We start from the raw sequence: 56,441 nt of genomic DNA, 5'->3' as shown, positions 1-56,441 counted from the left end.
CTCCGGCGGCTGATATACCAGTTTTGCAGCCAAAACGACGCAGGGAGGAAGCCGCGTGGATGCCAGACACCCCAACTACATGAAGGTGATCGCCACGCGATTGACGGCGCGAGGCGCAACATTGCAGCCCGCGAACGCGATGCCGGTCGCAAGCACCGGACAAGCGGGTACCGGAAACGGATGGGCCTTCTGATGCGGCTTTCGAGAAAGACGATCGACCGCCTGCCGCCCACCGTCAAAAGGCCCGATTACGACCTCGGTCCAGTTACCGTCGGCATCGTACACCTCGGCATCGGTGCCTTTCATCGCGCGCACCAGGCGGCGTACACCGATGCGCTGCTCTCCGAGAATCCGTCCTGGGGCATCTGCGGCGTCTCGCTGCGCAGCCCGGAAACGCGCGACGCGCTTCAACCGCAGGACGGGCTCTACACCCTCGCCGTCCAGGACGGCGAAGGCTCCGATCTCGGCGTGATCGGCAGTGTCGTCGAGCTCCTTTGCGCGCCGGAGGACCCGGAAGCCGTTCTTCGCCGCATGGCAGACCCCGCCACGCGCATCGTGTCGCTGACGATCACCGAGAAGGGCTATTGCCACAATCCGGCAACCGGCACGCTCGACGAAGGCCACCCGGACATCGTTCACGATCTCGCAAACCCCGCGCGGCCGCGATCGGCAATCGGCTTCATCGTCGAGGCGATTTCGCGTCGCGTCAGCGCCGGTATCGCCCCCTTCACGCTGCTCTCCTGTGACAATCTTCCGGGGAACGGCCATGTCTTGAAGCGTATCGTCACGCAGTTCGCGGAACTGCGCGATCCGGCCCTCGCCGCCGTCATCCGCAACGTCGCGTCGCCTTCGACCATGGTGGACCGCATCGTTCCGGCCACCACCGACGGCGACCGGAGTGCGGTCGCCGCGGCAATGGGGTTCGAAGATGCCTGGCCGATCATGACCGAACCCTTCCGGCAATGGGTGATCGAGGAGGATTTCCCGCTCGGCCGCCCGGCATGGGAAAAGGCGGGAGCGCTCTTCGTCCAAGACGTCTCCGCCTTCGAGTTCATGAAGCTCCGGCTTCTGAACGGAAGCCATTCCACACTTGCCTATCTCGGCTATCTCGCCGGTGCCGAGACGGTGTCGGATGCCATGTCCCTTCCGGGCATGGAAGCTTTGGTCGAAGGGTTGATGCGCCACGAGGTGAGCCCCACCCTTCCGGAACTGCCCGGCTTCGACCTTCCGGCCTATCGGGCCGAACTCCTTCAGCGCTTTCGCAATCCGGCGCTTCGCCACCGCACCTGGCAGATCGCCATGGATGGCTCGCAGAAGCTGCCCCAGCGCCTCCTCGGCTCGATCAGGGACCGGCTGCACGCCGAGGCCGGCTATGACCGGCTCGCGCTCGGGGTCGCCGCCTGGATGCGGTATGCGCGCGGCCTGGACGAGGCGGGGCGTCCCATCGACGTGCGCGATCCGCATGCTGCCCGGATTGCCGGGCTTGCGCAGGGCATTGACGAGCCGGATCGCATCGTCGATGCCTTTCTGACGATGACGGACGTCTTCGGCACGGACCTTCCGGCGAGCGCTCCGTTTCGCGCCGCGCTGATCAAGGCGCTGGATGGACTCCTCCGGAACGGGTCGGCGGCAACGCTTCGAAGCTACGGGGCTTAGAGCGGGACGAGGCAAAAAAGTGTATCCGGTTTCCACCCGCGTCCCGCGTCTCAACTTCTTGGAACCGATCACGGTCCTGTTTGGTCGACCCGACTTAAAACATCGTGATCTAAGGACGGGCGAAGGAAGGCCATGTTCGATCTCAGCGGCAGGACGGCTCTGGTTACCGGCGGCGGACGCGGCCTCGGGCTGGAGATGGCGAAGGCGCTTGCCAGGGCCGGCGCCTGGACGGTGATCAACGGCCGCAACGGCCAAGGCCTTGAAGAGGCGCGTAAGCGGCTCCAAGGCGACGGTATCGAGATCGGGATTGCGGCCGGCGACATAACCCGCGATGCGCCGGCGATCATCGCCGCCACGGTCGAAAAGACTGGCGGACTCGACATTCTCATCCACGCGGTGGGCGAACGCGACCGCCGCGGGACGGAAGCGATGGAACCGCACGAATTTGCGGCTCTGTTGAACACCGACCTGACCGCGGCCTACGCCATGGCAAAGACCGCCCTTCCCTATCTCAGGCGCTCCGCGGCCGGTCGGCTGATCTTCGTGACCTCGATCGCCGCCTTCGCGGCGCGGGCCGGCGATCCCGCCTATACGGCGGCGAAGGGCGGGCTCGCCGCACTGACGCGCTCGCTCGCGGTCGAACTCGGCGCCGACAATCTCACCGTCAACGCGATCGCGCCCGGCTGGTTTGCGACCGAGACCAATGCGCATCTCGCAGCCGATCCGGCGCTCAAAGCCTTCGTCGACGTCCGCATTCCGCTGAAGCGCTGGGGGCGGCCGGAAGAGATCGCCCCCGCCGCCGTCTTCCTCGCCTCGCCGGCCGCGAGCTTCGTCAACGGAATCACGCTCACCGTCGACGGCGGAATGACCGTGCAGATGTGAGGATTGGTGGATGCCGGCAGGCCAGAGGGGGCAAGCTACCCCTCCTTCGCCTCCTCGTTCCCCCTGAGCAGATGGATCAGCGCGGAGAAATCCTCTGCCCCGTGACCGAGCTTCTCGAAAAGGCTGTAAAGCTGTGTCGCCTGTGCCCCCATCGGCGTCGCCGCACCGCTGGCGCTGGCCGCCTGCTGCGAGAGTTTCAGATCCTTGAGCATGAGGCTCGCGGCGAAACCGGGCTTGTAGCCACCATTGGCAGGCGAGGTCGGAACCGGGCCGGGCACCGGGCAATAGGTCGTCAGCGACCAGCACTGGCCCGACGAGGTAGAGGCCACGTCGAAGAGCGCCTGATGCGAGAGGCCGAGCCGTTCGGCGAGCACGAAGGCCTCGCAGACCGCCGCCATGGAAACGCCGAGGATCATATTGTTGCAGATCTTCGCCGCCTGGCCGGCGCCGGCGTCGCCGCAATGGACGATCTTCTTGCCCATGGCTTCGAGCAGGTGCTTGCCGCGCGAGAAGGCGCCCTCGCTCCCTCCGACCATGAAGGTCAGCGTAGCGGCCGCCGCCCCCGCCGTGCCGCCGGAAACAGGCGCGTCGAGCGAAGGGCAGCCAGCCCTTTCGGCAAGGCCGTGAACCTTGCGCGCGCTTTCGACGTCGATTGTCGAGCTGTCGATCAGAAGCGTGCCGGGATCGACGAAGCCGAGCAGTTCGTCCCACACATAAAGGACATGCGCGCTCGCCGGCAACATGGTGATGACGCATTCCATCTCACGCACGGCCTGGGCGATCGAGCCGGCGACCGAGACGCCCGTCTTGGCGGCGGCATTGCGCGAGGCTTCCGACAGATCGAAGCCGGCGACCGCGTGGCCCGCCTTCACCAGATTGGCGGCCATAGGTCCGCCCATGTTGCCAAGCCCGATAAAGGCGATCTTCGTCATCTTGCCTCTCCTCCTCAACTGAAACTGTCACGAACTGCCCCGCCTTATGCCTTCCCGGCGAAGAGCGGCGCGCCGTCATTCCTCCCGAAGCGGGCGAGCATCTCGGGGGTAGCCTCCGAAAGCCCGACCGACCATTTCGGATTCCTGTCCTTGTCGATCACCGCGGCCCTGACGCCCTCGTAGAAATCCGGGTTGGAAAGCATGGCGAGGGTGGCGGCATATTCCCGCTCGAGGCATTCGTTGAGCGTTGCGCTGGAGCGCCCTGCCCTTAGGAGCGACAGCGTCAGTTTGAGGCTGATCGCCGATCGGGTCTTCAGGAGTTCGAGCGTCTCGCGCGCGAAATCCGAACCGTCCTTCTCCAGTGCCGCGAGGATCTCCTCCACGGCATCGAAGGCGAAGCAGCGGTCGATGACGGACAGATGGTCGAGCAGGGCCGATGCCGGGGGCTCGCTCGAAACGGCGCGGATCGCCGCCGAAACGTCATCGGCCGTGGCCGAGGCAGAGAGCGAGGCGATGAGCTCGCCTATCCTCTCGGAGGGAACGAAACTGTCGGCGAGCCGCGCATGGATGACCGCCGCCGCACCGACATCGCGGCCCGTCAGCCCGAGATAGGTACCGAACTCGCCGGGCGCGCGCGGCAGGAGCCAGGTCGCGCCGACATCGGTGAAATAGCCGATCCCCGTTTCCGGCATGGCGAAGCGCGTCCTCTCGGTCACGATCCGATGGCTGCCATGGGAGGAAACGCCGACGCCGCCGCCCATCACGATCCCGTCCATGATCGCGATATAGGGCTTGGAATAGGCTGAAATTCGGCTGTTGACGATGAACTCCTCGCGCCAGAACTGCGCGCCCTCCTCAGGCCGTTCGCGGCCGCTTTCGTAGATCATCCGGATGTCGCCGCCGGCGCAGAGGCCCCGTTCGCCCTCGCCCGTGACAAGCACTGCGGCAATCTCCGGGTCGCGCTCGAACTCGGTCAGCGCCGCAGCGATCGCGCGGATCATCGTGCGATTGAGGCTGTTCAGTGCGCGGGGACGGTTGAGCCGCAGCCTGCCGATCGCGCCCTGGCGCTCGACAATGACCTCCGGAAGCGTGGTCTGCATCTCCATCGAAAATCCTTCCTAGTTCCGTCCCATGATCGCACGCGACACGATCAGCCGCATGATCTCGTTCGTACCTTCGAGTATCTGGTGCACCCTCAGGTCGCGGACAATCTTCTCGACGCCGTAGTCGGCGAGATAGCCGTAGCCGCCATGCAATTGCAGTGCGTCATTGGCGACAGCAAAGCAGCGATCTGTGACAAAACGTTTGGCCATCGCGCAGAGCTTCGGCGCCTCCGGGTCCGCCGCATCGAGGGCGCAGGCCGCCCGCCAGAGGAAGGTCCGAGCGATTTCCAGATCCGTCGCCATATCGGCGAGGCGGAACTGCAGCGCCTGGAATTCGCCGATCGCCTTCCCGAAGGCACGGCGCTCCTGGACATAGGCGAGCGCCTTGTCAAAAGCGGATTGCGCGCCGCCGAGCGATGCGGCGGCGATGTTGAGCCTGCCCCCGTCGAGACCGGCCATGGCGATCCTGAAGCCCTCGCCCTCGGCACCCAGCCGGTTCTCGACGGGAACGCGAACATTGTCGAGCATCACCGCCCGCGTGGGCTGGGCATGCCAGCCCATCTTCTTCTCATTGGCGCCGAAGGTGAGCCCAGGAGCGTCCTTCTCGACGACAAAGGCGGAGATCCCCTTCGGCCCTTCCTCGCCCGTGCGTGCCATGACGATATAAAGGCCGGACTCGCCGGCACCGGAAATGAACTGTTTCTGGCCGGTAAGCAGATAGGCGTCACCCTCGGGCACCGCCTTTGTCTTGAGCGCGGCCGCGTCCGAGCCGGAGCCGGGCTCCGTCAGGCAATAGCTCGCCAGGACGTCCATCGTGAGAAGCGGCGGAAGCAGGCGCCGGCGCTGCGCGTCCGTGCCGTAGCGATCGATCATGCCGGCGCACATATTGTGGATCGAAACGAAGGAGGCGATCGCGGGGCAGCCGGTCGCGAGCGCCTCGATGATCATTGCCGCGTCGAGACGGGTAAGTCCCGTTCCGCCGACGTCGTCGCTGACATAGATGCCGGCCATTCCGAGCGCGGCCGCCGCGCGCAAAGTCTCCACCGGAAAATGCTTCTGCTGGTCCCAGTCGATTGCGTGGGGCGCGATCTCGTCCCGGGCAAAATCGAGCGCCATCGTGCGGATGGCCTGCTGTTCCTCGGAAAGGCGAAAATCCATATGCATGTCCTCCCTGACCCGCATATCGCTGCTGCAATGCTTAGTTACAGCAAAACCCGCACAGGCACAGACGCAAATGCACACAGTATCTGTTCAGAAACGAACAGGACGCTAGGCGCGGCTCTACGTCTCGCTAAGACGATACGGCAGAGCGCCGCGCATGTCATGATCGACGATGAGCTTGCGCTTCAGCGGCGGCACCGCACGGCTCGCACATCTGGTGCGCTCGCAGATGCGGCAGGAAATGCCGATCGGATCGTAGGCGGCGCGGTTCCCGAGATCCATGTCGTCGGCATAAACGAAGGCATCGGCGTAAGAGATTTCGCAGCCCAGCGCCAAGGCATAGCGGGGATGCGCGGCCCGGTAGCCGCCGCCGCCCTTGGTGATCTGGGTCGCGAGACAGAGGTAGCGCACGCCGTCCGGCGTCTCCGCAAGCTGGCGGATGATCCGGCCCGGCGTCTCGAAGGCCTGATGCACGTTCCAGAGCGGGCAGGCCGCGCCGAAGCGGGCGAATTGCAGCTTGGCGGCACTGTGGCGCTTGGTGATGTTGCCGGCCCGGTCGATCCGCGCGAAGAAGATCGGAATACCCTTCTGCCCCGGCCGCTGCAGCGTCGAAAGCCGGTGGCAGACCTGCTCCAGCGAGGCACCGAAACGGGCAGCAAGAAGCTCGACATCGTGGCGCAGGTCGCGTGCGGCTTTCGAGAACGGCTGGTAGGGGAGGATCAAGGCGCCCGCAAAATAGTTCTGCAGACCGATGCGGCAGATCTCATAGGCTTCCTCCGTTCGGAAGCCGGCGCTTCCCGCCACCCGGTCGATCTCCTCGCGGGCGTACATCTGTGCGATCTGCAACGCGAGCTGGAAGTCGCGTGTCGCCGCCGGCGCGTAAGGATTGAGCGTGAGTAGGCGGGCGCGGGGATCGAAACGGCGGATCGCCTCGTCACCCGCTGCCCCGCGCAAGACACGTATCCCGTGGCGCGCCTCCAGATAGGTGGCGAGGGCCGCATGGTTGTCGCCATCGCCGAGGCCGAGCTCGCCCGCAAGCGTCTCGGCGAGCGTATCGATTTCATGAATATAGTTGTCGACGAAATGGAAGAAGTCGCGCACCTCTTCATAGGGCGTCGTCTCCACCAGGGACGCACCACGGCCGATCGTGTCGTCGATGCTGGCGAGCTGCTCGCTGTTGCGCCGATAGGCCTGATGACAGGAGATCAGCGCATGGGCGAGCCCCGGCGCATTCTGGGCGACGAGCTTCAGCTCCTGCAGGCTCGGCGAATAGGTTTCGAAGAGCGGGTCGCTCAAAGCTTCCGACAGTGCCGAGAGCAATCGGTCGCTTTCGCCCGAGGATAGTTCGGCGATGTCGATCTGGAACTTCTCCGCCAGTGCGAGCAGCACCGCCGCGGACACGGGACGCTGATTGTTCTCGATCTGATTGAGATAGCTCGTCGAAATTCCGATGCGCTCGGCGAACTGCCCCTGCGTCAGTCGCTTGCCATCCCTGAGATCCCTGACCTTGCGGCCGATATAGAGCTTCCCGATCGCCATCTTTGCACTCGTATTCGCAACTTTGCAGTTTGCGCTTCGCAATTTTATATATTCCACATTTGCACATCATCGGCGGTTTTTCCATCAGGCCTTCGGCGCTATTGCGAAGGCAGGCAAGCCTCTGCACAATCAGCAAAAATGGAGGAGAGCGATGCGCGCCGTACTTGAACAGGTGGAAGCCCGCCGGGCCGAAGCGAGGGCGGGCGGCGGTGAACGCCGCGTCGCGGCGCAGCACGGCAAGGGCAAGCTGACGGCACGCGAGCGCATCGACGTGCTTCTCGACGAGGCCTCCTTCGAAGAATACGACATGTATGTGACGCATCGCAGCGTCGATTTCGGCATGGCTGGCCAGAAGATCCCCGGCGACGGCGTTGTCACCGGCTGGGGCACCATCAACGGCCGCCAGGTCTATGTCTTCAGCCAGGACTTCACGGTCCTCGGCGGCTCCCTCTCCGAGACGCATGCCCAAAAGATCTGCAAGATCATGGATATGGCCGCGCGCAACGGTGCGCCGGTGATCGGCCTCAACGATTCCGGCGGCGCGCGCATCCAGGAGGGCGTGGCGTCGCTTGCCGGCTATGCCGAGGTCTTCCGCCGCAATGCAGAGGTGTCGGGCGTCATTCCGCAGATCTCGGTGATCATGGGTCCCTGCGCCGGCGGCGCGGTCTACTCGCCGGCGATGACCGACTTCATCTTCATGGTCCGCGACAGTTCCTACATGTTCGTGACCGGTCCCGACGTCGTGAAGACGGTCACCAATGAGATTGTCACCGCGGAAGAGCTCGGCGGCGCCCGCACGCACACGACGAAATCCTCGGTCGCCGACGGCGCCTATGAAAACGATGTCGAGGCGCTCGAGCATGTCCGCCTGCTCTTCGATTTCCTGCCGCTGAACAACCGCGAGAAGCCGCCGGTGCGGCCGTTCCATGACGATCCCTCACGTATCGAAATGCGGCTCGACAGCCTGATCCCGGACAGTGCCGCCAAGCCATACGACATGAAGGAATTGATCCTCGCCATTGCCGACGAGGGCGATTTCTTTGAGCTCCAGGCAAGCTTCGCCCGCAACATCATAACCGCCTTCATCCGCATCGAAGGCCAGACCGTCGGCGTCGTCGCCAACCAGCCGATGGTTCTCGCCGGCTGCCTCGACATCGACTCTTCGCGCAAGGCCGCGCGTTTCGTCCGCTTCTGCGACGCCTTCTCGATCCCGATTCTGACACTCGTCGACGTGCCCGGCTTCCTGCCCGGCACGGCCCAGGAATATGGCGGCGTCATCAAGCACGGCGCCAAGCTGCTCTTCGCCTATAGCCAGGCGACGGTCCCCATGGTGACGCTGATCACGCGCAAGGCCTATGGCGGCGCCTATGACGTCATGGCCTCCAAGCACATCGGCGCCGACGTGAACTACGCCTGGCCGACGGCCGAGATCGCCGTGATGGGTGCCAAGGGCGCGACCGAAATCCTCTACCGTTCCGAGCTCGGCGATCCCGAGAAGATCGCAGCCCGGACGAAGGAATACGAAGAGCGCTTCGCCAATCCCTTCGTCGCCGCCGAGAGAGGCTTCATCGACGAGGTGATCATGCCGCACTCCTCCCGCCGCCGCATCGCCCGCGCCTTCGCCTCCCTGCGCAACAAGCAGGTCGAGACCCGCTGGCGCAAGCACGACACCATCCCGCTTTGACGGGAGAACCCGATGGGAAACATGTTCAAGAAGATCCTCATCGCCAATCGTGGTGAAATCGCCTGCCGCGTCATCCGCACCGCGAAGAAGCTCGGCATAGCGACAGCTGCCGTCTATTCGGATGCCGACCGCGACGCAATGCATGTACGCATGGCGGATGAGGCCGTCCATATCGGCCCCTCCCCCTCCAGCCAGTCCTACATCGTCATCGAGAATATCCTCTCGGCGATCCGCAGGAGCGGGGCCGATGCCGTTCACCCCGGCTACGGCTTCCTCTCCGAAAACCCCGCCTTCGCCGAGGCTCTGGAGAAGGAAGGCGTGACCTTCATCGGTCCGCCGGTCGGGGCGATCGAGGCGATGGGCGACAAGATCACCTCGAAGAAGCTCGCCGCGGAAGCGGGCGTTTCCACCGTTCCCGGCCATATGGGGCTGATCGAGGATGCGGACGAGGCCGCGCGCATCGCCGCTGAGATCGGCTTTCCGGTGATGATCAAGGCTTCCGCCGGCGGCGGCGGCAAGGGCATGCGGATCGCCTGGAACGAGCGCGAGGCACGAGAGGGTTTCCAGTCGTCGAAGAACGAGGCGAAAAGCTCCTTCGGCGACGACCGCATCTTCATCGAGAAATTCGTGACCGAGCCCCGCCACATCGAGATCCAGGTGCTCGGCGACAAACATGGCAATATCGTCTATCTCGGTGAGCGCGAATGCTCGATCCAGCGGCGGAACCAGAAGGTCATCGAGGAGGCGCCCTCGCCCTTCCTCGACGAGAAGACACGCCGCGCCATGGGCGAGCAGGCGGTCGCGCTGGCAAAGGCCGTCGGCTATCACTCGGCCGGCACGGTCGAGTTCATCGTGGACGCCGGCCGCAACTTCTACTTTCTCGAGATGAACACCCGGCTGCAGGTCGAGCATCCCGTGACGGAACTCGTTACCGGCCTCGATCTGGTCGAGCAGATGATCCGCGTCGCGGCCGGCGAGAAGTTGGCTTTCACCCAGAAAGACGTGAAGCTCGACGGCTGGGCAATTGAAAGCCGGCTCTATGCGGAAGACCCCTATCGCAACTTCCTCCCCTCGATCGGCCGGCTGACGCGCTATCGTCCGCCGGAGGAAGGCGTGCAGGCCGACGGTACCGTCATCCGCAACGACACCGGCGTCTGCGAGGGCGGCGAGATCTCGATGTACTACGATCCGATGATCGCCAAGCTCTGCACCTGGGGACCGGATCGACCGACGGCCGTGCGCGCGATGGCGGGTGCACTCGACGCGTTCGAAGTCGAAGGGATCGGCCATAACCTGCCCTTCCTCTCGGCCGTGATGCAGCAGGACCGTTTCCGCGAGGGACGGCTGACCACCGCCTATATCGCCGAGGAATTCAAGGAGGGGTTTCAAGGGGTGGCGCCGGACGAGACTTCGGCACGCAAGCTTGCCGCCGTCGCGGCTACGGTCAACCAGACGCTCCAGGAGCGCGCCAGCCGGATTTCCGGCACAATCGGCAACCACCGCCGGATCGTCGGCCATGAATGGGTGGCGAGCCTCGACGGGCACGACATTCGGATCACATGCGAGGCTTCCGCCGACGGGACCTATGTCCGCTTTGCCGACGGGACATCCGTTTCCGTCGCAACCGACTGGGCGCCCGGCCGCACCCGCGCCGCTTTCAATATCGACAATCAGCCCATGAGCGTGAAGGTCGAGCTCGCCGGCCCGGGCATAAGGTTGCGTTGGCGAGGGATCGACGTCGTCGCAAGGGTCAGAAGCCCTCGCGTCGCCGAGCTCGCCCGCCTGATGCCGAAGAAGCTTCCGCCCGACACGTCCAAGATGCTGCTCTGCCCAATGCCCGGGGTGGTGACCTCGATCAGCGTCAAGCCCGGCGACACGGTCGAGGCCGGACAGGCGATTGCCGTCGTCGAGGCGATGAAGATGGAGAATATACTGCGGGCGGAAAAGCGTGCGATCGTGAAGCGCGTGGCGATCGAAGCCGGCGCGAGCCTCGCGGTGGACGAGTTGATCATGGAGTTCGAGTGATGGTGCAGCGTTGAGGAGGCGCTGAGATGCCTCCGTAAGGAGCGGCAGCTTTGCCCCTCACCCTAGCCCTCTCCCCGCACGCGGGGAGAGGGACTTAAGACTGCGCCGCGAGTCTCCTTCGCTCCGCTTGCGGGGAGAAGGTGCCGGCAGGCGGATGAGGGGCTTGCAGTTTCATCGGTACCGATGAGGGCCAAGCCCCGGCCAAAGCTATTCGGAGTGAAACAATGACCGAAAAGACCATCAAGGACTGGGAAGCCCTTGCCGAGAAAGAACTCAAGGCCTCCCCCGAAAGCCTCGTCTGGCACACGCCGGAGGGCATCGACGTCAAGCCGCTCTATACGAGCGACGACATCTCCGGCATCGGTCACCTGAACGCGCTCCCCGGCTTCGAACCCTTCGTGCGCGGCCCGCGGGCCACCATGTATGCCGGCCGGCCCTGGACGATCCGGCAATATGCCGGCTTCTCGACGGCCGAGGCGTCCAACGCCTTCTATCGCAGGAACCTCGCCGCCGGCCAGCAGGGCGTCTCGGTCGCCTTCGATCTCGCCACGCACCGCGGCTATGACAGCGACCACCCGCGCGTCGAAGGGGATGTCGGCAAGGCCGGGGTCGCGATCGACTCGGTGGAGGACATGAAGATCCTGTTCGACGGCATCCCGCTCGACAGGATTTCGGTGTCCATGACCATGAACGGTGCGGTGATCCCGATCCTCGCCTCCTTCATCGTTGCCGGCGAGGAACAGGGCGTCAGCCGCGACAAGCTCTCCGGGACCATCCAGAACGACATCCTCAAGGAGTTCATGGTCCGCAACACCTACATCTATCCGCCGGAACCCTCGATGCGGATCGTCGCCGACATCATCGAATATACCGCGAAGGAGATGCCGAAGTTCAATTCGACCTCGATCTCCGGTTATCACATGCAGGAGGCCGGCGCGACGCTCGTGCAGGAACTCGCCTTCACCCTTGCCGACGGGCGCGAATATGTGCGCGCGGCACTCGCCAAGGGGCTGAACGTCGACGACTTCGCCGGCCGGCTCTCCTTCTTCTTCGCAATCGGCATGAACTTCTTCATGGAGGCGGCGAAGCTGCGCGCCGCGCGGCTCCTCTGGACGCGGATCATGAAGGAGTTCAAGCCCGAGAAGGCGTCCTCCCTGATGCTGCGGACCCATTGCCAGACGTCGGGCGTGTCGCTTCAGGAACAGGACCCCTATAACAATATCGTCCGCACCGCCTTCGAGGCGATGTCCGCCGTGCTCGGCGGCACGCAATCGCTTCACACCAATTCCTTCGACGAGGCGATGGCGCTTCCGACGGATTTTTCAGCCCGCATCGCCCGCAACACGCAATTGATCCTGCAGCACGAGACCGGCGTGACGAAGGTCGTCGACCCGCTTGCCGGCTCCTATTACGTCGAGAGCCTGACGAACGAGCTTGCCGAAAAGGCCTGGGCCCTGATCGAGGAAGTGGAGGCGCTGGGCGGCATGACGAAGGCCGTCAATGCCGGCCTGCCGAAGCGGCTGATCGAAGAGGCCGCGACCCGACGGCAAGCCGCCGTAGACCGCGGCGAGGAGGTCATCGTCGGCGTCAACCGGTACCGGCTCGAGAACGAGCAGCCGATCGACATTCTCCAGATCGACAATGCCGCGGTTCGGGCGGCTCAGATCAAGCGGATCGAGGAGACGAGGCGCCGGCGGGACTCACGGAAGATGAAGGAAGCGCTGGACGCGCTGGCCGACGTGGCGCGCAGCGGCAAGGGCAATCTGCTCGCCGCCGCCGTCGAGGCCGCCCGGGCGCGCGCCACCGTCGGCGAAATCACCGATGCCATGCGGGAGGCTTTCGGCGATTACACCGCCATTCCGGAAGTCGTCACCGACATCTACGGCAAGGCTTATGAAGGAGATCCGGAACTCGGCGTACTCGCCGGGCGGCTCGGGGAAGCGACGAAGCGGCTCGGCCACAAGCCGAAGATCATGGTAGCCAAGCTCGGCCAGGACGGACACGACCGCGGCGCCAAGGTGATCGCATCCGCCTTCGGCGATATCGGCTTCGATGTCGTCGCAGGCCCCTTGTTCCAGACGCCGGAAGAAGCCGCCGATCTGGCGCTCGCCGAAGAGGTCACCGTAATCGGCGTTTCATCGCTTGCCGCCGGCCACAGGACGCTGATGCCGCAACTCGCAGAGGCACTGAAGAAGCGCGGCGGCGAGGACATTATCGTCGTCTGCGGCGGTGTCATTCCCCGGCAGGACTATGATTATCTGATGGAGAACGGCGTCGCCGCCGTCTTCGGACCCGGCACCCAGGTGCTCGACGCCGCGCGCGCCGTGCTGGATCTGATCGAAGGCAGGCGGCGAAACGTGTAGTCCGCGCCGTCCGGCCGAGTTCAAGTCTCGATCCGGAGCTTCATCCGGTCGGCGGCAAAGCGCGTTCGCGAATATTCGACCGGGCGGCCTCCGAGATCCGCATTGATCGATTGCGTCTCCATGACGATCGCCCCCGGCGAGAGTTTCAGAAGCGAGAGTTCCTCTGCGTCCGCGTGCCGCGCGACGATCTCCGTCGAGACCCGGACGTAGTCGTCGAGCCCATGCACGGCAAAGGCCTTGGTGACCGATCCGAGCCGCCCATATTCCTCCGCCATCCTCGCAAAGCGCTCGGCGGGGTAGTAGCTGACCGCCGTCGAAAGCGGCCGCCCGTCGCCGCTGCTGACGGTGCTGAGCTCGATGAGAGGGGTGCCCGGGGGAACGCCAAGCGCAGCGGCGATTTCGCCGCTTGCCGACACTTGGCGATGCCCCCGGAGCTCGGTTCCGATTTCCTTCACCTGGCGGCCGAGGCCTTGCGAGAAGCGAGTGCGCCGCGAGATCGGATAGCTCACACGATCCTTGCGCTCGATCATCGTGCCGCGCCCCTGCACCGCGCGCACCAGACCTTCTTCCGCGAGTGCTGCCAGCGCGCTGCGCACGGTGTGGCGATTGACGCCGAATTCCGCTGCAAGGGCCGTCTCCGGCGGCACCATGCCGGTCGCGTCATAGTCGCCGTTGCTGATCGCCAGCCGTATCCTGTCGGCAATCTGCCGCCATAGCGCCACGCCCATCTGCCGTTCGACGACCTTCGCCACCATCTTCTTCGCCCCACTTCTTCGCCGCCGGTTTCTTGGCAAATGTCACAAGCCTGTCATTTGCGAAGGCTATGGAAAGGTATAAGATGTATAGTTGTCTAGATCAATAGACATTTTGGAGTGAGATGATGGACGCAGCGAAGACAAGTGATGAAGGCATCGCTCAGCGCCGGGAAGGCATGCGGCTTCTGGCGCGCGCCACGCTCGGCGAACTTTCCATGGCCTGGGACGCGATCGAGGACAAGCCGGAGGTCGCGCCGGTGCGCGGTCCGGAAACCGGGCTCGTCATGGTGCGCGGCAAGATCGGCGGCGGCGGCGATCCTTTCAACCTCGGCGAGGCCACCGTTTCACGCGCCACCGTGCGGCTTTCGACCGGAGAGATCGGCCATGGGCAGCTGCTCGGCACCGACAAGGCACGCGCCCGCTTTGCCGCGATCTTCGACGCGCTTTTTCAGAGCGCTGCGCATCGCGCAAGCGTCGAGGCGCTGCACGAGCAGCTGGCCGCTCGCCTTGATGCGGAAGACCGTCGCAAGGCCGAGGAAACGGCTGCGACCCGCGTCGACTTCTTCACCATGGTCCGCGGAGAGGATTGATGAAGGCCAAATCGCAAATCTATAGCGGCGCCTTCGCCGATCCTGTCTTCGAGGCGCAGTCCGTGTTCCGCAGCCTGATGGACTGCTTCGCCCGCCCGGGTACCGTCGGCCGGCTTTCCACTGCTGCAGCCCCTCCGGCGCCACTCGGAGAGGCAAGCGGAGCTGTCGCGCTCACGCTCTGCGACCACGACACGCCGGTCTGGCTATCGCCGGCGCTCTCCAAATCCTCCGCGCCGAAGTGGATCGCGTTTCACACCGGCGCGGGCGTCACCGAGGCGAAGGACGAAGCCCGCTTTGCCTTCTTCGAGAAGGACGCGGCTGTGCCGGGCTTCGACCAGTTCTCCCTCGGCACGCAGGAATATCCCGACCGTTCCACCACGCTCGTCGTCGAGGTGGAAGCGCTCGAGGGCGGGCAGCCGCTGATCGGCCGGGGACCGGGAATCAAGAACGGGATCGTCATCGCACCGAAGGGCCTGCCCGACGTGTTCCTCGACCTCTGGGCCGCCAACCGGGCGATCTTTCCACGCGGCATCGATCTCGTCCTGACGGCGCGCGAGGCAGTGCTTTGCCTGCCGCGCACCACCAAACTCGAGCGGGAGTAAGCGCATGTATGTAGCCGTCAAGGGCGGAGAAGCCGCCATTGCCAATGCTCACCGGCTGCTGGCCGATCGCCGGCGCGGCGACCGGGCGCTGCCCGCGATCACCATAGAACAGGTCGTCGAGCAGCTCGGGCTCGCGGTCGACCGCGTGATGGCCGAGGCCTCGCTTTACGACCGTGCGCTTGCGGCGCTTGCCGTGCGCCAGGCGCGCGGCGACATGATCGAGGCGATCTTCATCCTGCGCGCCTACCGCACGACCCTTCCGCGATTCGGCTATTCCGAACCGGTCGACACCGCAAAAATGAAGGTCGAACGGCGCGTCTCGGCCACCTACAAGGATCTCCCCGGCGGCCAACTGCTCGGCCCCACCTTCGACTATACACACCGACTTCTCGACCCGTCGCTCATCGGCGAACAGCCGGTCGATGAGCCGGCGCTCAAGGAGCCGGGCGAACATGTCATGCGCGTCTCCGACATTCTCGACGGCGAAGGCCTGATCGAGGGCGACGGCCAGATGCCGGAAGCTCACGTGGCGGGGGACCTGACGCGCGAGCCGATGGAATTTCCGATGGCGCGCGATCTCCGCCTGCAGGCGCTTGCCCGTGGCGACGAGGGATTCCTGCTGGCGCTCGCCTACTCCACGCAGCGCGGCTATGGCCGCACGCATCCCTTCGTCGGCGAGGTCAGGATCGGCGAGGTCGAGGTCGAACTGGAGCTGCCGGAGCTGGGCTTTGCCGTTTCACTTGGGGTCATCCGCGTTACCGAATGCCAGATGGTCAACCAGTTCAAGGGCTCGGCCAAGCAGCCGCCGCAATTCACCCGCGGCTACGGACTCGTCTTCGGCCAGAGCGAGCGCAAGGCGATGTCGATGTCGCTGGTCGATCGGGCTCTCCGGACCGACGAATTCGACGAGGACATCGTCGCCCCCGCCCAGGATCAGGAATTCGTCATCTCGCATGCCGACAACGTCCAGGCGACCGGCTTCGTCGAACATCTGAAGCTGCCGCATTACGTTGATTTTCAGGCCGAGCTCGACCTGGTCAGGCGCATGCGCCGGAAACACGACGCCGCCCAGGCCGGCGGCAGGGACGGCATTAAGGAGGCCGCCGAATGAACGACCTCGCAACTTACAACTTCGCCTATCTGGACGAGCAGACGAAGCGGATGATCCGCCGCGCGATCCTGAAGGCGATCGCCATCCCGGGCTATCAGGTGCCCTTCGCCTCCCGCGAAATGCCCATGCCCTATGGCTGGGGCACCGGCGGCGTGCAGGTGACCGCCTCCATCCTCGGGCCCGACGACGTGCTCAAGGTGATCGATCAGGGCGCCGACGACACGACGAACGCCGTTTCGATCCGCGCCTTCTTCCAGAAGGTCGCCGATGTCGCCGTCACCACGAGGACGACGGAGGCGACGATCATCCAGACGCGGCACCGCATTCCCGAGGAGCAACTGAGAGAGGGGCAGACGCTCGTCTACCAGGTGCCCATTCCGGAACCGCTGCGCTTCCTCGAACCGCGCGAAACCGAGACGCGCAAGATGCATGCGCTCGAGGAATACGGGCTCATGCATGTGAAGCTCTACGAGGACATCGCCCGCAACGGCCATATCGCCACGACCTACGCCTATCCTGTGAAGGTCGAGGACCGTTACGTGATGGACCCCTCGCCGACGCCGAAATTCGACAATCCGAAGATGCATATGTCGGAGGCCCTCCAGCTCTTCGGCGCCGGCCGGGAGAAGCGCATCTATGCGGTGCCACCCCATACCGAGGTCGTCAGCCTCGATTTCGAGGATCACCCCTTCGAGGTTCAGAAATTCGACAAGCCCTGCGCCCTTTGCGGCGCCGAGAACGTCTATCTCGACGAGGTCGTGCTCGACGACAAGGGCGGGCGCATGTTCGTCTGCTCCGACACCGACCATTGCGAGGATCGCCGGGCGCACGGCCATGCCGGTGCCATGCTCGCCCCCGCCGCGAAAGAAAGCCAGGAGGCTGCAGTATGAGCGCCGTGCCGCTTCTGAAAGTCAGTGACGTTTCGAAATTTTATGGAAGTCGCATCGGCTGCCGCAATGTCTCCTTCGAGCTCTATCCGGGCGAGGTGCTCGCCATCGTCGGCGAATCCGGCTCGGGGAAGACCACGCTGCTCTCCTGCCTCTCGACCCGGCTTATGCCGACATCCGGCATCGTCGAATATCACATGCGCGACGGCCAGTACCGGGATCTTGCGCGCATGAGCGAGGCCGAGCGTCGCTTTCTGATGCGCACCGACTGGGGCTTCGTGCACCAGAACCCGGCGGACGGGCTGAGGATGACGGTGTCGGCCGGTGCAAATGTCGGCGAGCGCTTGATGGCGGTCGGCGACCGGCATTACGGAAATATCCGCGCGGCGGCAGGCGACTGGCTGAGGCGCGTGGAAATCGAAGAGGACCGGATCGACGATCAGCCGCGCGCCTTCTCCGGCGGCATGCGCCAGCGCCTGCAGATCGCCCGCAATCTGGTCACCTCGCCCCGCCTCGTCTTTATGGACGAGCCGACCGGCGGCCTCGACGTCTCGGTGCAGGCACGCCTGCTCGATCTGGTTCGCGGCCTCGTCCACGACCTCGGCCTTGCGGCGGTCATCGTCACCCACGACCTCGCCGTGGCGCGCCTCCTTTCGCACCGGATGATGGTGATGAAGGACGGCGCCGTCATCGAACAGGGTCTGACCGACCGGGTGCTCGACGATCCGCGCGAGCCCTACACGCAACTCCTCGTTTCCTCGATTCTTCAGGTGTGACGCATTGACAATGCGCAACGGAAAGTAAAGACCATGCCAACTCCCCTCGTTGTCTCGGAAGTCGCGAAAAGCTTCACCATGCATCTTCGCGACGGCGTGCGCCTGCCGGTGGTCGCGAACGTCTCCTTCTCGGTGAAGGCCGGCGAATGCGTGGTGCTCGGCGGCCCCTCCGGCGTCGGCAAGAGCTCGATCCTCAAGATGCTCTACGGAAATTACGGCGTCGACGAAGGCCAGATCCTGGTGGAACATGACGGCCGCCTGGTGAACCTCGCAACGGCCGAGCCGCGCACCGTGCTCGAGGTGCGCCGCACGACGCTCGGCTATGTTAGCCAGTTTCTGCGTGTCGTGCCGCGCGTCTCCGCCCTCGACATCGTCGCCGAGCCCTTGCAGGCGCGCGGTGTGACGGCGGCCGAAGCGCGGGAGCGTGCGGCCGAACTGCTTTCGAGGCTCAACCTGCCGAGGGAACTCTGGGCCCTGCCGCCGGCCACCTTCTCCGGCGGCGAACAGCAGCGGGTCAATATCGCCCGCGGCTTCATCACGGACCATCAGATCCTGCTCCTGGACGAACCGACGGCCTCGCTCGATGCGAAGAACCGCGCAGTGGTGGTGGAAATGATCGCCGGGAAGAAGGCGGCCGGCACGGCCCTGATCGGTATTTTCCATGACGAGGAGGTACGCGAGGCGGTCGCCGACCGCATCATCGACGTATCGGAATTCTCGCCAAGGAAATACGCCGCATGAGCCAGAAACTCGACCTCGAACCCACCATCCATCCGACAGCGAGCGTCGTGAACTCGACGCTCGGCCGCTACACCGAAATCCGGGAACGCTCGCGCCTCGACGAGGTGGAGTTCGGTGATTATTCCTACATCATGCAGGATGGTTCGATCTGGTGCGCGACGGTTGGCAAATTCGTCAACATCGCCGCAGCCGTGCGCATCAACGCCACCAACCATCCCACCTGGCGGGCGACGCTGCATCACTTCACCTATCGCGCACCGATGTATTGGGACGATGCGGAGCCCGACCACGATCTCTTCGCCTGGCGCCGGCAGAACCGGGTGACGATCGGCCATGACGTCTGGATCGGCCATGGCGCGACGATCCTGCCCGGCGTGAGTGTCGGCAATGGAGCCGTGATCGGCGCCGGCGCCGTCGTCTCCAAGGACGTCGCACCGTACACGATTGTCGGCGGGGTACCTGCGAGACTCATCCGAGATCGCTTCACGGCCCGGGTCGGCGAAGCCATGGATCAGCTCGCCTGGTGGGACTGGGACCACACCAAGCTACGCCATGCGCTGGACGATTTCCGGGAACTGACGGCGGAGGAGTTTCTTGTGCGGTATAGCTAGGCGCCGCGCGTATGATGCCCTCATCCCGCTGCCGCGATCTTCTCCCCGTTTCGACGGGGAGAAGGGACAAGCCGGGGAGAGGGGCAAATCCGCCGCCGCAAGCGTATCAGGCGGCCGCAGCTTCCATCAAAAACGCACCCGCAACCCGAGCCACCAGCGCCAGCGAAACCGCACCCGCATCCGGGTGGCCGATGCTCTTTTCGGCCAGCGGCCGGGCGCGGCCGAGTTTCGGGGTCAGCGCGGAGGTCGCATCGGCGGCCTCTTGAGCGGCCTTGGCCGCCGCGTTCCAGGCTTCCACAAGCGGCCTGCCGGCGGCGGATTCCCTTTCCAGCGTCTCCACGAAAGGCACCAGCGCGTCGACCAGCGTCTTGTCGCCCACGCGCGCGCGGCCGAGACGCGTGACGCCGTCGAGTGCGAGGCGGGAGCCCTTCGCGATCGCCGCGTCGCTCACCTTATTCTCATCACTGAAGGCATTGCTCCAGGAGCGCAGGGCCAAGCCCCAGATCGCGCCCGAGGTGCCGCCGGCGCGGTCCGCCCAGGCGTCGCCCGCGGCAGCAAGCACGCTTGCGGCCCCTGCCCCAGCCGCGGCCGCCGCCTTTGCTGCGTCGAATGCGGCGGCCGAACCGCGGCGCATCCCCTGGCCGTGATCGCCGTCGCCGGCAAAGGCGTCGATGCGGCCAAGTTCCTCCTCCGCGTCCTTCAGCGCCTCGGCAATGTTGCCGATCAGCCGGGCTATGCATTTGCCGCTTTCCTTCGAGGCTTCCGCTGCGGGGCCGAAAGACTGCGGGCCGTCGGCGTCTACGATCTCGTCGGTCGCGGGTTCGGCGGCAATGATCACACCCTTTCGCAGCACCGGCGCATCCGTGGGCGCGCGCCAGAGCGCCTCCAACTCTTCGTCCAGCCAGAGAAGGGTGAGCGAGCAGCCCTGCATGTCGAGGCTGGTGACGAATTCGCCGCATTCGGGGTCGACGATTTCGAGGCCCGCATCGCTGAGCTGTCTTGCGATCGCCGTCCAAAGCACGAAAAGTTCTTCATATTTGGTCGAGCCGAGACCGTTCAGCACGGCCGCCACCTTCCTGGAGCCTGCGGGGCGCTCGGCAAGAAGCTTGCCGGTTAGAAGCTTCGCGAGATCGCTCGCCGTCGCGATCGTCTCCTCGCTGACGCCCGGTTCCCCGTGAATGCCGAGTCCGAGCGCCATCTGGCCCTTCGGCACGGTGAAAAGCGGACCGGTGGCGCCCGGAAGCGTGCAACCGCCGAAGGCGACGCCGAAGGATACCGTCCGCTCATTGGCGTGACGCGCGAGCCGCTCGACCTCGTCGAGCGATTTGCCAGCTTCCGCTGCCGCGCCGGCGATCTTGAAAACGACGAGGTCGCCGGCAATCCCGCGGCGCTTGGCCGACGTCTCCGCGGGCGCACTCGCCACGTCATCGGTCACGGGCAGGATGCGCACGTCGATGCCTTCGGAGCGAAGCCGTTCGGCCGCAACCCCGAAGTTCAGAACGTCGCCCGCATAGTTGCCGAAGCCGAGCAATACACCGCCGCCCTGGTCGGCATGGCGGCAGACGCGGGCTACCGCGGCCGTCGAGGGCGAGGCAAAGACATCGCCGGCGACCGCCGCGTCGGCGAGCCCCGGTCCGACATAGCCAGCGAAGGCCGGGTAGTGTCCCGAGCCGCCGCCGACCACGACGGCGACCTTGCCCTTCGGCACCTTGGTCGAGCGCACGACGCCGCCCTTCACCAGGCGGACGTTGCGCTGATAGATCGCTGCAAAACCTGCGAGTGCGGTCGTGGCGAAATCTTCCGGAGCGTCAAAGATCGTGGTCATCGCTTCAATGTCCCCTTCAATGTCCTTCTTGTCGAGGCAGGATGCGCCTCAGATAGTCCCGATTGGCGGCGCTGACGGAAAGGCCGTCACCGCCGTAATGCTCGCAGAGGAAGGGACTGTCGAAGCCATGCGCCAGCGCCATGCGAATTGCCGCCCGATAGTTGATGAGGCCGAATTCGAGCGGGGCCGGATGGGTGACGATGACGCCGGATGCCGGATCTTCCGTGCGGTTGTAGTTCTTGACGTGCCAGTATTTGGCAAAAGGCGCAACCTTCGCCATCATTTCCTGCCAATGTTCCACGGGCCGGTGCAGGCGGATGAGATTGCCGAGATCGGCATTGATGCCGACATTGGCGAGGCCTACCTCCTGAACGAAGCGCACGGAACTGTCGGCCGTGCCCAGATAGGTATCCTCGTACATCTCCAGCGAGACTTCGATGCCGAGTTCTTCGGCATGGCGGCCGAGTTCGCGAACACGCGAAACCGCCAACTGCCAGGTTCCCGCATCGTCGGGGTTCTTCACGCCGTCAACCGTCCAGAACCAGAGGACTTTCTTCTGCGCCTCCGTCAGCGGGCCGAAGAAGCCGAAGGACACGGAGCCGGCGCCTACGGCGGCAGCCGCCTCGACGACCCGGTGTCCGTAAGCGAGGTATTCCTCGCCATGTTCCGGGTCTATGAGGCTGCGCCGCGAGGTGGAGATCGCCGGTATCGTGAGGCCGAGAGACCGTGTCAGGCCCACGAACTGATCAAGACGCTCCGCCGAAAGGTCCGCCAGCCGTATCCAGCTGTCGGTCGGATCCAGTTCGGTGAAGCCGGCATCCACCACGTCGGAGAGCGTCGCCGCCCACTCCTCGACCGGCTGGTCCTGCACCGAACGGCCGTCCGGCAAAAGGTTGGGATACTGGATCATCGCGGCCGCAATCGGCCAGTTGTCACGGTTCCATTTGCGCGGCGCCATGGCGGACTCCTCGGGATTTGAAGAAATTGGATCTAGGGGTACGGGACGAGGCGGCCGGTCAGGCCGCCGCATTGCCGTCGCCGCTCGAAGCGGCAACCTCGTTCTTGCGCCTGCGCAACGTGCCGATCAGCCAGAAGAAGAGCGGGGAGAGAAGCAGCGCAAGGGCAACGGCCATCAGGGCAGAGACAAGGCCGTTCGACCAGAAGATGTTGAGGCTGCCGCCCGACATCAGCATCGACTGACGGAAGGCGTCTTCCGCCTTGTCGCCGAGCACCATGGCGAGAACCAGCGGCGCGAGCGGATAGTCCAGCTTCTTGAAGATATAACCCAGGAGACCGAAGCCGATCACCATGAAGATGTCCGAGACGGAGTTCGCGACCTGGTAGGCCCCCGAGAAGATGACCGCGACGATGATCGGTCCGATGATCGAGAACGGCACGCGCAGGATCGAGGCGTAAAGCGGCACCGTCGCGATCACGAGGAAGACGGCGACGACATTGCCGAGATACATGGAGGCGATCAGACCCCAGACGAAGTCCGGGCGATCGGTGAAGAGCATCGGGCCGGGCGTCAGGCCCCAGATCATCAACCCGCCCATCATCACCGCGGCGGTGGCGGAACCCGGGACGCCGAGCGCCAGCATCGGCAGCAGGGCCGATGTGCCGGCGGAATGGTCGGCAGTCTCGGGCGCGACGATGCCGCGCGGATCGCCCTTGCCGAACATCGATTTGTCGCGTGCCGAGCGCCGGGCAACGCCATAGCTCATGAAGGAGGCGGCGGTCGGGCCGGCCGGCGTGATCCCCATCCAGATGCCGATGATCGTCGAGCGGGCGATCGTCAGCCAGTAACGCGGGATCTCGATCAGCGTCCTGCCGATCTCGGAGAGGCGCACCCGCGCCTTGATGCCTTCGAAGCGCAGCCCCTCTTCCGTCGTCAGCAGAAGTTCGCCGATGCCGAAGAGTCCCATGACGGCAATCAGGAAGCTCACGCCCTTGATCAGTTCGGGGATGTCGAAGGTGAGCCTCAGATTGCCCGAGATCGTATCCATGCCGATCGAGGCGAGCGCGAAGCCGAGCATCATCGAGACGAGCGTCTTGAAGGGTGACTGCGCGCCCATGGAGATGAAGCTCGCAAAGGCGAGGAAATAGACGGCGAAATATTCGGGCGAGGAGAATTTGAGCGCAAAGTTCGCCACCCAGCCCGAAAGCAGCGTGATCATGACGACGCCCGCAAGCGCGCCGAGGCCGGCCGAAACGAAGGCAAGCGTGAGCGCCCGGCTCGCATGACCGGCTTTCGCCATGGGATAGCCGTCGAACGTCGTGGCGACCGAGGAGGGCTCGCCCGGAATGTTGAAGAGGATCGACGTCGTCGAGCCGCCGAAAAGCGCGCCCCAATACATGCAGGACAAGAGGATGATCGCCGAGATCGGGTCCATGGAGAAGGTAAGCGGCAGAAGCAGCGACACGCCGTTCGGCGCACCGAGGCCCGGCAGCACGCCGACGAGGATGCCGAGCGTCACGCCGACGATCATCAGCAGGATGTGGTTCCAGCTGAGGATGTGGCCGAAGCCATCGATCAGAAGACCGATATTTTCCATGTCATTCCTCCCGCAAGCACTGCACCCTTGCGGGTCAGTAAATTCCGAACCAGGCTTCGACCGGTCCCTTCAGCAACGGAACCTGGAAGCCGATTTCGAAAACGATGAAAAAGAAGATCGAGACGCCGAGTCCTGCGGGGATCGCGATCCACCATTTGTAACGCCCCTGGAAGAGCATGGTCGCGGCGATGTAGAGTGCCGTCCCGACATAGAGGCCCAGCCAGGCGGAAACGGCGGCGAAGGCCGCAACCGGCAGCAGGAAAGAGGCGACCACCCTGGCGCGGGCGCCGTCGAGGAAGATCTCGCCTGTACCGCGATGCTTGAAGAATGCATGCGCGATATTGGCGAGGCTGCCGAGAACGATGAGCAGACCGATATAGAAGGGGAAATAGCCCGCATCCGGACCCATGTCGGTCCAGCCCGCACCGATGTCGAGGGAGCCGTAGCAGACAGCGATGCCGAAGGCACCCGTCAGCGCGGCGACGCCGAGTTCCACCGCAAAGCGGCTGATCCCATTCGCACTGTTCTCACTCATGATCGTGACCTTTCCAAGCGGAGAATGGGCGTCCTGAGAGGCCGAGGATGGATGCGGTTCTGCCCGCATCCTCATCCCCCGGGCCCAGGCGCCCATCGACCGGTCCTTAGTTGGCGAGCCAGCCTTCGCGCTTCAGCACTTCGCCGATCGTCGCGCCATCCTTTTCGATGACGGCTTTGAGTTCGTCGCCGGTCATATAGCCAGGAGACTGCGAGCTGTCGGCGAGATATTTCGCCCATTCCGGGGTCTCGGAGACCTTGCGCAGCACATCCGCATAGAACTGGACGACCTCAGGCTCGACTCCGGCCGGTAGCCAGACGGTGCGCGGCATCGAGTAGTTCTCGATCGGAATGCCGGCTTCCTTGCAGGTCGGGATATCGCTCCAGGCCTTGTCGCCGGCGACCTTGGCGTCGCTCGTGAACTTCGCGCTCTTGAAGACGCAGAGTGGCTTGATCATGCCGGCCTGCCATTGACCGAGGTTCTCGCTCGGATTGTTGACATTGGCGTCGAGGTGCTCGCCGGCAAGCTGAACGGCCGCCTCGCCGCCGCTCTTGAAGGGGATGTAGTTGATCTTGGCGCCGGTCGCGTCGTTGATCATCGAAGTCAGGATCTGGTCGGCGTCCTTGGACTGGCTGCCGCCGATCTTCAGGCCGCCTTCCTTCGCCTTGGCCACGAAATCGGCAGCCGTCGCGTAGTCCGCCTTGCCATTGACCCAAAGCACGAACTCGTCGGACGCGAGCGAGGCCACCGGCGTCAGGTCCTCGGACGTATAGGGCACCTTGGCGCGAACCGGCAGCAGATAGGCATTGTTGGTACCGAAGGCGAGCTTGTAGGGATCACCCTTGTAGCCAGCCGTGTAGACGAAGCCTTCCGCGCCGCCGGCGCTGCCCTTGTTGGTGACGACGACCGGTGCCTTCATCAGTTCGTACTTGCCGATGATCGCCTGGATGGTGCGCGCGAAGATATCGGTGCCGCCGCCGGGGCCGGCGGTGACGACGAATTCGACCGGGCGGTTCGGCTCGAACGCCGATGCCGGCGCGGCAAGGCCGAAAGCGGCGGCCGCGATTACTGCGATGGAGACGGATTTTTTCATGCGTGGTCCTCCCTTTGAGCTGGATTGCGGCGCGAGACCTCCCCTCACGCCGGTATTCATCGAAAGCGTACGAATTCAGGCAGCAGCCGAAAGCGCCCTCTTTTTCTTCGCCATGCGGGCAGCAAGCAGGATCGCCTCGCGTGTTGCGCCTATATCGGCGATCCCCTTGCCGGCGATGTCGTAGGCGGTGCCATGGGCGGGCGTGCAGAGCGGGAACGGCAGTCCGCCCATCATCGTCACACCCTTGTCGAAGCCGATGATCTTCATGGCGATCTGACCCTGGTCGTGATACATGGTCATCACCGCGTTGAAGCCTTCCTTCAGCGCCCGGAGGAAGACCGTATCGGCCGGGAACGGCCCCTCGACGTTGAAGCCGAGCGCCTTGGCCTTTGCGACCGCCGGCTCGATAATGTCGATCTCTTCCATGCCGAAGCTGCCGCCGTCGCCGGCATGCGGATTGAGTCCCGCAACCGCGATCTTCGCCTCCTCGTAGCCGGCATCCTTGAGGCAGGCCTGAGTCAGTTTGAGTTCGGCCAGGATCGCCTCCACCGACAGGTGGGACGCCACGTCCTTGAGCGGGATATGCGACGTCACCCGCGCGTTCCACACCTTTTCGAGAACATTGAATTCACGAACCTTTCCGGTGAAGGAAAGCACATCGGCGACGAAGCGGATCTCGTCGTCATAGCCGGGATAGGCAAAGCGCATCGCCTTCTTGTTGAAGGGGGTGAAGCAGACGGCATCGGCCTTGCCCGCATGGGCGAGTTCGAGGGCGGTGCGGAAATTACGCGTGGCGAAGGTGCCGCCGGCAAGCGTCGCCTCGCCGCGAACCACATCGGCCGGATCGAGATGGGCGAGATCCACGAAGACGTGGCGGACGGTGCCGGCGTCGTCGAGCGCATCGAGCGAAGCGGCTTCCAGATCCAGCGTGACGCCGGCCACCCGGGCGCCCTCGTCGAGGATGCGGCGATCGCCGATGGCGATGATGTGCGCCGCGTCGCGGATGTCGGAAAGAGCCAGAAGCTGCGCCGTCAGTTCCGGGCTGATTCCCGCGGGGTCGCCCATGGCCAGCGCAATCACAGGGCGCCGCTCCTTCGTTCCGTCCGCTCCAGATGTCGTCATTCGAGATGTCCTCCGCTTCATGCTTGAATGTCTCATACGTCATTCAAAATTCTGCATCAAGTCTTTTGTATTCTGTATGCAGCATTTTCTGTTGACGACTTCCGGGGCAGTCTCCATGCTTGAATGAACGGCGCTGATTCAATCGCGCACACTCAAGGGGAAGGGCCGCGCGGCGGGCCCAAGGTTCAGACGAGAAAATGAACGAACTCAAATCACTGGAGCAGCGACCCATAGGCGGCCCGGGCCCCATCCGGCGCACCGCACTGCACGACACGCTGGTCAGTCATCTGCGCGACATGATCATCGAGGGCGACCTTCCGCCCGGAACCCGTCTGCACGAGGGGCAACTGGGCGAACAGCTCGGCGTATCGCGCACGCCGCTGCGCGAGGCGATCAAGTATCTTGCGAGCGAAGGCCTGGTGGAGCTCGTCCCGAGCCGCGGCGCCGTCGTCAAGCGCTTCAGCGCCAAGGACGTTCAGGACATGCTCACCGTGCTGCAGACCCTGGAGGAGCTCGCTGGCAGGCTTGCCTGCGAGGCCGCGACGGATGCGGAGATCGCCGAAGTGCGGGCGCTCCACGACGAAATGGTGCGCCGCTACGAGGCGGGCGACCGGATGCAATATTACAAGCTCAACCAGGACATTCACACCGCCATCGCCCGGCTTTCGGGCAATGCGGCCCTCGCCGACATGCATGCCATGCTGCAGACGCGGCTGAAGCGCATCCGCTTCATCGGCCATGAAGGCCCGGAGAAATGGGCCGCCGCGGTCGCCGAACATCAGGAAATGATCGCCGCGCTCGAAGCCCGCGACAAGGCCAGGCTATCGAAAGTGCTGGGGCTTCATCTGACGAAGGCCTGGGAACGGGTACGCGACGCGGTCTAGAGCGTCGACGCAAAAGCGAAATACGCCCTCTGGCCTGCCGGCCAGGGGGCATCACCGCTCGGCGCCGATCACTTCACCGCCAGCAGGCAGATATAGGCAAGCACCGTTACCAGCAGGCCACGGAAAGCGAAGCTGACACAGCGGTATTTGCCGCAGGCGATCGCCGCAAGCGCGTCCGCATTCTCGGCATATTGGCGGAAGAGATAGGCCTGATCGCCGGTCTCCGCCGCTCGGATGAAGCTGTCGCGATGACGGGACCAGGCGCCCCAGAACAGCGTCGTGGAGGTGGTGCTCTTCCTCGGCAGCACCACGAGTATAGCCGACACGATGGAGAAGACCGAAGCAAGCGCAAGCATTGCCGACAGGGCCAGCGCCATGCCGCCGCCTTCGGCGTAACGCTGCCAGGAAAAGACGCTCCGCCCTTCTTGCGAAGTGACGAGAAAGGCGAACATGAAGGTGAAGATATAGGCCGCCTTCTGGTCCGACGTCTTTATCTGATCGGCGAAGACATCGTTGATCTTCCTGATGTGATCGTAATAGGCGCCGAGTGCCACTTCCGGCCCGGCTCCTTCACTTGGCAGATCGAGTTTGTACAGATTACCCCCGGCTTCCATTCGCCACTCCCCTTTATTCGTCTCCTCTTTATTACACTCGACGAGTAAAAACATCCGCCCAAAACTGGGCTCTTGACATTTCTCCCCTCTAAATTCACTGGATTCAGTATAACGAGGGGTGACACGAGAATGCGGGGAAGAAGAACGGGAGCATTGCTTGCCGCGGCGACGTTTTTTGCGCCCTTGTCTGCGCAAGCCGAGCCCGTTCCGCGCCCCTCGCCGGCCGCCGGCTCCGTTATCGCCCGCAAGTCCGGCGAGGAGGTGCGTTTCGTCGACGTTTCCAACTGGCGGGTCGTCGACCTCGCTCAGGATCTCATTCCCGGCGATGTGCTGCGCACCAATGCCACCGGCGCGCTCGCGGTCCTCTTCAGAGATCACACGCAGATAAGACTGGGGCGCAATACCGCGCTGCGCGTTAAGGAAATCGGCGCGGGCGACACGAAATTCGGGCTGGAATCAGGGACGATCTGGGCCCGGGCCGAGCGCGGCGGCGAGGGCCTGGTCATCGACACGCCGGCCGCGGCCGCCGCCATTCGCGGCACCGATTGGACGCTGACGGTCGGCCCCGACGGCAAGACCTCGCTCGTCGTCCTCGAAGGTGTCGTCGAACTCAGCAATGCCTATGGCAGCGTGACTGTGAAGCAGGGCGAAGGCGCCGTTGCGGCGATCGGCAGCGCACCGACGAAGATCGTGATCGTCACCCCGAAGGACCGCGAGCAGATGCTCTTTCATCTGTCGCTCCGCAACGCCTTCGTCTGGATGCCGGCCACGCCCTTCAGCGTTCCCGAAATGCGTCGGGAGCGCGCGCGCGTCGAAGCGAAACCCGCAGGCTCGCGCACGACCGAGGAGTGGCTGACGCTTGCGGAAATTTATCTTTCGCTCGATGGCCGCCACAAGGCTCAGGCCGCGCTCGCGGAAGCGGCGGGACGGGGCCTGAGCCGATCCCAGGCAGCGCGTGCCGATCTCGTGCGCGCATTGATCGCCGGCTCGTCCAACCGGTATGAAGAGGCGGCGCGCTTGTTCGCCAGGGCCGAACGCGGCCTCGACCCGAGCCGCCGCACGATCGCGGCCTATGGCGGCTATTTCTCGCGCGGGCTCGCGAACCCCGAACGCGTCGAGGAGCCGCCGCGCAATGCCAGCGGCCGCTATGCGGGCATGGTCAGGGCCTGGACCGCCGGCTTCCGCGAAGACATTCCGGCGGCGATCGCAGTGATCAAGAGGGCCGAGCAGCAATATCCCGACGACCCGACCCTGCCTGCGGCACGCGCGCAGCTCGCCCTGCTGCTGGACGATCGCGACGAGCTTCGCGACGGCGTCGAGCGGGCGCTTGCGATCGACCCTGAAGACCCGACGGCTCTCGAGGCGCGCGCACATTACCGCTCTTACATCGAGAACGATCTCGATGCCGCCCTTGCCGACCTGAACAGGGCGCTCGAGACTGCCCCAGGGTCCTCGTCGATCTGGAACGCCCTCGGGCTGGTCCAGGGCGCGCGCGGCGACAACCGTGCAGCGGAGGCCGCCTTCAACCAGGCGATCGCGCTCGATCCGCTCGATCCCGTCTCGCACGCAAACCTTGCAATACAATACATGGACGAGATGCGGATGGCCGAGGCGAAGCGCGAGATCGACGCCGCGCTTTCCGTCGATCCCTCCTTCGACGTGGCGCTCGTGGCGCGCGGCCGCTACCACATGCAGAACGGCGAGGCCGACAAGGCGGTGGAAGACCTGCTCGCCGGCTCGACGGCCAACCCGGCCTATTCGAACGCACAGCTGCTGCTCGCAGCCGCGCATTACGAGAAGGGCGACCGCGTTCCGGCAGCTCAGGCGCTCGACAATGCCGACCGGCTCGACCCGAACGATCCCGTCGTGGCGACGGTCAGAACCGCGATCGCGATCGATGCCTATGATGCGGACGCGGCCATTCGCAATGCTCAGGAAGCCCTGCGCCGCACCCGCGCCAAGGGCGGCGACACGGCGGCACTCGGCGCCAACCAGGAGCAAGGTTCGACGCTCAACGACGCCTTCCGGCTGCAGGGGTTGGATGCCTGGGGTCAATATTACGGCGACGCCGTCTTCGATCCCTTCACCGGCGCCAGCTATGTCGACCAGGCGGTGCGCGGCAGCGTCAATCCCTTCTTCAACGCTTACGATTTCACCGCCAACGCCGTCGCGAACACGGTCAATACCACAAGCTTTTCCGCTCTCATCCAAGGGCTTCTGATCGAGCCGCATATGCTCGCCAGCCGCGAGCGAACGGTCAATCTGCTGCGTTCGCCCTTTTTCGAGACGGAGCTCGGCGGCGGGTTCATCGCCAATGAGGACCATACCGGATGGGTCGGGGAAGCTGCGGTTCGGGGATTTACGGTCTCACCGTTCCCCATCAGCGTCTACGGTACGTTCCAGTGGGAGGAGCCGCGGGATACGGTCGAATCCGGAGGCGCGCGCCTGGAACGTGACCTGCGGATAATCGGAGGCAACGGCTACGTTACGGCCAGTCCGACGCCCGATGACCGCATTGTAGCCTTCGCGAACTATTCCGATATCGAGGAGACCCAGCAATTTCTGCCCGTTCCGCCTGACCTTGAGATAGGGGACGAGTCTTCCGGCCTCATTTCCGGGCTCGCATGGAGCCATACATTCGGATACCGCAACGTCGGAAACGCCGCACTCTTCTTCAAAGAACTTCGCTCTGGGGACAGCCTGCGCATTCTGGATGGGGCGGGCACTGAAACGAATCTCGATCTGGACGCAAGAGAGCGGACTTACATCGCGGCCCTTAACCATCTGTATGGAGATGGCGACCTGACGTGGCGCTATGGCGTCGAGGGCGGGAAGATTCGAGCAGACACCCGTACCCATTTCAGTTTGGTCCTACCGCCCCCCTCAGAAGTTGTGGACGACTATGAATATGATTCTGACACGCACGCCGTGGCTAAGGCGTATATCGACGGCCTGTACGAAATTACCCCCGACCTCAAGATAGAAGGCGCGCTGTTTGCCCGTTACATAGAGGACGTTAACGACGACGACATCCGGCTCGAACCGAAGCTCGGGGTCGCCTGGGCACCATCGGAGGGCCATTGGTTGCGCGCCGCCATTCAGCGCGAAGGGTATAATTTCGGCTCTGCTACGCTTGCGCCGGTCGGCATCGTCGGGCTGCAGCCCAACCAGTTCCTTATCGGCACGGAAGGCTATGCCGACACGCTGGCCTTGCGCTGGGATGCCGAATGGAGCGACTGGCTCTTCACCGCTGTCGACTACCAGCACCAGGAAATCCGCGACGGTTCGATTGCCACCCCAGTTACCAGCCCCTTCCTCCCACTGACTGATTTCCACTTCGACAAGGGCCGTCTCGACCGCGTGGCAGTAACCGCCAACATGGCGCTCGGACATGGATTCGGCCTGTCGGCGACGGTGGCCCGGATCGAAAGCGAGGACCTCTCGACCGGCGCCGGCGGCGATCTACCCTTTCTGCCTGAATATTCAGGCCAGGTGGCACTCACCTTCGTCAGCACAGCCAATGTCAAAACGACCGTCGCCGCCAACTATATAGGCGAGCGTACCGACGGCACCACGACACTCGACGACTTCTGGACGCTCGACGCCGCTCTCCAATGGGAGCCCTTCGACAAGCGGTTCGAAGTCGAGCTCGCCGGCTTCAACCTTCTGGACGAGGAGTTCGAGGTGCGCGACGGGCTGCCCGGCTGGGGTCCCACGGTCAAGGGCACCGTCAAAGTGCGGTTCTGATGAACGACTTTCGCGAGCTTCGCCTTTCCTCCCGGCGGGTAAAGCTTGCCGCCCTGACGACCGTCGTGGCCGCCCTCGTCTCGGCTGTCTCGCTGACCGGTACGTGGTCGCTGGTGGACCTGCGCGCCTATGACTATCTTTCGATCGTCGGCCGGCCATCGCTACCGGAAGACGGCCCGGTCATCGTCGCCATCGACGAACCCTCGATGGCGGAGATCGGCAGTCAATGGCCCTGGCCGCGCGCGCTGCACGCCCGCCTGATCGAAGCCCTGAGGGCCGCCGGCGCCCGGGCGATCGGCCTCGACGTGATCTTCGCCGAACCGGCCGCCGCGCCGGAGAACGATCAGGCGCTCGCCGAAGTTCTCGGGCCCGATGTGGTGCTTGCCGGCGACGAGACGCTGATCCGGACACCCCAGGCAGAGCAGTTCGTCAGGACCGAGCCCCTTCCCGCCTTTCTGGCACGGGGCGCGAAGGTCGGCATCGCCTCGGTCGGCCTCAGCGGCGACGGAGCGCTCCGGCAGATCCCCGCCTATCCGGACGGTTTCGCCGCAACGCTCGCGACCGTCGCCGGCGCCGAGCCGGCGGTGCCGCCGAGAAGGGCGCTGATGCAGACCTTCGGCCCGGCCCGGACCTATCCGACCGTTTCCTATTATCAGGCGCTCGACCCCGAGAATTTCCTGCCGGAGGGCACCTTCCGCGACAGGGTCGTCATCGTGGGCCTGAGCCTGCAGAACGCGCCCACCATCGCGGGTGGTGGCGTCGATGCCTTCCCCACCTCCGACACGGTCTTCTCACGCGGCCGCGTCGCCGGTGCCGAAATCCAGGCGACCATTTACGACAATCTCGTGCACCGGCTGTTCGTCAGGCAGGCGGGCGCGGGCATTGCCATCGCGGCGATCATCCTCGCCAGCCTGGCCGCAGCCCTTGCCGTCCTCAGGTCAACGAGCTGGAAGACGCTTGGTTACGGCGCCCTCGCCCTTACTCTGATCTTTCTTGCGAGCTACGGCCTGATGCGCCTCGGCCATGCGTTCGTCTCGCCCCTCGCCCCGGCACTCGCCTTTCTCGCCGTGGCGGTGGGGCAGGCGGGCCTCGACTACGCGGATGAACGGCGGCGGCGGCGGGAAATCACCCGTGCCTTCGCGCAGTATCTCTCGCCGGCCCTCGTCGAGCGGCTGGCAAGTGACCCATCGCAGCTGAAGCTCGGCGGCGAAAGACGGACGCTCACGGTACTCTTCTGCGACGTTCGCGGCTTCACCACCATATCGGAGGACATGAAGGACGATCCGGAAGGACTGACGACGCTCGTCAACCGGCTCCTGACCCCTCTTTCGGAGGCGGTGCTCAACCGACGCGGCACGATCGACAAATATATCGGCGACTGCCTGATGGCCTTCTGGAACGCTCCCCTCGACGATCCGGACCATGCCGTCCATGCCGTTCAGGCGGCGCGCGACATGCTTGCCGCCCTCGGTGGTCTCAACGCAGAGCTGGAAGCCGAGGCGAAAGCGGCGGGGCGTCCGCCGAAGGCGCTGAGGATCGGCATCGGCATCAACACGGGCGAATGCGTCGTCGGCAATATGGGCTCGGCCCGCCGCTTCGATTATTCGGCGCTGGGCGATGCGGTCAATCTCGCCTCCCGCCTCGAAGGTGCCTCCAAGGACTACGGTGTGCCGCTGCTCCTCGGCGAACGTACTGCAACACTCGCCGCCCGGAAATTTGCGGTTGCCGAGCTCGACCGCATCACCGTCAAGGGACGCAGCACGGTCTCCCCCGTCTTCACCCTGGTCGACGGGGCTTCGGAACCGGCGCTCGCACGCCACCGCGCCTACCTCGCCGGGAAATACAGCGGCGAGATCGCTTCCGATGACGGTTTGTTCGATGAACTCAAGGCGGCGCTGCCGCCGCTCGCGCGCTATTACGAGCGCGAGCGGGAACGGCTGCTGAAATAGTGGATGAGGGCAAATCACGGGCTTGGCGCTCAATGCAAGCCGCCGAAGCCGGCCGCGAAAACCCTCCAGGTCAGAAAGGATCAACCGAAAAAGAAGGGGCTTTACTGATGCGGCTCAGCGCCCGCAGAAAGGCGTCTCACCTCAACGGCTTTTCGGTGGTGAAGAGCGCGGCGATGCTCATGCCATGCACCTCCGCGGGGACGCTTTCATCGAGCGGGAAGCGAGCCTTGTGGTGAGTAGAATGTTCTCTACTTGGGGACGCTATGACCTGCTGTCTACCCCAGAAAAAACTTGCCCCGGCGGTGTGCGGAGCAGTGACCAGCCGGGGGATACGTGCTCTATATGGCACGGAGACCGTCTCGTTACAAGACCCACACCTAGTTTAGCAGCTATCCTTCAGCAACCAGACCGCAATCCCTCCACATGCCCCTTGCCGACATTCTCTCTGCGGATCGCTTCTCCACCTACTTGGGGTGGGCTCAGGGTGACGTGGGCTTGGGCGAGCGCCTGTATAGCTATAACGTTCGACTATCCGCCGACTTCTACGCCTCTCTTCATATGATGGAGGTTGCCTTGCGGAACAAGGTGGACGGTGCCTTGACCGCTATGCATGGTGCAGCGTGGCTCCATGACCCCGCCGTATTGACTGATAAGTACCAGCAGGATTGCGTGGCGAAGGCCGAGCAGACGCTTCTCCGCGACGGCAAGGCCGCCACCCACAGCCAGATGATCGCAGAACTGAATTTCGGGTTCTGGAGTTCGGTGTTCGGTCGCTCCTCGAACCACCTCTGGGGAACGCTTCGCCCGATCTTTCAGACCGCCGGCCTCAAGCGCGCGATCATTGCGCAAAAGCTGCGCGACCTTCGCCGGCTGCGTAATCGGATCGCCCACTATGAGCCCATTCTCGCTCAACCGATTCCGATATTGCACCAAGACATCCTGAACCTCACCGCATGGATGTCTCCGGTCGCGTCCGCGTGGATCACGACCCATGCGCTTGCCGCCTACCCTGCCACCCCGGTAATCATCAAAGACGGTGCCGGCGTTTCCATATTCGATCAGGCCCTTGCGGGCCATCTCCCCGTGTAGGTGCTCACGGGCAACTCGAGACGAGCGCCGGAGCGGTCGAGATCAAGAGACCCCCAGCAGCCGCTCGACCGTGGCCTGCTCCTTCGCCAGCGCCTCCGGCGTTCCGCTCCAGGCGAGCCTGCCGCGCTCCAGGATGATCACCCGGTCGGCGAAATCGAGGGCGCTCTGGATGCGCTGCTCCACCAGCAGGATGGTCATGTCGCCGGTCTTCGCGAGCTCGGCGAAAGCCTTCATCAGTTCCTCGCAGATGACCGGCGCCAGTCCTTCGAGCGGCTCGTCGAGCAGCAGGACCGAGGGGCGGCCGAGGATCGAGCGGGCGGTTGACAACATCTGCTGCTCGCCGCCGGAAAGCTGCAAGCCGAGGTTTCGGCGCCGCTCGTAGAGGCGCGGGAACATCTCATAGGCCTCGCTCAGCGCCGTCTTCGGCCGACCCTTGAGACCGACGAAGAGATTTTCCTCAACCGTCAGGGACGGGAAGACGCAGCGCGCCTGCGGCACGAAGCCGAGGCCTTTCAACGCGCGTGATGCGCTCGGCAGCGTGGTGACGTCGGCCTCGCCGATACGGATGCGTCCGTTGTAACGGCGCGTCTGGCCGGCGAGCGTAGCGAGCAGCGTCGTCTTGCCCATGCCGTTGCGGCCGAGAACCGCAAGCCTCGCGCCGGCAGGCACCGAAAAGGAAATCCCCTCCAGCACCCGCGTCGGCCCATAGCCGGCGGAGAGATTGTCGACCTCAAGCGGCGCTGCCGGCATCGGCATAGCTCCCGAGATAGGCTTCGCGCACACGCTGATCTTTGGTGACGTCGGCTGGAGAGCCGTCGAAGATGACCATGCCGGAAGCAAGCACGATCACGCGCTTGGCGAAGCGAAAGACGAGATCCATGTCGTGCTCGATCATCAGGACGGCAAGGTCATCGGGAAGCTCGGCGAGCGCCTGCTCGATGCGGCCCGTGTCGCTCTGCGGCACGCCGGCTGCCGGCTCGTCGAGCAGCAGCACCTTAGGTTTGAGCGCCAGCGCCACCGCGATCTCCAGCAGCCGCTGTTGGCCGTAGGCGATCTGGCGCACCGGCCGGTGCGCCAGATCGCGCAGGCCAAGCTTGCCAAGCAGGCTACCGGCCTCTGCCATCACCCCGGGCATCGCCAGGAAATTGCCGAACATGCGGCCCGCCCGGCCGTCGCGCTGCAGGATCGCGAGCGCCACGTGCTCGGCGGGCGTCATGTCCTGGAAAAGGCGCGTCACCTGGAACGAACGCACGAGGCCGCGGCGGACGCGGCCGATCGCGTCGATATGGGTGACGGTTTCGCCGCCGATCCGCACCTCTCCGGCATCCGGCTTCAGATTACCGGTGACGAGATTGACGAAGGTCGTCTTGCCGGCACCGTTGGGGCCGATCAGGGCGACGCGGTCGCCCGGTGCCATGGAAAGGCTGACATTGTTGGTGACGGCGAGACCGCCGAAGGAGCGCTTGAGATTTCTGGCTTCGAATATGGCGCTCATCGGCCCGCCCCCCGTCGCCGCGCGAGGATTTCTGCAACCGTGCCGTAAAGCCCTTTCGGCGCAAAGAGCACGACCGCGATCAACAGGGCCCCGACCATGGTCAGCCAATGGAAGGGGTTGGCCGCCGAGACGAGATCTTCGAAGAACATGAAGACGATCGTGCCGGTAAGCGCCCCGAAGAGCGAGCCGGTACCGCCGAGCACGAGCATGACCAGACTTTCGGCCGAGAGCGTGAAGGAGAGGCTGTCGAGACCGACGACCTGCGTCGAGACGGCGTTGAGCGCCCCGCCGACGCCGGCGACCGCGCCGGAAATCACATACATCTTGAGGAGGGCGATCGTCGGCGACGCGCCCATCGCCCGAATGCGGATCGGATCCTCCTTGATGCCGCGGCAGAGCATGCCGAAGGGCGAGCGCACGACGAGGCGCAGGAGCACGAAGACGATTGCGAGCAGCACGACGCCGAAGACATAGGCCGTGCGGCCCCAGAGGTCGAAGGCGAAGAGACCGATGAGCGGATCGGGCGCGATGCCGGCCAGTCCGTCGCTTCCCCCCGTCCAGGACGAGGCCTTGTTGGCGAATTCATGGAAGAGATGGATGAGCGCTATCGAGAGCACGAGCTGCGGCAGACCGTGCGCCCGAAGGATCACGACCCCGCAGGCGAGCCCCGCCACCGCACCGCCGAGAATACCGGCGGCGACCATGAGGAGCGGATCGGTAATGCCGAAATGCACGGCCGCGATCCCGGCGGCATAGGCGCCGCTGCCGAACAGCGCGGCATGTCCGAGGGTCGCGACGCCGCAATAGCCGGTGACGAGATCGAGCGAGAGGACCAGCAGCGCGATCGCTATGATGCGGGTGAGCAGCGCGAGATTCTTCGGAAAGAGGAGGTAGCCGATGGCGGCCAGCACGAGGATCACGGCGAGGCCGGCAAGATCGCGGCCGAGCCCCCGCCTGCCCGCAGAAAGTGCCGTGGCTGCTTCGTTCATCGTTGCCATGGTCACCTACTTCATCCTCCCGGCAAGGCCGCGCGGAAACACGCAGACGATGGCGATGACGACGAGATAGAAGAAGAACTCTCCGAATTCCGGCATCAGATAGCGCCCCGTCGTATCGATGCCGCCAAGCAGGAGGCAGGCGGCAAGTGCACCCGGGATCGACCCCGCACCGCCGACGGAAACGACCACCAGGAAGGTGACCATGTATCTGAGCGCATAATAGGGCTCGACCGGCAGCAGTTCCGCGCCGACGACGCCGCCGAACGCGGCAAGCCCCACGGCCACGGCGAAACTCACGGCATAGACGACCTCCGTGCGCACTCCGAGTGCCGCCGCCATCGCCGCATCGTCGACGGTGGCGCGGAGCTTGACCCCGAAGGCGGTTTTCTCGATGGCAAACCAGAGGGCTCCGGCAACGGTGAGGCCGCAGACGATCGCGAAGATCCGGTGCACGGCGATCGAGCGGAAGCCGAGATCGGCGAAGCCCTCGAGGCTCGGCGGCAGCGGGATCGTCTTGAGAGTCGGGCCGAAGACGTAGTTGGCAATGCCGATGATGCAGAAGGTGATACCGATCGTCATCAGCACCTGAGTCAGCTCCGGCTGACCGTAGATGCGGCGGTAGAGCAGGCGCTCGATCGGGATGGCGATGACGATCGTGCCGAAGACCGCGATCAGCACCGCGACTCCGTAGCCGAGCCCGAGATCACGCGCCGCATAGGATGCGATATAGCCGCCGATCATCGCAAAGGCGCCGTGGGCAAGATTGACGACGCGCATGAGGCCGAGCGTGACCGAAAGGCCGATCGAGATCACGAACAGCACCATGCCATAGGCGAGCGCATCGACGGCTATGCTGGAGATGGTTTGCATGAGCGCATCCTAACGGTGTGGCAAGGCTTCACCCTCGGTCCTCATTCCGGAAGGCTTCCGCCAAACCAGCAATGCAGCCGTCGCATATGGCGGCTCCGATGAACCGGTCGAGATGATGGCCGCCGATCATTTCACCGCGGCAAGACCCGGATCGCCCTGTTTCTCGAAGGTCTGGATCTCCTTGTTGTAATAGGTTCCATCATCGGCCTTGGCGACCTCGCGCAGATAGATGTTCTGAGTGATATGGCGCGATTCGGGATCGATCGAAACCGGCCCGCGGGGGCTTGTCCAGGAGAGCCCCTTCACGGCATCGACCGCCTTCTGGGCATCCTGCTCGCCCCCCGTCGCCTCTATCATCTTGTAGATGACATGCAAGCCGTCATAGGCCCCGACCGCGGGGAAGGAGAGCTCGGCCGGATTGCCGATCGCCTTGGCGGCCGCCTCGACAAAGGCCTTGTTTTCCGGCGAGTCATGCGAAACGGCATAGTGAAAGGTCGTCTGCAGGCCGAGCGCGGCGTCGCCCAGCGCCGGCAGGTCGGACTCCTGGGTGAGGTCGCCCGGCGCGAAGAACTTGATGCCACCATCCTTGAGGCCGTTTTCGTTGAACGCCTTGACGAAGCCGAGCGTCGTCGGGCCGGACGGCAGGAAGGCGAAGACGCCTTCGGCACCGGAATCCTTGATGCGCTGCATGATCGGCGAGAAATCGTTGGTCGAGAGCGGCATGCGGATCGCCTCCACGATCTCGCCGCCCACCGCCTCGAAGCCGGCCTTGAATGCGTTCTCCGCATCGACACCCGGGCCGTAATCGCTGACCACGGAGATGATCTTCGAGACGCCGGCATCCTTCGCCACCTTGGCGATCGGCGTGGATGTCTGCCAGAGCGTGAAGGAGGTGCGCACCACGAGCGGGCTCTTGGTGACGATCGCCGACGTGGCGGCATTCATGATCACCAGCGGCACGTTCGCCTGCTCGAGCAGCGGCGTGACGGCCATCGCGTCGGGCGTGAAATAGAATCCGGCGAGATATTGCACGCCTTCCTTTACGACCAGCTCCTGCGCCAGCGCCTTGGACTGGGCCGGGTCCGCCTGCGGCACGTCGCGGTATAGGATTTCGATATCGTCGTCGCCGACCTTGGCGCCGTTCACCGCCATATAGGCGTCGATGCCCGCCTTGAAGTTCTTGCCCTGCAGCGCAAAGGGACCGGAAAACGGTCCGACGACGCCGACCTTGATCGTATCCGCCTGCGCCGCCACGCTCGTTGCCAGAGCCGCGAGCGCGGCCAGAATGAGCCTTGTCATATTTCCTCCCCCGCGAGTCCGCTACTCCCGGCCGGCATCGCTTCCTTTTACATCAATCGCAATCGACAGCGGGCAGTCTGCCATGTCAAACGGTGATGCAAAAATGAAATATGGGCGGAAATCCATAATTCCCCGGTTATTGTTTTGTCCGGGGGGTTATGGAGGAAGCGCGCGTGCGTCAGTGCAGCCCGAATTCCCGAAGCAGTTCCTGCCTGTAGCGCACGAAGCGTGCGCCGCTGCGATCGCGCGGCCGGGGCAGGTCGATGTCGATCACTCTCGGCGCTCCGTCCTGTTGCTTCGGCAGTACCAGGACACGATCCGCCAGATAGATGGCCTCCTCGAGATCATGCGTGACCAGAACCATCGTCACGTTCTCCTCCCGCCAGATGCGCTCGAGCTCCTGCTGCATCGTCAGTTTCGTCATCGCATCGAGGGCGCCCAGCGGCTCGTCCAGCAGCAGGATCTCGGGCTTTACCGTCAGCGCTCGCGCAAGCCCGACCCGCTGCGCCATTCCACCGGAAAGCTGCTTCGGATAGGCATCCTGGAAATCGGCAAGGCCGACAAGCGAAATGTAGTGACGTGCAAGCTCCTCGGCGCGTCCGGAATCCTCGCCTCGCACCTTCAGGCCGAAGGCCACATTGCCGAGAACCGTCAGCCAGGGAAGCAGCCGCGGCTCCTGGAAAATGACGGCGCGCTCCTTGCCGACACCGGCAACCGGCCGGCCGTCGATCAATACCCGGCCCGCATCGGCCGTTTCGAGACCCGCGAGAACCCGCAGCAATGTCGTCTTGCCCGATCCGCTCGCCCCGACGATTGCAAGGCATTCCCCGGACCGGATGTCCAGATTGAGGTTCCTGAGGACGCTGAGCCGCCGCCCGTTGATCCGGAAGGATTTCGAGAGATCGCGCAACGCCACCTCCCCTTTGCGCAGGCTTCTGACTTCAGCCATTTTCACCCCTCAATTCGCCGCGGCGGACGTCGCGTCCGGCCGGAACAGAAGATCGGAAGCCTTATATTTGCCCTGCGGCAGGCTGCCCTCGCGTTCGAGAACGCCGATCCAGAAATCCAGATCGCGCTCGGTCGCCTGCGCGCCCTTTCGCAGACCGAATCCCGTCCAATGCCTCGCGAGATCGCCGTTTTCGCCGCGCTCGGTCAGAATACGGGCGAGCACGGCGCGCGCTTCTTCCGGATGCTCGCGTGACCAGTCGGCGGCGCGCGCGGAGTGTTCAACGAAGTTTTTGGCGGCCTCCGGATTCTTTTCGACGAAATCCCGCCTGAGAACCGCAAAACCGCCGGCAATTTCGCCGAGCACATCCGTGTCGTCGAAGACCGCGCGCACCCCGCCGTGATCCAAGATCTGGCCGTTGAAGGTCGCCTGCCAGTATCCCACGGCGGCGATGTCGACCTGGTTCGACCGGAGCGTCTGTTCGAGCTGCGGCCCGGGTACGACGACGAGGTTTGCTGCCTTTTCGGGCAAACCCTTGCTGTGCAGCGCCTCGCGTACCGCATAGTCGAGATGCGCCCCGAGCGTATTCACCGCAATCGTCTTACCTGCGATGTCCCCGATGGACCTGATCGGGCTGTCGTCGAGCACGTAGAATATGCTCTTGACCTGCTCGTTGATGCCGTTGGTCGGAAAGGCCGCGACGAAATCGTTTCCGCCGGCGATCGAGTTGATGACGGCTGCGGTCGCCGCCGAGCCGATGTCGACGCTGCCGGAGGCAAGCGCGAACAGGGATGCGGGCCCGCCTCCCGCATAACCGACATTCTCGAGCCTGATGCCGAGGCTGTCGAAATAGCCGAGCTCATAGGCGAGTTCGTGCGGCGACAGGCTGCCCTGGCTCGCGAGGAACCGCAGCGTCACCGGTTCCGGAGCTTCTGCTGCTGCAAGGCTGGAAAGCCCGATCGAGAACAGGCTGCCGAATGCGAGGGCGCGAATGGAAATCGTCATATGTCACCTTTTCCATGATCTGGAAGTTTCGAATGTCGAGGCCGTTTTGCCGCAGTTCCGGGCGGAAGGCCGCTGCGCACTTTTTCTGGAATTGCTCTAGTTCGAGGCGTCGCTCCAGCGGCAGAGGCGGCGCTGCGCAAAGACCAGCGCGTAGTTGGAGACGAGCCCCAGCCCGGCGAGAATGAAGATCGCCGCGAACATCAGGGGAATCTGGAAATTGTACTGGGCGTTCATGACCTGGAACCCGATGCCCTTATTGGCCCCGATCATCTCGGATGCGATGAGCAGCAGCAGGGCAGTCGTCGCACTCAGGCGCAGGCCGACGAAGATCGAAGGAACGGCGCCCGGAAGAACCACGCGACGGAACACAGTGAGACGCGACGCGCCATAGACGCGCGCCATCTCGATCAGCTTCGAATCCACTTCCTTGACCCCGTTGATGGTATTCAGAAGCAACGGGAAGAGCGTCGCCCAGAAGATGACGAAGACTTTCGACGCCTCGCCGAGTCCGAGAAGCAGAATGAAAACCGGATAGAGAGCGAGCGCGGACGTCTGGCGGAAAAGCTGGAGGACGGGATCGAGCGCGTTCTCGATCGGACGCACCTGCCCCATCAAGAGACCGAGCGGTATGGCCAGGACCACCGCCCCGACGAAGGCGGTTCCGGAGCGCTGAAGACTGATCGCGATGTCGTCGAGCAAGGCTCCGCCGGAAATTCCCGTCCACAGGGCGGAAAGGATGGCACCGACGGACGGAAACACGGCCGGATTGATCCAGCCGGCGGTGCTGGCCGCCTGCCAGAGCGCAAGAAAGGCGATGAGCAGTCCGTAGCGCGACAGCCCGCTGCCGGCGGCGGCGCCTGACCGGCGGAGATACTCGTCCGCTTTTGCGCTGACGCTGCCGCCTTCGTGGAGGATCGACCTGTCGAGTTCCTGCAAGCTCATTTTCGTGTCTCCCCTCTTACTCGGCCGCCTGAACGGTCGCGCGCGCCAAAGTCCACGGGTTCGCCGGACGGGGAAGTCCGAGATTTTCCCGCAGCGTCCGCCCCTCGTAGGCGGTGCGGAACAGGCCGCGTCTCTGCAGTATGGGGACGACCAGATCGACGAAATCGTCGAGCGCGCCCGGAAGCCATGGCGGCAGGATGTTGAAACCGTCGGCGGCTTCGCTCAGGAACCACTCCTCGAGCTGATCGGCGACCTGCTCGGCGCTGCCGACGACGGTGCAGTGACCGCGTGCCGTCGCGATCCACTGATAGAGCTGGCGGATGGTGAAGCCATGCTCGTCCGCGATCTTTCGGATCAGCGCCTGCCGGCTTTTCATTCCTTCTGTCTCATTGCTGACGGGCAAGGGCCCATCGAGCGGATATCCCGTCAGGTCGAGCGTGCAGCCGGTCAGGCCATTCAACAGCGCCACGCCGTCCTCCGGCACGATCAACGCATTCAGCTCTTCATATTTGGAACGCGCCTCCTCTTCGGTCCGGCCGACAAAAGGAGCCACCCCCGGCATGATCAGCACATGGTCGGGGTTGCGCCCGGCGTGCTTCACGCGTGCCTTGATGTCGCGGTAGAACTCCTGCGCCGAAGCGAGGTTCTGTTGGGCGGTGAAGATCACCTCGGCACTGGCCGCCGCAAGCCTGCGTCCGTCCTCGGATTGCCCCGCCTGCACCACGACCGGATGTCCTTGGACGGGACGCGGCGCGTTCAGCGGTCCTTTGACGCTGAAATGCTTGCCCTTGTGGTCGATGTCGTGAACCCGGCCGGCATCGAAGAAGCGGCCGGTCGCCTTGTCGCGGATGAAGGCATCATCTTCCCAGCTGTCCCATAGAGCCTTGACGGTCTCGACGTGCTCGTGCGCGCGCTCGTATCGGTCGGCGTGGCTCGGCTGCGTCTCTCTGTTGAAGTTGCGCGCCGTCTCGTCCCCGGCGGAGGTGACCACGTTCCAGCCTGCCCGCCCGTTGGACAGAAGGTCCAGCGAGGCGAACTTGCGGGCGAGCGTGTAGGGCTCCTCATAGGTCGTCGATGCCGTGGCGATGAAGCCCAGATGGGTCGTCAGCGGCGCGAGTGCTGCAAAGAGAGTGACAGGCTCGAAACCGGCGATCTTCGCATTGCCGCCTTCGCGCCCGCCAAGCCCGACGGAGAGGTTGTCGGCGAGAAAATAGGCGTCGAACAGGCCGCGCTCCGCGGTCTCGGCGAGCCTACTGTGGAATTCGAAATTGGTGGCACCATCTGCCGGAGCGCCCGGATGCCTCCAGGCGGCAATATGCTGGCCGCCGCCGGGAAGAAAGGCTCCAAGCTTGATCTGTCTGGTCATCGCTGCCTCCGTTGGATTTGCTTCGCCGGCCGGCGTCACTCGCCTCGATTGCCGACGCAAACCGGGTTGGGTTGAAATTGCGGTTAAGCCGCCAGGCTTGCCCTGGCGGTGCGCGCGAGCGCCTGCGTTGCCTCGCCGACCGCCCTGCCGACGCGTTCATGGATCGCCTCGGAGGCGAGAGAGCCGTCGGCAAAGTCCTTGTCGGAAGCGTAGATCGCGGTCGGGATCGCCAATGCCTCGAAGAAGCCGAACAGTGGCCTCAACTGATGCTCCACCATCAGCGAGTGGCGTTCCCCGCCCCCGGTGGCGGCGAGGATGACGGGCTTGCCGCGAAGCGAGGAGGGATCGAGCAGGTCGAAGACGTGCTTGAAGAGGCCGGTATAGCTTCCCTTGAAGGTCGGCGACCCCACCACCAGAATGTCGGCTGCAAGCATCTGGCCGACGACATAGCGCGCTTCCGGTGCGAGTTCGTCGAGCCTTCTCGCAGGGGGCAGCGACGCCCCGAAGTCCTCGATATCGAAGGTCTGCGCCGACGCCCCTGCATCGACCGCCAGCCGGTGGACGATATGGTCCACGAATGCGCGTGTCCTGGACGGACGCGTGATATTGCCTGAAATACCCACCACTCGTGTCTGCGGCATCGCTTTAGCTCCTCGTGAGATCCGTGCTCCTGTGATACTCATCAAAATCTATAATCTTAGTAGACTAAAGGAACGCCGTTCTATTCCCGATGCGCGAACAAGAAGACTTTGCTTTCGAGGCTTCCCTGGGGGAACAAAGCACCGGCCGCGGTGTTACCGCCAGACAAGTGCAAGACCGCCATGCATCTGCCCGACGCAACCTACCGTCTCCAATTCCGCAACGGGATGGACTTCGCAAAAGCCGTGGAGTTGATCCCGCACCTCGTCGGGCTCGGCATATCTCACCTCTACGCCTCGCCCGTTTTCACCGCGGTCCGCGGGTCAACCCATGGCTACGACATCGTCGACTACAACGAGATCGACCCGGCCCTGGGCGGCTACGACGGATTTGTGCGGCTCGCTCATGCGCTGAAAGCCGAAGGACTCGGTCTCATTCTGGACATCGTCCCGAACCACATGGCCGCGCATCTCGAGAATGACTGGTGGCACAGCGCGATCGAATGGGGCGGCCTTAGCGAATTTGCCGACTATTTCGACGTTGACTGGCGGGAGCCGCTTACGCTCCCCTTCCTCGGGCGCTCGTTTGAGGAAGAGGTCGCAGCCGGCAATCTGCGCCTTGCATACGACCACGAGCGCCGCTGCCTGGCGCTCCGCTATTACGAGGCTCTCTATCCGCTCAATCCCGCCAGTTATGCGGCGATCCCGCGCAACGGTAATGCCGTGCTCGAAAGGCTCGCGGCTGTCGCCGGCACGGCCGAACGGAAAACCGCCGCACAATTCCACGCGGAAATCGCCTCTGTCGTCGCGACGCCATCGCTCGCTGCCGAGCTCGACCAATGTCTCGCCCGGTTCTCCGCAGACACACTCGACCGGCTGCATCGGAGGCAATCCTGGCGGCTGATGAGCTGGCAGACGGCGCGGGACAAGCTCAGCTACCGGCGGTTTTTCGAGGTCGCCGGCCTCATCGGCATGCGCGTAGAAGATGACGCGGTCTTCACGGATACCCACCGGCTTGCGCTCGCCCTGGTCCGGGAAGGCCTGATCGATGGGCTCAGGATCGATCACATCGACGGCCTGGCCGATCCCAAGGGCTATCTCGACCGGCTCCGCCGGGAGGCCGGCGACGGCACCTATATCGTCGTCGAGAAAATACTCGGCGAGAACGAAACGCTGCCGTCCGAGTGGCCGGTCGACGGAACCACGGGCTACGAGTTCATATCGGCCCTCGCGGATCTCCTTTCAGACGAGACTCCCTCTTCGTGGCTTTCGAGCGAGGAAAGGCGATCGGCGGCCGACGAGGCGGTCACGGGATGCAAGCTTCAGGTCCTCAGCCGCAATTTCAATACGGAAGTCCGGCGGCTGACCGGACTGGCCGCTCGCTTCACAGGCGTTGGGGCTCCGGATCAGAACGAGCGGACCGGTGAGGCCATTTCCCAGCTGATGGCTGCACTGCCCGTCTATCGGACCTATGTCGGCGACCGGGGGGCCGGAGCGCGCGACAGCCACATCCTCGACGCAGCCGCAGCGAAGGCAGCAGCGCGCGCGCCCGCCGTCGGCGCCGAGATCGCAGCGATCGTTCCCGCACTCAGGCTGCCGATCGACTCGGCCGACGGCAAGCTGCGCTCTGAATTCCGTACGCGCTTTCAGCAGTTGAGCGGCGCGGTCATGGCCAAGGCGGTCGAGGATACCTTCTTCTATCGGAGAGGCGATTACCTCGCGGCGAACGAGGTGGGTGCCTCCCCCTTATGGACGCCCGGCGGCGTCGGCCGCTTTCATGCGATGATGCAGGATCGCGCAAGCCGGATGCCGCACGGCATGTCGGCGACTTCCACGCACGACACCAAGCGGGGTGAAGATGCGCGCGCCCGGCTCCACGTCATCAGCGAGGCACCGGACGTCTGGGCCGCAGCGGTGGACCGCTGGCACGGGATGAGTGCGGAAAACATGGGCCGACTCCCGGCCGGCGAGGAACCGGACGCTTCGGTCGAGCAATTCCTCTATCAGAGCCTGCTCGGTGCCTGGCCCATCGCGCCCCTTGGGGACGAAGACGATCTGATCTTTCTGCACGAGCGGATGGTCGATTTTGCCGTGAAGGCGCTGCGGGAGGCAAAGCTCAGGACAAGCTGGGACGATCCGAACTCGCGCTATGAAGCAGCGATCAAGGCTTTTCTCGGCGATCTCCTGGATCGCCGGAACCGGTCCTTCCTCGGCGATTTCGAGAAAACGGCCGGACCGTTCATCCATGCCGGCCTGATCAACAGCCTCTCGCAAACGCTGGTGAAGCTCACCGCGCCCGGCATTCCCGATATCTATCAGGGCAGCGAACGCGTCGACCTTTCCCTCGTCGATCCCGACAACCGCCGCGGCTTTTCACCGCGCCCCTCGCCTTCCCGGCTGCCGCAAGCGCCGCCGATCGGCGATTTCGAGGACTGCAAGCAGACGCTGATCTCGATAGGCCTGAACTATCGCCGGGGGCGCGGCGCGGATTGTCTTGCGAGAGGCGAATATCGCGCGGTGCGCGTCGAAGGTCCGGGCGCCCGTCACGCCGCCGCTTTCATGCGTCGCGGCAGGAATGGCTTTGCGCTCACAGTCGTCCCGCGGCTTGTCTTCGGCCAGACGGTCGACGGCCGCCTGTCCATCCGTCCGGAACTGTGGCGAAACGTCTTCCTCGCCTTGCCCGAGGGCTGCCAGTTCAAGCCCATGTGCAATCTCCTGACCGGCGGCCTCACCGAGCCTCGGCCTCTTCTCGCCTTGGCGGACATCCTGCGGGACTTCCCTGTCGCCTTGCTGGTCGAGGCGTGAGGAATCTACCTCACACCCGCCCCAGCCGCCGGACATTGCCGGCGAGCTCGGCGGCGAGCCTCAATGCGGCCGCCGTAGCGCCGACCATCTGCGGCAGGATCAGCCATTCAAGCGTCCAGGCGGAGCCCGACCGCTCCTGCTCGTGCACCAGCGACTGGTGGATGGCGGAAATCTGCGTCGCGTTGAAGCGGGCGAGCGTCACCAGCACCTCCGCGGCGACCGGGTTCTGCTTGTGCGGCATGGCCGAGGAGCCGCCGCCGCCGGCAAGCACGATCTCGTCTCCCGCCTGCGCCATCAGCGCCACGTCCTGACCGAACTTGCCGAGGCTGCCGGTGACGAGCGACAGGAGGTGGGCGAAATCAGCGATCGGCAGGCGCTGGCTGTGCCATTGCGGGCAGTCGACCAGCGCGAGTTCCTCCGCCAGCGTCGCGCGGACGATGTCGGCCTTGCCCTTGAGCTTTTCGAGCGTGCCGGCGGCTCCTCCGAACTGCACCGTAAAAATGTCCGTTCCCGTAGCATCCAGCCTGTCCTGATGGTCGAACAGCGGCTCGATCCAGCTCCGCAGGCGGTCGGCCACTGTAATCGGGATCGCCGGCTGCATCCGCGTATGGGCGGTCAGCGTACGCTCGCCCCAGTGCCTCCCGCAAGCTTCGAGCGCCGTCACGACGTCGCCGATCCGGCCGGAGAAAAGTTCCGCGATCGCCTTCAGCCTCAGCATGAGGCTGGTATCGACCACGTCCTGGCTGCTGGCTCCGAAATGGACATGTTCCGCCGCCTCTTCGCCGACCGCCCGGCGCAATTGCCGCACGAGCTCGGGAACGACGACACCGTCGATGGCAGTTGCCCGGCGCATGGCGCCGACGTCCGGAGAGAAGCCACGGCATGCCTCGGCAATGCGGTTGGCGGCGGCCTCGGGGATGACGCCGTGGCGCGCCTCGGCACGCGCAAGCGCCGCCTCGAAGGCCAGCATGGCGCGAACATCGGCGACGACGGAGAATTCCGCCGCCACTGCTTCGTCTCCCAGAAGACCGGAAAGATAGGGGTGATCGAAGGCCGAATAGGTCATGCCGCATCTCCAGCTCTCGCGCCCTTCGATTCGAAGGGAGCCTCACACGCATGCGGCAACGCGGGGGGCGGGCTGCCGAACGATCATATATCCAGGAAGACCGTTTCCTTCTCGCCCTGGAGATGAATGTCGAAGACATAATTAGGCGCCTGACCCGCCGCGACAAGCGTCTTGGCCCGGTGGCGGTGCTCGATGCGGGCAAGCAACGGATCTTCGGCATTCGCCGCCGCCTCGTCTGGGAAATACATGCGCGTGTGAAGGCCGATATTGATGCCGCGCGCGACGATCCAGAAGCTGACATGCGGGGCCATCAGCCGGCCGTCATGGAATGGAACGCGGCCCGGCTTCACCGTCTCGAAAGTGAAGACGCCGTCCTCGTCGCTCGTCGGTGAGCGTCCCCAGCCGGTAAAGTTCGGGTCCGCCATACCGCGCAGCTCCGACGGGGAATTGTAGAGCCCGGCTGCGTCCGCCTGCCAGATTTCGAGAAGTGCGTCCCTGAGCGGCATTCCGGCGCCGTCGATGACGCGACCGGTCACGGTGATGCGCTGCCCGAGCGTCTTGTCGTTGACCATCGAAGCGCCGAGGTCGCCATCATATACGCCGCCGATGCCGCAGAAATTCGGCGTCAGGCCGATATGGACATAGGGCCCGGCGGTCTGCGACGCCGTTTCCTTGAGGGTGCCTGGATCCTGAACCATCGGTGCCTCCTCAATTCCCTTCCGGCCTGTTTTCGAAGAAGGTCGAGCGGCGGCCACGCAGCACGATGTCGAACCTGTAGGCGCGCGCATCCATGGGCACGGTGTTACCCCAGTCGAGAGCCGCGATCAGTTGCTCGATCGCCCGGCGGTCGGGGATCGTGCCGACGATCGGACATTTCCAGATCATCGGATCGCCCTCGAAATACATCTGCGTGATCAGGCGCTGGGCGAAACCGTGGCCGAAGACCGAGAAATGGATATGGGCGGGCCGCCAGTCGTTGACGCCGTTCGGCCAGGGATAGGCTCCGGGCCTGACCGTGCGGAACCAGTAACGGCCTTCCTCGTCGGTGATCGTTCTGCCGCAGCCGCCGAAATTCGGATCCAGCGGCGCGAGATAGCTTTCCTTCTTGTGACGGTAGCGTCCGCCGGCGTTCGCCTGCCAGAACTCGACGAGCACACCCCGAACCGGATGGCCGCGTTCGTCGAGGACGCGGCCGTGGACGATGATGCGTTCGCCGATCGCGCTTTCACCGGGACTGGCGAAGTTATGGATCAGGTCGTTGTCGAGCTCGCCAAGCATCGAATGGCCGAAGGCCGGGCCGGTGATCTCGGATATGGTCCCGTCGAGCGACAGCAGCGCCTTCTGCGGCGAACGCAGCACGGAGGTCTTGTAACCGGGCGCGAAGGCCGGCGGGTGCCAGGCGCGGTCGCGGGCGAAAAAGGCGCCCGTTTCGGGCTGGGCCTTCCGTCTGCCATTTTGATTGTCGGACATCGTCCCTTCTCCCTCGCCCCTATCGAGCAGCCGTGCCGGCATCCATTTCCGCGAAAACCTGCTTGACGATCTTGATCGCGTGATTGGCCGCCGGAACGCCTGCATAGATGGCAACATGCAGCAGTGCCTCGCAAATATCCTCGCGCGTCGCCCCGGTATTGGCCGTGGCGCGGACATGCATGGCCACCTCCTCGTCCTGTCCAAGGGCGGCGAGCAGGGCGATGGTGACGATCGACCGCTCCCGCTTCGTCCAGCCGGGACGCGACCAGACATGCCCCCATGCCGCCTCGGTGATCAGCTCCTGGAAAGGACGGTCGAAATCGGTCGATGCGGACGCTGCCCGGTCGACGTGATCGTCGCCTAGAACGGCGCGGCGCGTCGCCATTCCCTGTCGGTAGCGCCCGGAAGGCGCAAGGGCATCGCTCATGGTTTGCCTCCAGATAACACGGATCGGAAGAAGCGTTTCAGCACCGACGTCAAGGCTTCCGGCTGCTCGACGCAGGGGATATGTCCCGCTCCGCGGATCACTTCGAAGCGCGCGCCCGCAATGAGATCGGCCGTCGAGCGGACCAGGTCGGGCGGCGTCGAACCGTCCTGGTCGCCGACGACGCAGAGCACCGGAACCGCGATCGTGCCCGCGGCTTCCGTGAAATCGGCGTCACGAATGGCGGCGCAGGTGCCGACATAGCCCGGCACCGGTTGACGGACCAGCATGTTGCGGTAGCCGGTGAAGGCGAGGTTTTCGGGTCGCCGGAAGGCCGGGGTGAACCAGCGTTCGAGCACGCCGTCGGCGACCGCCTCGATGCCATGCGCCTCGATCGCCGCGATGCGGGCGTCCCAGAACTCGGCGGTGCCGATCTTGTGGGCGGTGTCGGAAAGCACGAGCGCCCGCACGAGGTCGGGGCGGCGGCCGTAGAGCGATTGCGCGATGAGACCGCCGACCGAAAGTCCGCAAACAATCGCCTGTTTCACGGCGAGGCGATCGAGGAGCCCGGCGAGATCGGTCGCATGGTCCTCGATGGAATAGGGAACCTGGCCGATATCGGACAGCCCATGACCACGCTTGTCATAGAGCACGATGGCAAAATCGCCGGCCAGTCGGAGGACGACATCGCGCCAGATGCGGAAATCCGTGCCGAGCGAGTTGATGAAGACGAGCGCGGGCCTTTCCGTGACCGCGCCGACCACGCGATAGTGAATCGTGACGTCGTTGATGCGGGTGAATTGCACGGCAGCTCTCCTCCGTCGTCAAATTGGATGTTTCATCTGGTTAGGTAAAATGATATTTCGTGGCTTTCCCTTAACCAGAGGGTTATGCGATCCGTGATCGACGCTCGCGTTAAGTTTCGCCATCTGCAGACATTTGTCGAGGTCGCGCGCCAGAAGAGCGTGGTGAAGGCGGCCGAACTCCTGCATGTCACGCAGCCGGCGGTCACCAAGACGATCCGGGAACTCGAAGAGGTTCTGGGCGTCGCAGTTTTCGAGCGCGAGGGGCGCGGCATCAAGATCACGCGCTACGGCGAGGTCTTTCTGCGCCATGCAGGCGCCGCGCTGACGGCGTTGCGCCAAGGCCTGGATTCCGTCTCGCAGGAGCGGTCCGGCGAAGGCCCGCCGATCCGCGTCGGTGCGCTTCCGACCGTTTCGACCCGCATCATGCCGCGCGCCATCGCACTCTTCCTGAAAGAGAAGACCGGCGCACGCATCAAGATCGTCACCGGTGAAAACGCAGTGCTTCTCGAACAATTGCGCGTCGGCGATCTCGACCTCGTCGTCGGCAGGCTCGCCGCTCCGGACAAGATGACCGGCTTCTCGTTCGAGCATCTCTACTCGGAACAGGTGGTCTTCGCGGTGCGCGCCGGACATCCGCTCATCTCCGGCAAACAATCTGTGTTCGCGCATCTGAGCGACTATCCGGTGCTGATGCCTACCCGCGCCTCGATCATCCGCCCCTTCGTCGAGCATTTCCTGATCGCCAACGGCATCGCCGGCCTTGCGAACCAGATCGAGACCGTTTCCGACTCCTTCGGCCGGGCGTTCGTGCGCTCCAGCGACGCCATCTGGATCATATCGGCGGGTGTCGTCGCCACGGATATCGCGGATGGTGTGTTGGCGGCGCTGCCGGTCGACACGAGCGAGACGAGGGGACCCGTCGGGCTTACCATGCGGACCGACGCTATCCCGTCGCTGCCGCTCTCGATCCTGATGCAGACGCTGCGCGAGGCGGCCGGGACGGCGATGGCTGCGGAAGCAAAGAGGACGGCGTAGCACCCGGGGTAGTGAACCCCTCGCCAACCCTAAAGAGCCGGCATTCCGGCGGGTCGAAGCGAGCGCTTCTGAGCGGCGATGCGGAAGGGCGCGTTGGCTGCGCCGTAGCCGCGATAGCCGGCGCGCCGCTCGACAATTTCGAAGAAGAAGCCTTCTCCATAGGTCGGGCCGTAGATCTGGAAATACTCGCCTTCCTCATCGCGATCATAGAGGATGCTCTCTTCCCTCAGTCGATCGACGAAGTCAGGTTCGAGCCCGAACCGCACCTCGATGTCGTCATAGTAGTTGCGCGAGATTGCCAATGGGCGAAAGCCGCTGCGGCGCATATGGTCGGCGGCCGCAAAGATATCGTCGGTGCGGAAGGCCACATGCTGGACACCCGAGCCAAAGCTCTCTGCTATGAAGTGGCCTGCCAGCGTGCGGTGGTTGTCCGCTCCGTTCAATGTCAGCCGGAGCGTCCCGCTCGCATTCTCCACGACCTGGCTGCGGATCAGACCGGCAGGATCGACGATATCGACCTCTGCCGATTTGTCGGCATCGAGGATGGACGTGTAGAAAAGCAGCCAGCTCGGGAGCTCCTCCGCCTGCATGGATTGCGCCACATGGTCGATGGCGACGAGGGGCGATGATCCCTGAGGCGCCTTTCCCGACCGGACGAACTCGCGCGACCAGACGTCGTCGGCCTCGTTCAGGAAATAGATCAAGCCGCCGCCGATGCCGCGGATTGCGGCCATCGCCCCCTCGCCTTCGTTTGCCTCGGGCCGGAATATTTCGGCCCCGAGCGCGCCCGAGCGTTCGACGGCGGCCGCGGCATCGGGCACTTTCAGGCCGATCGCATAGGCCGATGCCCCGTGCACTAGGTAGCTCGAATGAGCGAAGCCATGCTGCTCGGTGTTGATGACGATGTTTACGCCTCCACGATCGCGACCCTGGCGCCAGAGCGCCACCGATTTCTCGCGATGTGAGGCAACCGCGTGAAAACCCATGGTTCCCAGAAGCGACCCGAGCGCCTCCGCCTCTGCCCGATCGGCGGTGAACTCCACGAACTCGACGCCCAGCACCTCGACGCGGTCGGGCATTGCCTCCGCGCTCTTCGCGACCGGTTCGCGCCGCTTCACCCGATCCATCAGGTAGACCAGGGAACGATGTCCATCCTCGGCGATCGCCCTGGGTGATCCGCCCCGGAACTGGTCGTTGAAGATTTCGAGCGATAGGGCGCCGTCATAGCCGGTCGCGGCGACAGCCTGCATGAAATCGACGACCGGAAGATCGCCTTCGCCGGGCATGTTGCGGAAATGGCGGCTGAGATAAAGCAGATCCATGTCGATTCGCGGCGCGTCCGCGAGCTGAACGATGAAGATGCGGTCCCCCGGAATGGAGCGGATCGACCGCAGGTCGATATTGCGCGACAGGGTGTGGAAACTGTCGAGGATCAGCCCGATACTCGGGTGGTCCGCCCGCCGCACGATTTCCCAAGCATCCCGATGATCGTTGACGTGGCGGCCCCAGGCAAGCGCCTCGTAGCCGACACGCAAGCCGCGCTTGGCCGCCCTCTCGCCCAGTTCCCGAAGGTCGTCGGCAGCGCCGTCGATGCCGCCCAATGCGAGCGGGGAAACGCTGGAACAGACGAGCATCAGATCCGTTCCAAGCTCCTGCATCACGTCGAACTTGCGCTCCGCCCGGTCGAAGGCACGCGACCGGTGCGGTTCCGGCAGACCTTCGAAATCGCGGAACGGCTGAAAAAGCGTCACCTCCAGCCCGTGATCGCCGACCATGCGGCCGACCTCCGCCGGCGAGCCGTCGAAGGTCAGGAAATCGTTCTCGAATATCTCCACGCCATCGAAGCCTGACGCAGCGACGGCGGCGAGCTTCTCCGAAAGAGTGCCGCTGATCGAAACGGTCGCGATCGAGGTCTTCATGCCGATCTCCTCTCGCCGGCCTCGTCCTTTGCCGGTCCGCGTGGCAGGGCCGGCTTGCTTCCGCAAAAAGGCGAAGCGTCGAAGGCTTGATGATGGTCACTTCTTACCTATACCGCAAATACCGTTTTTTTCGTCCTCCATAACCTGTTGCTATGTATCTCGGCCGCCGCGCGAACGGCGGGTCGATTCATCCATGACGCGGCGCAGCGTCGTGACCAGCCGCTCGGCATAGCTGGAGAGCGCGGCGTCGGCGCGATAGGCGACATAGGTCTGGAACTCCGTATCCTCGCTGATCGGAATGACCGCCAGTTCCTGGTCGGCGATACCGCCCACGGTGAAGGCGTCGATGACCGCGATGCCGAGATTCCGCTTGACCAGCGCACAAACCGTCGTGCCGAAACGCGCCCTGATCGGGGTACGATATTCGAGCCTCTCCCTCTCGAATATGCCCGTCATGATCGCCCCGTAGGGATCGCGCGGGTCGATACCGATGAGCGGATGCTCGGCGATCTCGCGGGCGGAAATTTCGGTCCGGCCGGCAATCGGATGCTCCCTGGCGGCGATGCAGACGAGGTGCCCTTTGGACAGGGGCTCGAACGTGATCGAGGGATGGGTGAGATGATAGCTCATCGCGACCAGCTCTCCCTTGCCGAGCAACAGATAATCGATCGCCTCCTCTATCCTCAAAATATCGAAATTGATGCGGATGTCCGGGTAGAGCCGCATAAGCCCGGCGATGGCCTGCGGCATCATTGCATTCGCAATGCTCGGCACCGAGCCGAGCGCGAGTTCCACACCTCGTCCTCGCTCCAGCTGACGGATGGAAAATTGCAGGTCGTCGACCTTGCGATGGACCTCCTGGAGCTGGGCGAAGATGTCGCGCGCTTCGTCGGTCGGCACGTAACGCCCGGCCTTCTTGACGAAGAGCTTTATCCCCAGCGCGCTTTCGATATGCTTCATCGTCCGGCTGACGCCCGGCTGGGCGACATTCATCAGACGCGCCGCGCCGGCGATCGTGCCGGCGATCATCACCGCCCGGATCACTTCGATCTGGCGTAGCGTAAGCCCCATCGCACCCTCCCTGGCGGCTGCCTCACCGGCGACAGTCGAGCAGAGCCGGTATCCGCGCGCAAGTAGCGTCCAGGGAGTTTGCGCGCGGCCTCAAAACGGCAGCCCCACATAGTTCTCCGCGAGCGCGGTCGCCGCCGCGCGCGAGTGGGTGAGATAGTCGAGTTCCGCCTCCTGGATTCTCTGGTCGAAATCGCTGGTCTCCGGAAAGCGGTGCAGCATCGTGGTCATCCACCAGGAGAAGCGCACCGCCTTCCAGACGCGGGCGAGTGCGCGGGCCGAATAGGCGTCGATGCCGGCATTCGAGCGGTCCCGATAGTGTTCGAGCAATCCCTCGAACAGATAGTGCACGTCGCTCGCCGCTAGGTTCAGGCCCTTGGCGCCGGTCGGCGGAACGATATGGGCGGCATCACCCGCCAGGAACAGCCGGTTGAACCGCATCGGCTCGGCGACGAAGGAGCGGAGCGGAGCGATGGACTTCTCGAAGGAGGGACCCGTCACCACGCGCTCGGCGTGATGGGCGGGCAGGCGGCGGCGCAATTCGTCCCAGAAGCGCTGATCGTCCCAGTCCTCGATCTTCTCCTCCAGCGGGCACTGGATGTAATAGCGGCTGCGCGTGTGCGAGCGCATCGAACAGAGCGCGAAGCCGCGCGGGTGGTTGGCATAGACCAGTTCGTGATCGACCGGCGGCACGTCGGCAAGGATGCCAAGCCAGCCGAAGGGATAAATCTTCTCGAAATTGCGGATGGCCCTTTCCGGCTGGCAACGTCGGCTGACCCCGTGAAAGCCGTCGCAGCCGGCAATGAAGTCGCAGTCGATGCGCTGCGCAATCCCGTCCTTCTCGTAGGCGACATGCGGTGTCCGCCCGTCGAAGTCCCGCGGCATCACGTTCGCCGCTTCGTAAATCGAGAGCGCCCCGACCCGTTCCCGATGGTCCATCAGGTCGCGGGTGAGTTCCGTCTGCCCGTAGATCATCACCCTCCTTCCGCCAGTCAGGCCGAAGAGGTCGATGCGATGGTCGCGCCCGTCGAAGGCGAGCGAGAAGCCGTCATGGGGGAGGCCCTCGGCATGCATGCGGGCGCCGCAGCCCGCCTCCTCCATCAGCCGCACCGTGCCTTCCTCCAGAACGCCGGCGCGCACACGGCCGAGAATGTGATCCTTGGTCGCGCGATCGAGGATCACATTGGCAATCCCCGCTCCCGTCAGCAATTGCCCGAGCAGGAGCCCCGAAGGCCCGGAGCCGATAATGACGACCTGAGTGCGCATGATTGTCCTCCCACTTCCCCCCGGGAAATTGCAGTTGACCGGCCGGTATCGGCACGCGAATTCTTTCCGCTATCGTACATCGCCGGCGGCTCGGCTGTAGCGCTTTGATCTGCTGCATGCTTTTTTCCGTCAATCGCGATACGATCGAAGGAAACATGAGGGGAGAGCAGTCGTGGCCGACGAAACACAGGC

At 64.4% G+C, this 56,441-nt stretch carries 49 protein-coding genes (1 of these 49 only partly in view); 19 read left to right on the top strand and 30 right to left on the bottom strand.

From position 1 onward, the window contains the following. Positions 1–180: 180 nt before the first annotated feature. Together ACFHWW_RS00485 and ACFHWW_RS00480 are read left to right on the top strand one after the other, a co-directional pair. Positions 181–1,656, top strand: a complete 1,476-nt coding sequence (locus ACFHWW_RS00485; protein WP_379936998.1) for a mannitol dehydrogenase family protein — start codon at positions 181–183, stop codon at positions 1,654–1,656. 132 nt (positions 1,657–1,788) lie between these two features. Next, a complete protein-coding gene (locus ACFHWW_RS00480; RefSeq protein ID WP_018096181.1) occupies positions 1,789–2,538 on the top strand; it encodes an SDR family oxidoreductase in 750 nt (249 codons plus the stop codon). Between the two features lie 35 nt (positions 2,539–2,573). On the opposite strand, the gene mmsB is transcribed toward ACFHWW_RS00480, so the two are convergent. The 4 genes from mmsB to ACFHWW_RS00460 form a co-directional block, all read right to left on the bottom strand. Continuing rightward, positions 2,574–3,470 (bottom strand): 3-hydroxyisobutyrate dehydrogenase, encoded by an 897-nt coding sequence (gene mmsB, locus ACFHWW_RS00475; protein WP_018096180.1) that lies wholly within the window; start codon positions 3,468–3,470, stop codon positions 2,574–2,576. Positions 3,471–3,514: 44 nt separating this feature from the next. Next, the gene (locus ACFHWW_RS00470) at positions 3,515–4,576 is read right to left on the bottom strand and encodes an enoyl-CoA hydratase/isomerase family protein (protein WP_379936997.1); all 1,062 of its coding nucleotides are present in this window, start codon (positions 4,574–4,576) and stop codon (positions 3,515–3,517) included. A 12-nt stretch (positions 4,577–4,588) separates the two neighbouring features. Beyond that, entirely contained in the window at positions 4,589–5,731 is a 1,143-nt protein-coding gene (locus ACFHWW_RS00465) for an isobutyryl-CoA dehydrogenase (RefSeq protein ID WP_379936996.1), read from the bottom strand. A gap of 123 nt (positions 5,732–5,854) precedes the next feature. Beyond that, positions 5,855–7,273 carry a short-chain fatty acyl-CoA regulator family protein gene (locus tag ACFHWW_RS00460; protein WP_379936995.1) on the bottom strand — a complete coding sequence of 473 codons (1,419 nt, stop codon included), beginning with the start codon at positions 7,271–7,273 and terminating at the stop codon, positions 5,855–5,857. Positions 7,274–7,424: 151 nt separating this feature from the next. On the opposite strand from ACFHWW_RS00460, the gene ACFHWW_RS00455 reads away from it, so the two are divergent. The 3 genes from ACFHWW_RS00455 to scpA all read left to right on the top strand — a co-directional run bounded on the left by ACFHWW_RS00455 (position 7,425) and on the right by scpA (position 13,345). Then, entirely contained in the window at positions 7,425–8,957 is a 1,533-nt protein-coding gene (locus ACFHWW_RS00455) for an acyl-CoA carboxylase subunit beta (RefSeq protein ID WP_379936994.1), read from the top strand. Positions 8,958–8,969: 12 nt separating this feature from the next. Continuing rightward, positions 8,970–10,982, top strand: coding sequence for an acetyl-CoA carboxylase biotin carboxylase subunit (locus ACFHWW_RS00450; RefSeq protein WP_379936993.1), 2,013 nt, complete (start codon positions 8,970–8,972; stop codon positions 10,980–10,982). Positions 10,983–11,206: 224 nt separating this feature from the next. Then, positions 11,207–13,345: a methylmalonyl-CoA mutase gene (gene scpA / locus ACFHWW_RS00445; protein WP_379936992.1), complete on the top strand. Its 2,139-nt coding sequence runs from the start codon at positions 11,207–11,209 to the stop codon at positions 13,343–13,345. A 20-nt stretch (positions 13,346–13,365) separates the two neighbouring features. Here the strand turns inward: scpA and phnF are convergent, their stop codons facing one another. Then, entirely contained in the window at positions 13,366–14,100 is a 735-nt protein-coding gene (phnF, locus tag ACFHWW_RS00440) for a phosphonate metabolism transcriptional regulator PhnF (protein WP_100671270.1), read from the bottom strand. Between the two features lie 125 nt (positions 14,101–14,225). Here phnF and phnG point away from each other — a divergent pair, with 125 nt between their 5' ends. Genes phnG through ACFHWW_RS00405 form a run of 7 tightly spaced genes read left to right on the top strand, consistent with a single transcriptional unit; the run spans position 14,226 to position 19,418 of the window. Beyond that, the gene (phnG, locus tag ACFHWW_RS00435; RefSeq protein WP_379936991.1) at positions 14,226–14,690 is read left to right on the top strand and encodes a phosphonate C-P lyase system protein PhnG; all 465 of its coding nucleotides are present in this window, start codon (positions 14,226–14,228) and stop codon (positions 14,688–14,690) included. Beyond that, positions 14,690–15,292, top strand: coding sequence for a phosphonate C-P lyase system protein PhnH (phnH, locus tag ACFHWW_RS00430; protein WP_275599442.1), 603 nt, complete (start codon positions 14,690–14,692; stop codon positions 15,290–15,292). The genes phnG and phnH overlap by 1 nt, the downstream gene beginning before the upstream one ends. 4 nt (positions 15,293–15,296) lie before the next feature. After that, positions 15,297–16,403 (top strand): carbon-phosphorus lyase complex subunit PhnI, encoded by a 1,107-nt coding sequence (locus tag ACFHWW_RS00425; RefSeq protein WP_379936990.1) that lies wholly within the window; start codon positions 15,297–15,299, stop codon positions 16,401–16,403. After that, positions 16,400–17,293: an alpha-D-ribose 1-methylphosphonate 5-phosphate C-P-lyase PhnJ gene (locus ACFHWW_RS00420; RefSeq protein WP_275599444.1), complete on the top strand. Its 894-nt coding sequence runs from the start codon at positions 16,400–16,402 to the stop codon at positions 17,291–17,293. The genes ACFHWW_RS00425 and ACFHWW_RS00420 overlap by 4 nt, the downstream gene beginning before the upstream one ends. Beyond that, positions 17,290–18,066 (top strand): phosphonate C-P lyase system protein PhnK, encoded by a 777-nt coding sequence (gene phnK, locus ACFHWW_RS00415; protein ID WP_010976255.1) that lies wholly within the window; start codon positions 17,290–17,292, stop codon positions 18,064–18,066. Before ACFHWW_RS00420 ends, phnK begins: the two co-directional genes overlap by 4 nt. Before the next feature lie 33 nt (positions 18,067–18,099). Continuing rightward, a complete protein-coding gene (gene phnL / locus ACFHWW_RS00410; protein ID WP_018096168.1) occupies positions 18,100–18,807 on the top strand; it encodes a phosphonate C-P lyase system protein PhnL in 708 nt (235 codons plus the stop codon). Beyond that, complete coding sequence (locus tag ACFHWW_RS00405) at positions 18,804–19,418, top strand: DapH/DapD/GlmU-related protein (RefSeq protein ID WP_275599446.1); 615 nt, start codon at positions 18,804–18,806, stop codon at positions 19,416–19,418. Before phnL ends, ACFHWW_RS00405 begins: the two co-directional genes overlap by 4 nt. A gap of 106 nt (positions 19,419–19,524) precedes the next feature. On the opposite strand, the gene ACFHWW_RS00400 is transcribed toward ACFHWW_RS00405, so the two are convergent. The 6 genes from ACFHWW_RS00400 to ACFHWW_RS00375 all read right to left on the bottom strand — a co-directional run bounded on the left by ACFHWW_RS00400 (position 19,525) and on the right by ACFHWW_RS00375 (position 26,548). Then, positions 19,525–21,243, bottom strand: a complete 1,719-nt coding sequence (locus tag ACFHWW_RS00400) for a dihydroxyacetone kinase family protein (RefSeq protein ID WP_379936989.1) — start codon at positions 21,241–21,243, stop codon at positions 19,525–19,527. A gap of 16 nt (positions 21,244–21,259) precedes the next feature. Beyond that, on the bottom strand, positions 21,260–22,201 hold the full coding sequence (locus ACFHWW_RS00395) for a sugar phosphate isomerase/epimerase family protein (protein ID WP_379936988.1): 942 nt from the start codon (positions 22,199–22,201) through the stop codon (positions 21,260–21,262). A gap of 58 nt (positions 22,202–22,259) precedes the next feature. Beyond that, positions 22,260–23,798 carry a tripartite tricarboxylate transporter permease gene (locus tag ACFHWW_RS00390; protein WP_018096164.1) on the bottom strand — a complete coding sequence of 513 codons (1,539 nt, stop codon included), beginning with the start codon at positions 23,796–23,798 and terminating at the stop codon, positions 22,260–22,262. Between the two features lie 34 nt (positions 23,799–23,832). Continuing rightward, the gene (locus tag ACFHWW_RS00385; RefSeq protein ID WP_100671613.1) at positions 23,833–24,333 is read right to left on the bottom strand and encodes a tripartite tricarboxylate transporter TctB family protein; all 501 of its coding nucleotides are present in this window, start codon (positions 24,331–24,333) and stop codon (positions 23,833–23,835) included. 106 nt (positions 24,334–24,439) lie between these two features. Then, positions 24,440–25,426, bottom strand: a complete 987-nt coding sequence (locus ACFHWW_RS00380; RefSeq protein WP_018096162.1) for a tripartite tricarboxylate transporter substrate binding protein — start codon at positions 25,424–25,426, stop codon at positions 24,440–24,442. A gap of 75 nt (positions 25,427–25,501) precedes the next feature. After that, on the bottom strand, positions 25,502–26,548 hold the full coding sequence (locus ACFHWW_RS00375; protein WP_275600123.1) for a 4-hydroxythreonine-4-phosphate dehydrogenase PdxA: 1,047 nt from the start codon (positions 26,546–26,548) through the stop codon (positions 25,502–25,504). 197 nt (positions 26,549–26,745) lie between these two features. Between ACFHWW_RS00375 and ACFHWW_RS00370 the strand changes: the two genes are divergently transcribed. Next, complete coding sequence (locus ACFHWW_RS00370) at positions 26,746–27,432, top strand: GntR family transcriptional regulator (protein WP_275599450.1); 687 nt, start codon at positions 26,746–26,748, stop codon at positions 27,430–27,432. Positions 27,433–27,500: 68 nt separating this feature from the next. Here the strand turns inward: ACFHWW_RS00370 and ACFHWW_RS00365 are convergent, their stop codons facing one another. After that, positions 27,501–28,046: a Pycsar system effector family protein gene (locus ACFHWW_RS00365; protein ID WP_275599451.1), complete on the bottom strand. Its 546-nt coding sequence runs from the start codon at positions 28,044–28,046 to the stop codon at positions 27,501–27,503. A 129-nt stretch (positions 28,047–28,175) separates the two neighbouring features. Here ACFHWW_RS00365 and ACFHWW_RS00360 point away from each other — a divergent pair, with 129 nt between their 5' ends. From ACFHWW_RS00360 to ACFHWW_RS00350, 3 genes are all read left to right on the top strand, one after another. Then, entirely contained in the window at positions 28,176–31,793 is a 3,618-nt protein-coding gene (locus ACFHWW_RS00360) for a FecR domain-containing protein (RefSeq protein WP_379936985.1), read from the top strand. Beyond that, complete coding sequence (locus tag ACFHWW_RS00355) at positions 31,793–33,742, top strand: CHASE2 domain-containing protein (protein ID WP_379936984.1); 1,950 nt, start codon at positions 31,793–31,795, stop codon at positions 33,740–33,742. Before ACFHWW_RS00360 ends, ACFHWW_RS00355 begins: the two co-directional genes overlap by 1 nt. 423 nt (positions 33,743–34,165) lie before the next feature. After that, positions 34,166–34,831, top strand: coding sequence for a hypothetical protein (locus ACFHWW_RS00350; protein WP_379936983.1), 666 nt, complete (start codon positions 34,166–34,168; stop codon positions 34,829–34,831). A 42-nt stretch (positions 34,832–34,873) separates the two neighbouring features. Here ACFHWW_RS00350 and ACFHWW_RS00345 read toward each other — a convergent pair whose 3' ends face one another. From ACFHWW_RS00345 to msuE, 10 genes are all read right to left on the bottom strand, one after another. Beyond that, positions 34,874–35,581, bottom strand: a complete 708-nt coding sequence (locus tag ACFHWW_RS00345; protein ID WP_379936982.1) for an ABC transporter ATP-binding protein — start codon at positions 35,579–35,581, stop codon at positions 34,874–34,876. Next, positions 35,562–36,326, bottom strand: coding sequence for an ABC transporter ATP-binding protein (locus ACFHWW_RS00340; RefSeq protein ID WP_379936981.1), 765 nt, complete (start codon positions 36,324–36,326; stop codon positions 35,562–35,564). Before ACFHWW_RS00340 ends, ACFHWW_RS00345 begins: the two co-directional genes overlap by 20 nt. Beyond that, positions 36,323–37,324, bottom strand: a complete 1,002-nt coding sequence (locus ACFHWW_RS00335) for a branched-chain amino acid ABC transporter permease (RefSeq protein ID WP_379937234.1) — start codon at positions 37,322–37,324, stop codon at positions 36,323–36,325. Before ACFHWW_RS00335 ends, ACFHWW_RS00340 begins: the two co-directional genes overlap by 4 nt. Positions 37,325–37,330: 6 nt before the next feature. Beyond that, positions 37,331–38,194 (bottom strand): branched-chain amino acid ABC transporter permease, encoded by an 864-nt coding sequence (locus tag ACFHWW_RS00330; RefSeq protein WP_379936980.1) that lies wholly within the window; start codon positions 38,192–38,194, stop codon positions 37,331–37,333. A gap of 126 nt (positions 38,195–38,320) precedes the next feature. Then, entirely contained in the window at positions 38,321–39,493 is a 1,173-nt protein-coding gene (locus tag ACFHWW_RS00325; protein WP_018096150.1) for an ABC transporter substrate-binding protein, read from the bottom strand. Positions 39,494–39,671: 178 nt separating this feature from the next. Beyond that, entirely contained in the window at positions 39,672–40,442 is a 771-nt protein-coding gene (locus ACFHWW_RS00320) for an ABC transporter ATP-binding protein (RefSeq protein WP_275599458.1), read from the bottom strand. Between the two features lie 9 nt (positions 40,443–40,451). Next, positions 40,452–41,444: an ABC transporter substrate-binding protein gene (locus ACFHWW_RS00315; protein WP_379936979.1), complete on the bottom strand. Its 993-nt coding sequence runs from the start codon at positions 41,442–41,444 to the stop codon at positions 40,452–40,454. Between the two features lie 96 nt (positions 41,445–41,540). Next, complete coding sequence (locus ACFHWW_RS00310) at positions 41,541–42,386, bottom strand: ABC transporter permease (RefSeq protein WP_379936978.1); 846 nt, start codon at positions 42,384–42,386, stop codon at positions 41,541–41,543. A 16-nt stretch (positions 42,387–42,402) separates the two neighbouring features. Then, on the bottom strand, positions 42,403–43,752 hold the full coding sequence (locus tag ACFHWW_RS00305; RefSeq protein WP_379936977.1) for an LLM class flavin-dependent oxidoreductase: 1,350 nt from the start codon (positions 43,750–43,752) through the stop codon (positions 42,403–42,405). 83 nt (positions 43,753–43,835) lie between these two features. Further along, on the bottom strand, positions 43,836–44,393 hold the full coding sequence (gene msuE, locus ACFHWW_RS00300) for an FMN reductase (RefSeq protein WP_275599460.1): 558 nt from the start codon (positions 44,391–44,393) through the stop codon (positions 43,836–43,838). A gap of 180 nt (positions 44,394–44,573) precedes the next feature. On the opposite strand from msuE, the gene ACFHWW_RS00295 reads away from it, so the two are divergent. Beyond that, positions 44,574–47,195: a malto-oligosyltrehalose synthase gene (locus ACFHWW_RS00295; RefSeq protein ID WP_379936976.1), complete on the top strand. Its 2,622-nt coding sequence runs from the start codon at positions 44,574–44,576 to the stop codon at positions 47,193–47,195. Between the two features lie 10 nt (positions 47,196–47,205). Here the strand turns inward: ACFHWW_RS00295 and ACFHWW_RS00290 are convergent, their stop codons facing one another. The 5 genes from ACFHWW_RS00290 to pcaD all read right to left on the bottom strand — a co-directional run bounded on the left by ACFHWW_RS00290 (position 47,206) and on the right by pcaD (position 50,961). Then, positions 47,206–48,261, bottom strand: coding sequence for a 3-carboxy-cis,cis-muconate cycloisomerase (locus tag ACFHWW_RS00290; RefSeq protein WP_100671224.1), 1,056 nt, complete (start codon positions 48,259–48,261; stop codon positions 47,206–47,208). 83 nt (positions 48,262–48,344) lie between these two features. After that, positions 48,345–48,959 carry a protocatechuate 3,4-dioxygenase subunit alpha gene (gene pcaG, locus ACFHWW_RS00285; protein WP_379936975.1) on the bottom strand — a complete coding sequence of 205 codons (615 nt, stop codon included), beginning with the start codon at positions 48,957–48,959 and terminating at the stop codon, positions 48,345–48,347. Between the two features lie 10 nt (positions 48,960–48,969). Continuing rightward, on the bottom strand, positions 48,970–49,731 hold the full coding sequence (gene pcaH / locus ACFHWW_RS00280; protein WP_275599464.1) for a protocatechuate 3,4-dioxygenase subunit beta: 762 nt from the start codon (positions 49,729–49,731) through the stop codon (positions 48,970–48,972). Between the two features lie 19 nt (positions 49,732–49,750). Continuing rightward, the gene (pcaC, locus tag ACFHWW_RS00275) at positions 49,751–50,158 is read right to left on the bottom strand and encodes a 4-carboxymuconolactone decarboxylase (RefSeq protein WP_379936974.1); all 408 of its coding nucleotides are present in this window, start codon (positions 50,156–50,158) and stop codon (positions 49,751–49,753) included. After that, the gene (gene pcaD, locus ACFHWW_RS00270) at positions 50,155–50,961 is read right to left on the bottom strand and encodes a 3-oxoadipate enol-lactonase (RefSeq protein WP_379936973.1); all 807 of its coding nucleotides are present in this window, start codon (positions 50,959–50,961) and stop codon (positions 50,155–50,157) included. The genes pcaC and pcaD overlap by 4 nt, the downstream gene beginning before the upstream one ends. Positions 50,962–51,054: 93 nt before the next feature. Here pcaD and pcaQ point away from each other — a divergent pair, with 93 nt between their 5' ends. Next, positions 51,055–51,996 (top strand): pca operon transcription factor PcaQ, encoded by a 942-nt coding sequence (pcaQ, locus tag ACFHWW_RS00265; protein ID WP_026168720.1) that lies wholly within the window; start codon positions 51,055–51,057, stop codon positions 51,994–51,996. A gap of 29 nt (positions 51,997–52,025) precedes the next feature. Here pcaQ and ACFHWW_RS00260 read toward each other — a convergent pair whose 3' ends face one another. From ACFHWW_RS00260 to pobA, 3 genes are all read right to left on the bottom strand, one after another. Continuing rightward, the gene (locus ACFHWW_RS00260; protein WP_379936972.1) at positions 52,026–53,915 is read right to left on the bottom strand and encodes a bifunctional sugar phosphate isomerase/epimerase/4-hydroxyphenylpyruvate dioxygenase family protein; all 1,890 of its coding nucleotides are present in this window, start codon (positions 53,913–53,915) and stop codon (positions 52,026–52,028) included. Between the two features lie 150 nt (positions 53,916–54,065). Next, complete coding sequence (locus ACFHWW_RS00255) at positions 54,066–54,986, bottom strand: LysR family transcriptional regulator (RefSeq protein WP_379936971.1); 921 nt, start codon at positions 54,984–54,986, stop codon at positions 54,066–54,068. Positions 54,987–55,076: 90 nt separating this feature from the next. Then, positions 55,077–56,249, bottom strand: a complete 1,173-nt coding sequence (gene pobA, locus ACFHWW_RS00250) for a 4-hydroxybenzoate 3-monooxygenase (RefSeq protein ID WP_379936970.1) — start codon at positions 56,247–56,249, stop codon at positions 55,077–55,079. 172 nt (positions 56,250–56,421) lie between these two features. On the opposite strand from pobA, the gene ACFHWW_RS00245 reads away from it, so the two are divergent. Next, positions 56,422–56,441, top strand: partial view of a sulfite oxidase-like oxidoreductase gene (locus ACFHWW_RS00245; protein ID WP_379936969.1) — the beginning only. Its footprint extends 643 nt past the window's final position; the window shows 20 of its 663 coding nt (coding positions 1–20); its start codon is at positions 56,422–56,424; its stop codon lies off the right edge, out of view.

Origin of the sequence: Sinorhizobium sp. P24N7 (genome assembly GCF_042436655.1) — a bacterium.
Lineage (GTDB): Bacteria > Pseudomonadota > Alphaproteobacteria > Rhizobiales > Rhizobiaceae > Sinorhizobium > Sinorhizobium meliloti_A.
Note: the sequence above shows the minus strand (reverse complement) of the source record. Positions and strands in the feature narration are given on the sequence as shown.

Bases quoted from the DNA above. Each gene is read 5' to 3' on its own strand.
- ACFHWW_RS00485 (WP_379936998.1), top strand. From the start codon at position 181: ATGGGCCTTCTGATGCGGCTTTCGAGAAAGACGATCGACCGCCTGCCG.
- ACFHWW_RS00480 (WP_018096181.1), top strand. From the start codon at position 1,789: ATGTTCGATCTCAGCGGCAGGACGGCTCTGGTTACCGGCGGCGGACGC.
- mmsB (WP_018096180.1), bottom strand. From the start codon at position 3,470: ATGACGAAGATCGCCTTTATCGGGCTTGGCAACATGGGCGGACCTATG.
- ACFHWW_RS00470 (WP_379936997.1), bottom strand. From the start codon at position 4,576: ATGGAGATGCAGACCACGCTTCCGGAGGTCATTGTCGAGCGCCAGGGC.
- ACFHWW_RS00465 (WP_379936996.1), bottom strand. From the start codon at position 5,731: ATGGATTTTCGCCTTTCCGAGGAACAGCAGGCCATCCGCACGATGGCG.
- ACFHWW_RS00460 (WP_379936995.1), bottom strand. From the start codon at position 7,273: ATGGCGATCGGGAAGCTCTATATCGGCCGCAAGGTCAGGGATCTCAGG.
- ACFHWW_RS00455 (WP_379936994.1), top strand. From the start codon at position 7,425: ATGCGCGCCGTACTTGAACAGGTGGAAGCCCGCCGGGCCGAAGCGAGG.
- ACFHWW_RS00450 (WP_379936993.1), top strand. From the start codon at position 8,970: ATGGGAAACATGTTCAAGAAGATCCTCATCGCCAATCGTGGTGAAATC.
- scpA (WP_379936992.1), top strand. From the start codon at position 11,207: ATGACCGAAAAGACCATCAAGGACTGGGAAGCCCTTGCCGAGAAAGAA.
- phnF (WP_100671270.1), bottom strand. From the start codon at position 14,100: ATGGTGGCGAAGGTCGTCGAACGGCAGATGGGCGTGGCGCTATGGCGG.
- phnG (WP_379936991.1), top strand. From the start codon at position 14,226: ATGGACGCAGCGAAGACAAGTGATGAAGGCATCGCTCAGCGCCGGGAA.
- phnH (WP_275599442.1), top strand. From the start codon at position 14,690: ATGAAGGCCAAATCGCAAATCTATAGCGGCGCCTTCGCCGATCCTGTC.
- ACFHWW_RS00425 (WP_379936990.1), top strand. From the start codon at position 15,297: ATGTATGTAGCCGTCAAGGGCGGAGAAGCCGCCATTGCCAATGCTCAC.
- ACFHWW_RS00420 (WP_275599444.1), top strand. From the start codon at position 16,400: ATGAACGACCTCGCAACTTACAACTTCGCCTATCTGGACGAGCAGACG.
- phnK (WP_010976255.1), top strand. From the start codon at position 17,290: ATGAGCGCCGTGCCGCTTCTGAAAGTCAGTGACGTTTCGAAATTTTAT.
- phnL (WP_018096168.1), top strand. From the start codon at position 18,100: ATGCCAACTCCCCTCGTTGTCTCGGAAGTCGCGAAAAGCTTCACCATG.
- ACFHWW_RS00405 (WP_275599446.1), top strand. From the start codon at position 18,804: ATGAGCCAGAAACTCGACCTCGAACCCACCATCCATCCGACAGCGAGC.
- ACFHWW_RS00400 (WP_379936989.1), bottom strand. From the start codon at position 21,243: ATGACCACGATCTTTGACGCTCCGGAAGATTTCGCCACGACCGCACTC.
- ACFHWW_RS00395 (WP_379936988.1), bottom strand. From the start codon at position 22,201: ATGGCGCCGCGCAAATGGAACCGTGACAACTGGCCGATTGCGGCCGCG.
- ACFHWW_RS00390 (WP_018096164.1), bottom strand. From the start codon at position 23,798: ATGGAAAATATCGGTCTTCTGATCGATGGCTTCGGCCACATCCTCAGC.
- ACFHWW_RS00385 (WP_100671613.1), bottom strand. From the start codon at position 24,333: ATGAGTGAGAACAGTGCGAATGGGATCAGCCGCTTTGCGGTGGAACTC.
- ACFHWW_RS00380 (WP_018096162.1), bottom strand. From the start codon at position 25,426: ATGAAAAAATCCGTCTCCATCGCAGTAATCGCGGCCGCCGCTTTCGGC.
- ACFHWW_RS00375 (WP_275600123.1), bottom strand. From the start codon at position 26,548: ATGACGACATCTGGAGCGGACGGAACGAAGGAGCGGCGCCCTGTGATT.
- ACFHWW_RS00370 (WP_275599450.1), top strand. From the start codon at position 26,746: ATGAACGAACTCAAATCACTGGAGCAGCGACCCATAGGCGGCCCGGGC.
- ACFHWW_RS00365 (WP_275599451.1), bottom strand. From the start codon at position 28,046: ATGGAAGCCGGGGGTAATCTGTACAAACTCGATCTGCCAAGTGAAGGA.
- ACFHWW_RS00360 (WP_379936985.1), top strand. From the start codon at position 28,176: ATGCGGGGAAGAAGAACGGGAGCATTGCTTGCCGCGGCGACGTTTTTT.
- ACFHWW_RS00355 (WP_379936984.1), top strand. From the start codon at position 31,793: ATGAACGACTTTCGCGAGCTTCGCCTTTCCTCCCGGCGGGTAAAGCTT.
- ACFHWW_RS00350 (WP_379936983.1), top strand. From the start codon at position 34,166: ATGCCCCTTGCCGACATTCTCTCTGCGGATCGCTTCTCCACCTACTTG.
- ACFHWW_RS00345 (WP_379936982.1), bottom strand. From the start codon at position 35,581: ATGCCGGCAGCGCCGCTTGAGGTCGACAATCTCTCCGCCGGCTATGGG.
- ACFHWW_RS00340 (WP_379936981.1), bottom strand. From the start codon at position 36,326: ATGAGCGCCATATTCGAAGCCAGAAATCTCAAGCGCTCCTTCGGCGGT.
- ACFHWW_RS00335 (WP_379937234.1), bottom strand. From the start codon at position 37,324: ATGGCAACGATGAACGAAGCAGCCACGGCACTTTCTGCGGGCAGGCGG.
- ACFHWW_RS00330 (WP_379936980.1), bottom strand. From the start codon at position 38,194: ATGCAAACCATCTCCAGCATAGCCGTCGATGCGCTCGCCTATGGCATG.
- ACFHWW_RS00325 (WP_018096150.1), bottom strand. From the start codon at position 39,493: ATGACAAGGCTCATTCTGGCCGCGCTCGCGGCTCTGGCAACGAGCGTG.
- ACFHWW_RS00320 (WP_275599458.1), bottom strand. From the start codon at position 40,442: ATGGCTGAAGTCAGAAGCCTGCGCAAAGGGGAGGTGGCGTTGCGCGAT.
- ACFHWW_RS00315 (WP_379936979.1), bottom strand. From the start codon at position 41,444: ATGACGATTTCCATTCGCGCCCTCGCATTCGGCAGCCTGTTCTCGATC.
- ACFHWW_RS00310 (WP_379936978.1), bottom strand. From the start codon at position 42,386: ATGAGCTTGCAGGAACTCGACAGGTCGATCCTCCACGAAGGCGGCAGC.
- ACFHWW_RS00305 (WP_379936977.1), bottom strand. From the start codon at position 43,752: ATGACCAGACAGATCAAGCTTGGAGCCTTTCTTCCCGGCGGCGGCCAG.
- msuE (WP_275599460.1), bottom strand. From the start codon at position 44,393: ATGCCGCAGACACGAGTGGTGGGTATTTCAGGCAATATCACGCGTCCG.
- ACFHWW_RS00295 (WP_379936976.1), top strand. From the start codon at position 44,574: ATGCATCTGCCCGACGCAACCTACCGTCTCCAATTCCGCAACGGGATG.
- ACFHWW_RS00290 (WP_100671224.1), bottom strand. From the start codon at position 48,261: ATGACCTATTCGGCCTTCGATCACCCCTATCTTTCCGGTCTTCTGGGA.
- pcaG (WP_379936975.1), bottom strand. From the start codon at position 48,959: ATGGTTCAGGATCCAGGCACCCTCAAGGAAACGGCGTCGCAGACCGCC.
- pcaH (WP_275599464.1), bottom strand. From the start codon at position 49,731: ATGTCCGACAATCAAAATGGCAGACGGAAGGCCCAGCCCGAAACGGGC.
- pcaC (WP_379936974.1), bottom strand. From the start codon at position 50,158: ATGAGCGATGCCCTTGCGCCTTCCGGGCGCTACCGACAGGGAATGGCG.
- ACFHWW_RS00260 (WP_379936972.1), bottom strand. From the start codon at position 53,915: ATGAAGACCTCGATCGCGACCGTTTCGATCAGCGGCACTCTTTCGGAG.
- ACFHWW_RS00255 (WP_379936971.1), bottom strand. From the start codon at position 54,986: ATGGGGCTTACGCTACGCCAGATCGAAGTGATCCGGGCGGTGATGATC.
- pobA (WP_379936970.1), bottom strand. From the start codon at position 56,249: ATGCGCACTCAGGTCGTCATTATCGGCTCCGGGCCTTCGGGGCTCCTG.